The organism is Pokkaliibacter sp. MBI-7, from assembly GCF_029846635.1.
In the GTDB taxonomy this organism is placed as follows: Bacteria; Pseudomonadota; Gammaproteobacteria; order Pseudomonadales; family Balneatricaceae; genus Pokkaliibacter.
In genome coordinates this window covers 2110736-2165268 of record NZ_JARVTG010000002.1, presented here as the reverse complement: position 1 = coordinate 2165268, position 54533 = coordinate 2110736, and the positions used below count along the sequence as shown (strand labels likewise).

General features: G+C 57.5%; 65 protein-coding genes and 1 pseudogene (2 of these 66 running past the window's edge). 7 read left to right on the top strand and 59 right to left on the bottom strand.

Annotated features, from left to right (window positions below; all coding sequences use genetic code 11):
• The 5 genes from QCD60_RS29625 to QCD60_RS29605 form a co-directional block, all read right to left on the bottom strand.
• Positions 1-262 carry the 5' end (the start) of a ProQ/FINO family protein gene (locus QCD60_RS29625; RefSeq protein WP_279781152.1) on the bottom strand. It extends 410 nt beyond the left edge of the window, so the window shows 262 of its 672 coding nt (coding positions 1-262); the start codon lies at positions 260-262; the stop codon falls past the left edge of the window.
• A gap of 64 nt (positions 263-326) precedes the next feature.
• On the bottom strand, positions 327-674 hold the full coding sequence (locus QCD60_RS29620; RefSeq protein ID WP_279781150.1) for a hypothetical protein: 348 nt from the start codon (positions 672-674) through the stop codon (positions 327-329).
• A 34-nt stretch (positions 675-708) separates the two neighbouring features.
• Positions 709-1143 carry a hypothetical protein gene (locus tag QCD60_RS29615; RefSeq protein WP_279781148.1) on the bottom strand — a complete coding sequence of 145 codons (435 nt, stop codon included), beginning with the start codon at positions 1141-1143 and terminating at the stop codon, positions 709-711.
• 209 nt (positions 1144-1352) lie between these two features.
• Positions 1353-1952, bottom strand: coding sequence for a hypothetical protein (locus QCD60_RS29610; RefSeq protein WP_279791030.1), 600 nt, complete (start codon positions 1950-1952; stop codon positions 1353-1355).
• Between the two features lie 98 nt (positions 1953-2050).
• Entirely contained in the window at positions 2051-2350 is a 300-nt protein-coding gene (locus QCD60_RS29605) for a hypothetical protein (protein WP_279791028.1), read from the bottom strand.
• A 179-nt stretch (positions 2351-2529) separates the two neighbouring features.
• Here QCD60_RS29605 and QCD60_RS29600 point away from each other — a divergent pair, with 179 nt between their 5' ends.
• The gene (locus QCD60_RS29600) at positions 2530-2886 is read left to right on the top strand and encodes a carbon storage regulator (RefSeq protein ID WP_279787842.1); all 357 of its coding nucleotides are present in this window, start codon (positions 2530-2532) and stop codon (positions 2884-2886) included.
• A 103-nt stretch (positions 2887-2989) separates the two neighbouring features.
• Here the strand turns inward: QCD60_RS29600 and QCD60_RS29595 are convergent, their stop codons facing one another.
• A complete protein-coding gene (locus QCD60_RS29595) occupies positions 2990-3193 on the bottom strand; it encodes a hypothetical protein (protein WP_279787843.1) in 204 nt (67 codons plus the stop codon).
• A gap of 228 nt (positions 3194-3421) precedes the next feature.
• On the opposite strand from QCD60_RS29595, the gene QCD60_RS29590 reads away from it, so the two are divergent.
• Positions 3422-3748, top strand: a complete 327-nt coding sequence (locus QCD60_RS29590; RefSeq protein ID WP_279791026.1) for a hypothetical protein — start codon at positions 3422-3424, stop codon at positions 3746-3748.
• Between the two features lie 19 nt (positions 3749-3767).
• On the opposite strand, the gene QCD60_RS29585 is transcribed toward QCD60_RS29590, so the two are convergent.
• A complete protein-coding gene (locus tag QCD60_RS29585) occupies positions 3768-4700 on the bottom strand; it encodes a hypothetical protein (protein ID WP_279791024.1) in 933 nt (310 codons plus the stop codon).
• 213 nt (positions 4701-4913) lie between these two features.
• On the opposite strand from QCD60_RS29585, the gene QCD60_RS29580 reads away from it, so the two are divergent.
• Positions 4914-5213, top strand: a complete 300-nt coding sequence (locus QCD60_RS29580) for a hypothetical protein (protein WP_279787847.1) — start codon at positions 4914-4916, stop codon at positions 5211-5213.
• A gap of 181 nt (positions 5214-5394) precedes the next feature.
• On the opposite strand, the gene QCD60_RS29575 is transcribed toward QCD60_RS29580, so the two are convergent.
• The 9 genes from QCD60_RS29575 to QCD60_RS29535 all read right to left on the bottom strand — a co-directional run bounded on the left by QCD60_RS29575 (position 5395) and on the right by QCD60_RS29535 (position 13578).
• The gene (locus tag QCD60_RS29575) at positions 5395-8310 is read right to left on the bottom strand and encodes a conjugative transfer ATPase (RefSeq protein WP_279791022.1); all 2916 of its coding nucleotides are present in this window, start codon (positions 8308-8310) and stop codon (positions 5395-5397) included.
• Positions 8311-8335: 25 nt separating this feature from the next.
• A complete protein-coding gene (locus QCD60_RS29570) occupies positions 8336-8857 on the bottom strand; it encodes a TIGR03751 family conjugal transfer lipoprotein (RefSeq protein WP_279791020.1) in 522 nt (173 codons plus the stop codon).
• Between the two features lie 11 nt (positions 8858-8868).
• Positions 8869-10395: a TIGR03752 family integrating conjugative element protein gene (locus tag QCD60_RS29565; protein ID WP_279781316.1), complete on the bottom strand. Its 1527-nt coding sequence runs from the start codon at positions 10393-10395 to the stop codon at positions 8869-8871.
• A complete protein-coding gene (locus QCD60_RS29560) occupies positions 10392-11378 on the bottom strand; it encodes a TIGR03749 family integrating conjugative element protein (RefSeq protein ID WP_279791018.1) in 987 nt (328 codons plus the stop codon). Before QCD60_RS29560 ends, QCD60_RS29565 begins: the two co-directional genes overlap by 4 nt.
• Entirely contained in the window at positions 11375-12013 is a 639-nt protein-coding gene (locus QCD60_RS29555; protein ID WP_279791016.1) for a PFL_4703 family integrating conjugative element protein, read from the bottom strand. Before QCD60_RS29555 ends, QCD60_RS29560 begins: the two co-directional genes overlap by 4 nt.
• Before the next feature lie 83 nt (positions 12014-12096).
• Positions 12097-12519 (bottom strand): TIGR03750 family conjugal transfer protein, encoded by a 423-nt coding sequence (locus QCD60_RS29550; RefSeq protein ID WP_279791014.1) that lies wholly within the window; start codon positions 12517-12519, stop codon positions 12097-12099.
• 9 nt (positions 12520-12528) lie between these two features.
• Complete coding sequence (locus QCD60_RS29545) at positions 12529-12912, bottom strand: TIGR03745 family integrating conjugative element membrane protein (protein ID WP_279787851.1); 384 nt, start codon at positions 12910-12912, stop codon at positions 12529-12531.
• 39 nt (positions 12913-12951) lie between these two features.
• The gene (locus QCD60_RS29540) at positions 12952-13194 is read right to left on the bottom strand and encodes a TIGR03758 family integrating conjugative element protein (RefSeq protein WP_279787852.1); all 243 of its coding nucleotides are present in this window, start codon (positions 13192-13194) and stop codon (positions 12952-12954) included.
• Positions 13195-13200: 6 nt separating this feature from the next.
• Positions 13201-13578 carry an RAQPRD family integrative conjugative element protein gene (locus QCD60_RS29535; RefSeq protein WP_279791012.1) on the bottom strand — a complete coding sequence of 126 codons (378 nt, stop codon included), beginning with the start codon at positions 13576-13578 and terminating at the stop codon, positions 13201-13203.
• Between the two features lie 192 nt (positions 13579-13770).
• Here QCD60_RS29535 and QCD60_RS29530 point away from each other — a divergent pair, with 192 nt between their 5' ends.
• Positions 13771-14151, top strand: a complete 381-nt coding sequence (locus QCD60_RS29530; RefSeq protein WP_279787961.1) for a hypothetical protein — start codon at positions 13771-13773, stop codon at positions 14149-14151.
• Between the two features lie 308 nt (positions 14152-14459).
• On the opposite strand, the gene QCD60_RS29525 is transcribed toward QCD60_RS29530, so the two are convergent.
• From QCD60_RS29525 to QCD60_RS29390, 28 genes are all read right to left on the bottom strand, one after another.
• Positions 14460-15203 (bottom strand): TIGR03747 family integrating conjugative element membrane protein, encoded by a 744-nt coding sequence (locus QCD60_RS29525; RefSeq protein WP_279791011.1) that lies wholly within the window; start codon positions 15201-15203, stop codon positions 14460-14462.
• Positions 15203-17431: a type IV conjugative transfer system coupling protein TraD gene (gene traD, locus QCD60_RS29520; protein WP_279791008.1), complete on the bottom strand. Its 2229-nt coding sequence runs from the start codon at positions 17429-17431 to the stop codon at positions 15203-15205. Before traD ends, QCD60_RS29525 begins: the two co-directional genes overlap by 1 nt.
• On the bottom strand, positions 17428-18042 hold the full coding sequence (locus tag QCD60_RS29515; RefSeq protein WP_279791006.1) for a hypothetical protein: 615 nt from the start codon (positions 18040-18042) through the stop codon (positions 17428-17430). Before QCD60_RS29515 ends, traD begins: the two co-directional genes overlap by 4 nt.
• Complete coding sequence (locus tag QCD60_RS29510; protein WP_279791004.1) at positions 18036-18284, bottom strand: hypothetical protein; 249 nt, start codon at positions 18282-18284, stop codon at positions 18036-18038. Before QCD60_RS29510 ends, QCD60_RS29515 begins: the two co-directional genes overlap by 7 nt.
• A gap of 11 nt (positions 18285-18295) precedes the next feature.
• Positions 18296-19078, bottom strand: coding sequence for a TIGR03759 family integrating conjugative element protein (locus QCD60_RS29505; RefSeq protein ID WP_279781300.1), 783 nt, complete (start codon positions 19076-19078; stop codon positions 18296-18298).
• Positions 19075-19890, bottom strand: coding sequence for a hypothetical protein (locus QCD60_RS29500; protein WP_279791002.1), 816 nt, complete (start codon positions 19888-19890; stop codon positions 19075-19077). Before QCD60_RS29500 ends, QCD60_RS29505 begins: the two co-directional genes overlap by 4 nt.
• Positions 19891-19901: 11 nt before the next feature.
• On the bottom strand, positions 19902-20564 hold the full coding sequence (locus tag QCD60_RS29495; RefSeq protein ID WP_279791000.1) for a hypothetical protein: 663 nt from the start codon (positions 20562-20564) through the stop codon (positions 19902-19904).
• Between the two features lie 162 nt (positions 20565-20726).
• The gene (locus QCD60_RS29490) at positions 20727-21623 is read right to left on the bottom strand and encodes a hypothetical protein (RefSeq protein ID WP_279790998.1); all 897 of its coding nucleotides are present in this window, start codon (positions 21621-21623) and stop codon (positions 20727-20729) included.
• 221 nt (positions 21624-21844) lie between these two features.
• Entirely contained in the window at positions 21845-22075 is a 231-nt protein-coding gene (locus tag QCD60_RS29485; protein ID WP_279790996.1) for a hypothetical protein, read from the bottom strand.
• Positions 22076-22108: 33 nt separating this feature from the next.
• On the bottom strand, positions 22109-22567 hold the full coding sequence (gene radC, locus QCD60_RS29480) for a DNA repair protein RadC (RefSeq protein ID WP_279790994.1): 459 nt from the start codon (positions 22565-22567) through the stop codon (positions 22109-22111).
• The gene (locus QCD60_RS29475) at positions 22564-22875 is read right to left on the bottom strand and encodes a hypothetical protein (RefSeq protein WP_279790992.1); all 312 of its coding nucleotides are present in this window, start codon (positions 22873-22875) and stop codon (positions 22564-22566) included. The genes radC and QCD60_RS29475 overlap by 4 nt, the downstream gene beginning before the upstream one ends.
• A gap of 108 nt (positions 22876-22983) precedes the next feature.
• The gene (locus QCD60_RS29470) at positions 22984-23346 is read right to left on the bottom strand and encodes a hypothetical protein (protein ID WP_279790990.1); all 363 of its coding nucleotides are present in this window, start codon (positions 23344-23346) and stop codon (positions 22984-22986) included.
• 92 nt (positions 23347-23438) lie between these two features.
• A complete protein-coding gene (locus tag QCD60_RS29465) occupies positions 23439-24038 on the bottom strand; it encodes a hypothetical protein (protein WP_279787974.1) in 600 nt (199 codons plus the stop codon).
• Between the two features lie 43 nt (positions 24039-24081).
• Entirely contained in the window at positions 24082-24639 is a 558-nt protein-coding gene (locus QCD60_RS29460; protein WP_279790988.1) for a hypothetical protein, read from the bottom strand.
• Positions 24640-24750: 111 nt separating this feature from the next.
• Entirely contained in the window at positions 24751-25128 is a 378-nt protein-coding gene (locus QCD60_RS29455; RefSeq protein WP_279790986.1) for a hypothetical protein, read from the bottom strand.
• A 98-nt stretch (positions 25129-25226) separates the two neighbouring features.
• On the bottom strand, positions 25227-25763 hold the full coding sequence (locus QCD60_RS29450) for a hypothetical protein (protein WP_279790984.1): 537 nt from the start codon (positions 25761-25763) through the stop codon (positions 25227-25229).
• Positions 25764-25866: 103 nt separating this feature from the next.
• A complete protein-coding gene (locus QCD60_RS29445) occupies positions 25867-26505 on the bottom strand; it encodes a hypothetical protein (protein WP_279790982.1) in 639 nt (212 codons plus the stop codon).
• Positions 26506-26649: 144 nt separating this feature from the next.
• A complete protein-coding gene (locus tag QCD60_RS29440; RefSeq protein WP_279790979.1) occupies positions 26650-27105 on the bottom strand; it encodes an STY4534 family ICE replication protein in 456 nt (151 codons plus the stop codon).
• 1225 nt (positions 27106-28330) lie between these two features.
• Positions 28331-30355, bottom strand: a complete 2025-nt coding sequence (locus QCD60_RS29435; RefSeq protein ID WP_279790977.1) for a DNA topoisomerase III — start codon at positions 30353-30355, stop codon at positions 28331-28333.
• A gap of 304 nt (positions 30356-30659) precedes the next feature.
• A complete protein-coding gene (locus QCD60_RS29430) occupies positions 30660-31244 on the bottom strand; it encodes a hypothetical protein (protein ID WP_279781269.1) in 585 nt (194 codons plus the stop codon).
• Complete coding sequence (locus tag QCD60_RS29425; RefSeq protein WP_279781267.1) at positions 31241-31732, bottom strand: DUF3158 family protein; 492 nt, start codon at positions 31730-31732, stop codon at positions 31241-31243. The genes QCD60_RS29430 and QCD60_RS29425 overlap by 4 nt, the downstream gene beginning before the upstream one ends.
• Positions 31729-32631 (bottom strand): PFL_4669 family integrating conjugative element protein, encoded by a 903-nt coding sequence (locus QCD60_RS29420; RefSeq protein ID WP_279790975.1) that lies wholly within the window; start codon positions 32629-32631, stop codon positions 31729-31731. The genes QCD60_RS29425 and QCD60_RS29420 overlap by 4 nt, the downstream gene beginning before the upstream one ends.
• Positions 32632-33194: 563 nt before the next feature.
• Positions 33195-33485 (bottom strand): hypothetical protein, encoded by a 291-nt coding sequence (locus tag QCD60_RS29415; protein WP_279790973.1) that lies wholly within the window; start codon positions 33483-33485, stop codon positions 33195-33197.
• A gap of 31 nt (positions 33486-33516) precedes the next feature.
• The gene (gene ssb, locus QCD60_RS29410) at positions 33517-34029 is read right to left on the bottom strand and encodes a single-stranded DNA-binding protein (RefSeq protein WP_347950293.1); all 513 of its coding nucleotides are present in this window, start codon (positions 34027-34029) and stop codon (positions 33517-33519) included.
• On the bottom strand, positions 34013-34744 hold the full coding sequence (locus QCD60_RS29405) for a hypothetical protein (RefSeq protein ID WP_279790971.1): 732 nt from the start codon (positions 34742-34744) through the stop codon (positions 34013-34015). Before QCD60_RS29405 ends, ssb begins: the two co-directional genes overlap by 17 nt.
• Before the next feature lie 158 nt (positions 34745-34902).
• Positions 34903-35358 (bottom strand): hypothetical protein, encoded by a 456-nt coding sequence (locus QCD60_RS29400; RefSeq protein WP_279790969.1) that lies wholly within the window; start codon positions 35356-35358, stop codon positions 34903-34905.
• Between the two features lie 160 nt (positions 35359-35518).
• Entirely contained in the window at positions 35519-36376 is an 858-nt protein-coding gene (locus QCD60_RS29395) for a BRO family protein (RefSeq protein ID WP_279790968.1), read from the bottom strand.
• Positions 36377-36616: 240 nt separating this feature from the next.
• Positions 36617-38920, bottom strand: coding sequence for an ATP-binding protein (locus QCD60_RS29390; RefSeq protein ID WP_279790966.1), 2304 nt, complete (start codon positions 38918-38920; stop codon positions 36617-36619).
• A 522-nt stretch (positions 38921-39442) separates the two neighbouring features.
• Between QCD60_RS29390 and QCD60_RS29385 the strand changes: the two genes are divergently transcribed.
• The gene (locus tag QCD60_RS29385) at positions 39443-40441 is read left to right on the top strand and encodes a WYL domain-containing protein (RefSeq protein ID WP_279787991.1); all 999 of its coding nucleotides are present in this window, start codon (positions 39443-39445) and stop codon (positions 40439-40441) included.
• 99 nt (positions 40442-40540) lie between these two features.
• Here the strand turns inward: QCD60_RS29385 and QCD60_RS29380 are convergent, their stop codons facing one another.
• The 14 genes and pseudogenes from QCD60_RS29380 to QCD60_RS29315 form a co-directional block, all read right to left on the bottom strand.
• A complete protein-coding gene (locus QCD60_RS29380) occupies positions 40541-40735 on the bottom strand; it encodes a hypothetical protein (protein ID WP_279787992.1) in 195 nt (64 codons plus the stop codon).
• A 437-nt stretch (positions 40736-41172) separates the two neighbouring features.
• Positions 41173-41343, bottom strand: a complete 171-nt coding sequence (locus QCD60_RS29375; RefSeq protein WP_279790964.1) for a hypothetical protein — start codon at positions 41341-41343, stop codon at positions 41173-41175.
• Between the two features lie 124 nt (positions 41344-41467).
• A complete protein-coding gene (locus QCD60_RS29370) occupies positions 41468-42118 on the bottom strand; it encodes a DNA-binding protein (protein ID WP_279790961.1) in 651 nt (216 codons plus the stop codon).
• 461 nt (positions 42119-42579) lie between these two features.
• Complete coding sequence (locus QCD60_RS29365) at positions 42580-43266, bottom strand: hypothetical protein (RefSeq protein WP_279790959.1); 687 nt, start codon at positions 43264-43266, stop codon at positions 42580-42582.
• 48 nt (positions 43267-43314) lie between these two features.
• Positions 43315-43695 (bottom strand): hypothetical protein, encoded by a 381-nt coding sequence (locus tag QCD60_RS29360; protein ID WP_279790957.1) that lies wholly within the window; start codon positions 43693-43695, stop codon positions 43315-43317.
• Positions 43696-43730: 35 nt separating this feature from the next.
• Positions 43731-44012 carry a type II toxin-antitoxin system YafQ family toxin gene (locus QCD60_RS29355; RefSeq protein WP_279790955.1) on the bottom strand — a complete coding sequence of 94 codons (282 nt, stop codon included), beginning with the start codon at positions 44010-44012 and terminating at the stop codon, positions 43731-43733.
• Complete coding sequence (locus tag QCD60_RS29350; protein ID WP_279790953.1) at positions 43999-44262, bottom strand: type II toxin-antitoxin system RelB/DinJ family antitoxin; 264 nt, start codon at positions 44260-44262, stop codon at positions 43999-44001. The genes QCD60_RS29355 and QCD60_RS29350 overlap by 14 nt, the downstream gene beginning before the upstream one ends.
• A gap of 676 nt (positions 44263-44938) precedes the next feature.
• Positions 44939-46210 carry a hypothetical protein gene (locus QCD60_RS29345; protein ID WP_279790951.1) on the bottom strand — a complete coding sequence of 424 codons (1272 nt, stop codon included), beginning with the start codon at positions 46208-46210 and terminating at the stop codon, positions 44939-44941.
• A 54-nt stretch (positions 46211-46264) separates the two neighbouring features.
• Positions 46265-46966, bottom strand: coding sequence for an STY4526/YPO1902 family pathogenicity island replication protein (locus QCD60_RS29340; protein ID WP_279790949.1), 702 nt, complete (start codon positions 46964-46966; stop codon positions 46265-46267).
• Between the two features lie 1062 nt (positions 46967-48028).
• Positions 48029-48805, bottom strand: a pseudogene (locus QCD60_RS29335) (ParB family protein); the annotation flags it as partial.
• A 176-nt stretch (positions 48806-48981) separates the two neighbouring features.
• Positions 48982-49443 (bottom strand): hypothetical protein, encoded by a 462-nt coding sequence (locus QCD60_RS29330; protein WP_279788013.1) that lies wholly within the window; start codon positions 49441-49443, stop codon positions 48982-48984.
• Entirely contained in the window at positions 49436-50197 is a 762-nt protein-coding gene (locus QCD60_RS29325) for a hypothetical protein (RefSeq protein WP_279788014.1), read from the bottom strand. Before QCD60_RS29325 ends, QCD60_RS29330 begins: the two co-directional genes overlap by 8 nt.
• Positions 50190-50513 carry a hypothetical protein gene (locus QCD60_RS29320; protein ID WP_279788015.1) on the bottom strand — a complete coding sequence of 108 codons (324 nt, stop codon included), beginning with the start codon at positions 50511-50513 and terminating at the stop codon, positions 50190-50192. The genes QCD60_RS29325 and QCD60_RS29320 overlap by 8 nt, the downstream gene beginning before the upstream one ends.
• Before the next feature lie 10 nt (positions 50514-50523).
• Positions 50524-51357: a ParA family protein gene (locus QCD60_RS29315; RefSeq protein WP_279790947.1), complete on the bottom strand. Its 834-nt coding sequence runs from the start codon at positions 51355-51357 to the stop codon at positions 50524-50526.
• A gap of 52 nt (positions 51358-51409) precedes the next feature.
• On the opposite strand from QCD60_RS29315, the gene QCD60_RS29310 reads away from it, so the two are divergent.
• Positions 51410-52504, top strand: a complete 1095-nt coding sequence (locus tag QCD60_RS29310) for a BCCT family transporter (RefSeq protein WP_279790945.1) — start codon at positions 51410-51412, stop codon at positions 52502-52504.
• Positions 52505-52620: 116 nt separating this feature from the next.
• On the opposite strand, the gene QCD60_RS29305 is transcribed toward QCD60_RS29310, so the two are convergent.
• The gene (locus QCD60_RS29305) at positions 52621-53391 is read right to left on the bottom strand and encodes an RNA pseudouridine synthase (RefSeq protein ID WP_279790943.1); all 771 of its coding nucleotides are present in this window, start codon (positions 53389-53391) and stop codon (positions 52621-52623) included.
• 220 nt (positions 53392-53611) lie between these two features.
• Here QCD60_RS29305 and QCD60_RS29300 point away from each other — a divergent pair, with 220 nt between their 5' ends.
• Positions 53612-54533, top strand: partial view of an NCS2 family permease gene (locus tag QCD60_RS29300; RefSeq protein ID WP_279790941.1) — the 5' portion only. Its footprint extends 374 nt past the window's final position; the window shows 922 of its 1296 coding nt (coding positions 1-922); it begins with the start codon at positions 53612-53614; its stop codon lies beyond the right edge, outside the window.

Genomic DNA, 54533 nt, shown 5'->3' with positions numbered 1-54533 from the left:
CTGGCTCCGGCAGGCAGTCGGGGAAGTGTGTACGCACGATCTCCAGGCTGGCCTGAGCATAGGTTTTCGGTTTTTTGGGCTGACTGGCAGGAGGAGGTGTCACCGGCGCCGCTGCGGGTGGACTGGCTAAAGGCGTACTGACAGGGGGCTGTTCATTTGTACTCGGTATGGCCACAGCGGGTGTGGAGGGAGCCTCCACCGTGTCTGCAGCCACTTTACGCTTCAGACTCAACTTCGGGCGGGAAGGCGGGGTAGTCATCATGAGGTCCATCGGTTTCGTGTCAGGGTTCGTCCAGGGCACAGCTTACCGTAAAAGGCCGTCCCCTCTACAGACCATGCAGGATCAACTCCTTCGGCACATATCCCAGCTGCAGCTGGTGTGAGTGTGGCCACTGTCCACAGAGCACGGTCACTGAATCCCCTTCCTGCTTGAAGGGGATCATATCCACCGGAGGATGGGGCTCACAGCGCCCCTCCAGATCCGGGACGACCTTCACCCCCATCATATTGCCTACCGGAATCGGTGCTATCAGCAGGCTGTAGTGGCCTTCGCCGTAGAACTCGGCCACCTCCTGACCCCGACGGTAATCGACATAACTGTCTGCACTGATCCATGCCAGTAACATCATCGGTACCATGACGAACAGACTGGCGCGCTTCATATCGTGCTGCATAACGGGGGACGTCCTTGTAACGGGTGATCCAGGATCACGGTTGGGAATCGATCAGTACCGGCTCGGCCCAGTACAGAATCTCTTTCATCTGTTTTTGTACCTCGGTGGTCAGCTGGTTGGCCTCCTTCAGCACCGCCATCTGGTATGCCATCCAGCGCTTATCATCTTCACAGGCCCCCTCCCGCACCTGACCGGCGATGGCCACCGCCTTGCGTCGGGCCTTGGCCTCCATCTGTCGAATGACCATGCAGGCCTCCCGCGCGCTCTGCATCACCTCATCACTCAGTAGCATTTCACCGTCATAGATACGCTGGAGCGTCAGTGCACGGTCTCTCAGCACCGACAGTGCTCCCTCACACTCACGGTACAGGTCCATGACGACATCGGTGGGGTTGGGTTCAGCGGCATCAGTCGTCAGGTCATCCATATCGAGGGACACGGATAGTGGTTGAGCAATAGCCGATGGCATAGCGAACTCCTTCTCGATTGTTTTTGTTATGGCCAGAAAGTGATCATTGAACACAATGCGCCTGAATCGATATAGATACCACCCCAGTGGGCGTCATTGAACTGGCACAAGGGACAGCCGCCTTACCGTTTGCGTGCCCAAAACAACACTGCCAGGATCAACCTGGCAGTGAGATCAGATAGGCCGATCAGGGATCCAGGCCTTTACACTTAGCCCAGCGCCTTTTTGACACGGGCTTTCAGTGCCGACTCCAGCTGACTGACATTGGCACCGGCAGGATTACGATACGTCATGGTCAGGGCCGCTTTGCCTGAGCCCAGCTTGTCGATCACCATATCCAGCACAATATCCTGACCGCTCACGGTCGCATCACTGCGCATGTGATAGGTCACACCCGGTGTGGCCTCATAACGCCATCCAGCGTCCTGCATTCTCATGCGGGAAGCCAGGTCGCCACGGGCAGCTCTCAGCTCTTCCGGGGACTGAAAACCAAACTCCCGTTTCATCCGAATAAACACCAGATCCACATCCTGATTCACGGCCATACTCACGACATGGCGCCCTTCGGAATAGGGAGCGTTGTTCGGGGCGCCCAGGCCGATGCTGCGCGGACCACTGTTATCCGTGGTGGTCCCTGAGCTGACGGACACAATCCCAAACGGATCCTTGATTGAACAAGTAACGCAGCTGCCGTCCTTGGTATACAGATCGCAGCCGGCTAACAACCCCACCGATGCCAATACCATCACACCCACACCTGCCTTTACCCTGGCGGTTATCCCCACGCTGCACTCCTTATTGATTGTCATTGAATACACCAGTTGACCTGCCACAGCCGACTGTCGCTGTCAGTGCTTGCCACTGACATCCCCCTGTACCTTACTACTGACGCTGTACTGAGACCGAGTTACTGAGGCCGGTTGGCCATTTCCTGCTCGGTCATGTGCCCTATGGCCATATCGATAATGTTGCGGCAGCCACGTCGCTTGGCCGCCTGATAGGCCTCCTCAAGCGCCACTGTTTCCGACGTGGCCAGCACGGTGACATGCACCACACCCGCTGCCACATCAAGTACCGAACAAGGATACTCATGCCGATAATCCGGCACTGGCCTGTTGATGGAATTGACCGCACCAGCAGCAGGTGGCGACGTGCGCTCACCAAACAACGGCACCACCACACCGGGTCCACCGGGGCGCTTGTTCACAGTTCTCTCCTTATTCGGTTCATGGCCCGGATTCATTCCAGACCGTTTCAACATGCCCTCCACCGCATTGACAGGGCAGGGCAACCTTTCAACAATACCCAAGCCAGCCTGCCACCTACTGGAAACAGGCGAAACAGCAGGTGGCAGGCTGGCAATCTACTGACTCCAGGATGGAACCGATGTCCCACGCTTTTCATGCCCCTACTGCCCGGATGGCCTTCGGCCTTATCCGCTACCTGATCGCCATCAAGCAGCGCCCGTACTTTCAGCAGACCCTGCTCAAAGCCCAATGGCATGGCCACCTGATCCTTAACCGGAATCGCGGTGAGCGCATCGTCCTCACCCAACCCGATGGCCACCAGATCATCCTGCTTGTCTACGATGTCAAAGACACCGAGTCGCAGCAGCAGGTATGGATCGGCATAGAGGCACCGCGCCATATCGCCATCCGGCGCCCCGAGTGCTACGCCCACCGCAACAGGCAATACCTGAGTCGCCTGGCCCGCACCTTCTGCCTCGACTCAACCATCGACTGACTGCTTCAGCCTCTCAGAACCGCTTCCAGTCATTTCCACACAAAAACTGCCTCAGCCCTTCTACTATCACGAACTGCCACAGCCAGGCTGGCCTGCCACTGATTCAGCCAGCCTTGTACAGCGGATCAGCACCAAACACTTCTTCGGGCGCCTCTGGCCACTCGGCCCGGATGACATCAAACTCTCCCTCCGACCAGCAGCGCAGAAACACCAGTCCGTCATCCCCTGACCCCAGCTGCAACGCATACTCAATCGCGGCCACCGCAGCCACCACCGGCGCTTCCGCTGTCTCCCTCATCGAGGTCATGCCTTGTTCTCCTTCACCCTGTCACAGACGGTATGCCGCCATCCTGCCAAAGCCCATACGCTGCCACAGCAAACAACCCTCACCGCCCCGAAGAGGGTTTACACGCGCCGTGGCCATCATCACCCCTGCGACCAAAGGGGAAGAGGGTGAGAGGGTGGTGGGAACTGCACTGCAACAATATGATACTCAGCCGTTACATATGTTACACATTCACCACCGGACGGACCCATGTCACCGAACACCGCACACCCTGCCAGCCCACTGCAACAGGACGCACAGGACTACACCACCTACCAGGACTGCCTGGAGGTACTGAAGCAGACAACGCTTTCACGGGGAATTTACTGGGCCAGCGGATGGTTGCTATTAGCCCTGGTGATACTGGCCAGAGGCGTGCTCTGCGATACAGACGGCGTTAACCTCACCAGCTTCTTGAATGAAGGCAGTATCGCCTTAGTGCTGCACGGGGTGGCCATAGCTCAACTGATCAGAACCTACCTGCGTATTACCGAACTGGAGCTACTGCCCAAAGAACAACTGTGCCAGCAGTGTTGAGCGTCACCACCGGGGCAACTCACCCGGTCTGACAGATCAATCCCTGCGGAATCAACAGATCAAATACCTGCTGCTCAAGGCCGCACTGCAACCCCAGATTGACCATGGCCAGTGCCGACAGACAGATATAGGCTTCCTCCTCATCCCGGCCACTGCACAGCGCCCATTGATAATGCACAGCCAACTGTCCCATCAGACCGGCATTAAAGGTGTCCTGATCCTGGTTCAGTATCCCCAGCAGCGCCCAGGCCATGTTCACCAGCCCCTGATAACAGCCGGACAGGGCAGGATCCTCCGGCAGTTGCCCCATGCCCAGCTGCAGTACCTGCCGGGCTATGTCCGCATAGCCCGCCAAACAGGCAGCCATGGCCTGCAGAATACTGTCAGCCATACCATCCAGCACCGGTACCTGGCGCGTGAGGCGAAGGGGACAGGTCGGGTACTGCTGCAGGATCTCCTCCTGCAGATCACGATCACCCGCAGCCAGCGCACATACCACCAGACGAAGGACATCACAGGCCGTCGTCCCCTGTATGAGCACCGGGTCATCATCCGGCCTTTCCTGAGCCATGCGCAGCGGCTGTAAACCATACTGACAGGCCCGTTGCCAGTAACAGCGGGCCATCTCACAGTCTCCCATCAATGCAAAGCCGGTCCCCAGCGTTTCTGCATCCAGCGACGTGGCCACATACAACACCTCCGGCACCCCAGGTTCCAGTGCTGCACGGTGCCGGATCAGCCGTTGCTGAGCCTGACGCAGCCATTGTGTTAGCTGACTGAGAGTAGGGGAGAGACGCAGAATCCCCGCCCCCTCCGGTGACGCTGCAGACGACATTGACCCGGCACCGTCCAGCGACAGCGCCGAACGCATCCAGGCAGACAGAGAAGGAGAGGGATCACCAGCCTGAACAGCGGCAGAAGGAAAGACGAAAGCAGAAGACAAAGACACCATGACCCTCCTTGGACATCGTGAAGAAAGCACTGACTCAACTGGACTACACCAGTCATCGAAACGATTGCTAATTAAGTAAACAAGAACGTCCACCAGTTCCGGTTCATTACAGGGTCATGTAACCCTCTGTGCCATAGCGAGAGTTTCCCATCGCACAGCCCCGCCTGTTTGCCCACACTGCCCACATCCACCCCCATCCCCGAGGAGACCACCATGTCCGAACTGGACCAGGCCCAACGCAATCCCGCCACCCTGGCAGATCCGCCCCTGGCACCGTCCTCACCGCCCAGCCAGTGCTGCGACGACCCCCTGCTGTTTGCCATGCGCGATAACTACCACGCCTTTTCCATGCCCCTGACCACCATCATGGGTTGTGTGGCTATCGCAGAGGCCCGTGGCATCCTGCCACCGCTACCCGAGTCCTGGTGGATCGAAGTGCAGAACCAGTATCACTGGCCGGTACCACAGTGGCGCCAGGCTGGCCTGGCCTCACTGGCGCCGCCCACCCCCTGACCACCAATAACAAAGGGTGACGTGCTCACACACCGTCACCCTTTGCTGTCCCCTCCACGTTATCCTGCCCCTCACGATGCTCTGTCAGCCTACCGACTGCCGCAGTCAGGCTGGGTGTAAACTGCTCCAGCCAGCCCTGCTACGGAGTGACTGACACGCCTGCCGATACAGCTGCGCACCTTCAGTACGGGTGGGGGTACCATGCCGGCTTCTTCGGCGAATAGATCCCGTCTGGATTCAGATGCTGGCAGAGCTCGCTGCTAATGCCGGCAGAACTGCTGACTCCCAATCCCCGCGCCTTGTCCAGCTTCTGAGCGATCATCAGGGCCGCCTCCAGCTCAGAGACACCGTGCTCATCCATCAACCCCTTACGGGCTTTCTTTTCCTCCTTCTCCGTCATCCCCAACGCCAGATACAAACTGGGCGGGACTGAGCGGAACAGCATCTGCAGATTCTTGCTGAGCACCACCCCTTCGGTGTACTTGTGCTTTTCCTTCTGGGCGGACAACACCAGGTGTTTTTGATCGGCACTCAGTGTCTTGAAGCGCGCCACCTGCTCTACTTCGGCAGGCTCCATCACCAGCAGGATCCACCACTCACAAAGCCCCAGTAGCTTCTTGGCAAAGTCCGGGAAGTCGTCCATGTTCTGGGTGGCCAGCCACAACCAGGCCCCCAGCTTTCGCCACATCTTGCCGATCTTGGCCACATAGGGAGCCAGTAGCGAGTTGACCGTCACAATGTGCGCCTCATCGATAGGCACCACGATCTGCCGCCCTGAGAACTGGTCACGCTCGGCAATGTTGTTGATGTGGTTAAACAGTGAGATCAGTGCGAGGGATAACTGCCCCTCGTAACCCTCACGCGATAACGTGGCCAGATCCACCACAGTGACGTCCACTTCTGGCCAGGGGGTACCTTCTTTGGCGAACATCTCTTCCTCAAACGAGCCCGGTGCACACATGAGATCGAGCGCATCCGCCATGCCCTCGATACGTAAGCGGCGGGTCTCAGACTGATCCGGATCACGGGCCATGGCACGCATGGCGCGCTGCAGGTCCGGTGCGGTCATCTGCCGTTTCCCGGCGTACGCCTCTTCCGCTGCCTGCTGAATGGCCCGACGCACCGCCGAGCGGTCCTGCCGCTTGTACTCTTTGATTTCAGCCTCTTCACCGCCGGTAATCATCAGCCGGGCAGCCACTTCCATTTCACCCAGCACATCCCGCTGCGCATCGCCTTCATCATCATCACTGTCGTCAGCCTCATCATCGCTGATGTCATCCGGGTCATAGCTTCGTCCTGACTCGAACAACAAATGGCTGTCGGCAAAGGGGTTCAGACGTACCCCCGAACCCGGTTTGAGCGACACCTTATTGACGCTGAGCCCCAGTGACTGACAGTAGTCCGCAAACAACCCAAAGCTGTTACCGGCCTCAATCAAAAAGACACGGGGACGATGGATGGCCAGCACTTGCGTCAGCATGGCCACCAGGGTGGCGGACTTACCGGCCCCTGTCGGCCCCAGCAACAGCATGTGCGCATTTTTTGCCCGGTCAGCGGTGGAGAGCATGTCAAAGGTAAGAGGGCCACCGCCCCGGTTGAACGCCGTAAAACCGGGATTGCCGGTACCGACGGCGCGGCCAAAGATGGGCACAATCGAGGCCAGATGATCAAAGTACGCCAGATTGACATACCAGTGCTTGCGGTCCTCATGTGGCTTGTAGTTCATAGGCAGCCAGCGCAGATAGCTATTGAGCGGTGCTACCTCATGGCGCGGATCCACCATTTCGATACCTGCTGTCTGCGTGACGGCAATAATCTGGTTGGTACGCTCATTTAACTGGGCCATATCCTGACCACGGACATAGAAGGCCAATGAAAAACGGCACATTTTGTCACCGGCCAGCAGCTTACGCTGTGCCACATCACACTCTTTACGTGCCGCTGTTGCATCATTGGAATGGCCGGACGAGCTGTCCCGGATTTTATCGATATGGGCTTCGATTGAGTCCTGTGGCGTGATCACCATCGTCATGGTCATGATGGTGGACTCCGGGAGGGAGTCGAATAGCGAATTGACCATGCGGCCACGTCGCAACTCCGCTGTCAGGATGCCGGGGCGAGGTACCTGCTTGAATCGATTCATCATGATCACGCGATGGGGCATACGATCAAACAGCCAGACACCGCGATTCACATCCGATGCCGGGTGGGAATACATCAGGCACTCGGAGAAATCGTCCAGCAGCGGACTTCGCCCCTCAGGGGGCTCCTCATCGACATAGTGTGCAAGCCGGCCGAGCGCTTCCGTATCACCCTGCGTCAGCGTGGGGCAGGGGTTAAACCAGGGCAGTAGCCACTGAAACACACTGCGGCCATCACAGCGCTGGACATCGATCCCGATGGACTCCAGGTTTGCCACCAGACGGGCACAGGTGTCATTGATGTCCTGCACCGCCGTCTCAAACTCATCCTCAGTCGAGTGGCCTTTGAGGGAAAAGTTCGCCTCAAAACGTCGGTACAACACCAGGCGAGTGCGGCGGATCTGGCCACGCCAGGGGTTGCGCGTCACTGCCGTGTCCTCAAACAGTCCGCCGGGCTTACTGATCCCCCGCAAATGGCCTTCCATCTGCTTCAGATAGGCCTGAGTAAACTCGGTATCCGCGATCATGGGATCGATATAGGCATCGAGATGTTCCAGGTACGAGCTAAAGCTGGTTTCATCCTGGCAGTAAAGCTGCACTACCCAAGGCTCCGTGTCATATTCATCGAAGGATGACTGCAGTACCTGTTGCACCTGAAAACGGACGTTTTCGATAAATGCATCGTCACGCCCTTCGGTAATCACGGGCTTAAGCTCAAACACCACGCCTACCGAGCTCCCGTCCTCCAGCTCAAACACCTGATGCTTATGGTTGTAATCCACCCAGGGCAGCAGGTCGACAAAGGAGCTGAATTCCTGCCCCTTATTCATAAACGCCTGCTCGTCTGCGATGGTCATGTTTGAGCGCGAAATACGCTCATGCGTGGACCCGTCTGCCAGGGACACAACGTGTTTACCATCGCCCTGCAGAGCAAAGGCGCTCCGCAACTTCTCCATGACTCCCATCATTGCTTCCTCGCTATCAGTAGTCGCCCAGGCGTTCGCCGGGCATCGCGTACTGGATCCGCGAATAGAACGGGATCACCGTGGAGTAACCCGGAATCGGTGCCGGCTCATTACCGGCCAGGTGCGGAAACACATACACCACCAGATCCGGGTTGGGCAGGCGCGGGAACTGGCTGACGATCTCATTGGCCGCCGTGCGGGTGTAATCCCCGTTCACCTCAGCCACCCGATTGCCCCATGCCTGCCTGGCCACCATCACCTCGGCGGTGGGCTTGCCTGCCGTGGCCAACGCCTGCTGATCATAGATACCGTCACCCAGCGGGCGACGAAGTGACGCGCGGGCATCCATCAACTGACGTTGGTTCGTACTGGTACCGCCCATCCCGCCCAGCCCTGCGGTATCAATCCCCTGACCATGGTAGATATCCAGCATGGTTGCCCCATTAGTGGGAAACATCTTGTCTTTGGAGGTCGAGCAGCCTGTCATACCTGCAACAGCAACCATCCCCAGCACCGCAATCCATTTACTTGCCATCATCCCATTCCCCCTCAATCCAACGCCCCAGAACGGCCACCCGCCCCCGACAGATAACTGACCTTGCGGCCATTCAGCTCATAATCGATCTTGAGCTCCCGGGTGATATGCAGCGCCACCGGCTGACCCGGTGGCACGTAGATAGCATCAAAGGTCTGGCCGTAACGCTGAGCGACCCACTCGCTGACTTTCTCCAGGCCGCCGGCGATGCCGCTATTCAGCGCATATTTACCCGCATCGCCTGTGACGGCAGTGACCACGGCATCCGTCCCGGTGACCGACGTGGTCTCTGACTGGGCAGAAGCGGAGGCCGCTGCGGTGGCCATCCCTAAACCGAACTGAGTCGACAGGTACTCCATGGCATTGGATTTTTTCTCACCGGAGATACAGGGAATCCCATAGGGATCGGATAACCATCCCAGGCTTTGTGTCGCTCCCTGCGCTCCGGCACCTGATGCCGATGATCCGTTGCCCTGACTTTGCCCGCCTTCTTCGCTCTGGCCGTTGATAGTGCGAATGGTGCCGTCGGTGAAAACGAAGGTGATGGAAGTGACAGAACCCCGCACACAGCTCAGTACCCAGTCGCCTGTGGCCACACCTGATACCACGGCCTGCGCCACATCCGGCAGCTCGATGCCGTTAGCCATCAGGTTGTCTGAACCGATGACAACCTTGAATGGGTAGGGGTCCTGCACAGAACCATTGATCGGGATACGTCCCAACAGCGCGGTCATAGAGACCGAACCCATCAGGGTGGCGTTCTCTGCGACGGTGTACACTGGCACAGCGTCTTCCTCTGCTGAACTTCCCAGCACCTGAGCCGCCGCACCGTTTGTGGCGCTGTTGAGTGAACTCAGTCCTTTGTCAGCCAGCGAACCCACCTCACCGAATGACGAGGGGAAACTGAACTGACTTCCCGTACTGGACACCATGCCGTTGGCATCGGTCTTACGCATGTCCTGCGGCTCCACCCACATATAGGTTTCCCCGCCGAAGGTCACGGTACCCCCCAGCCCCCCTAAACCCGCATCCGCAGGCAGGGGCACAGAGCCCGCTCCCCCCATGGATGAGCCTGAGACGGCGCCGTCGCTGCCCACTGCGTTCAGCTGGCTGGTGACGGTATTCATGCGGTTCTCGAACTGGGACAGCTGCTCACCGACCTGTCCCATCAGCTCGTTCTTGGCCGATGCCAGCTGACTGGAGACAGCGGTACTGGCTGCACCTTCCACATCCCCGGCCTTCTGCCGTAAGGTGTCGTTTTCCTCCAGCAACTGCTGCATCAGCTGGTTGGATTTCGACTGCGAATCGCGCATTTGATCAATCTTTGCGACCAGTGCGGACACCGTGTCCTGAGCACCGTCCATGCCCAACCGCTTTTTCTCCTCCGACGTCAACTCCCGCACAGAGGTACCCTGGGCTGCCTGCGCCGGCGTGTCGCTACTGCTGTCGTCGCGGCCAGAGTAGGCAATCGCGACGGCACCGATGACCGCAGCAGGAATGATGACCTTCAATAGTCCATTGCTTCTGATCGTCGCCATCATTTCGCTCCTTTAGCTGGGCGGTAGGGCAGGGGCAGCAGGGCGGACTCCAGACCTTTGCCCTGCGTCACCAGATACGCCGTCGTGGTATCCTCGGCGCTACCTGCCGGCCCCAGCGTCGGATGCTGAAAGGCGGCACTATACAGATCCCCATTCAGCAGACGGGGGTCGAGCAGGACCGCACGAGGAGCCCGATTGATCAGGCGTACTGCCGTGACGGTGTAGTCAGCCAGTTTCCAGGCCGCGACGGCACGGGCATCGACATCGAGCGAGGGCAGCAGCGATCCCAGCGGGCCTTTGGCGCGCACGGGTACCGCGCTCACACCAAGCAGTGCCTCGACGGTACGTAACGGGGCGTACATGTTCTGCGCGGCATAGCGCGTGAGAGAAATAGGGGCAGGAGTGCGAGAGGTGGCATCCGTGCGGCCAATGCGACCGGCGACGGCATCATCGGCCGTCGGGCGCGGTGCGGCGGGAGCCGCTGCGCTGTTCGCTGACGAACCTGACGCACGAGCAGACACGGCGCCCGCACCTGCACTGCCCGGCATCCCATCACTGGCATAGTTGGGCGACAGACCTGCCGTGATACCAAAGCTGCTCAGGTCATCCCCTTCCCCGTACAGCACCTTCATCGGCTCATAGGCCGAGCTGTTGGCTGTGACGGTGGCCGCATCCTGCGCGGTCACGTCCAGCAGAATAATCTCGCCTGTTTCCACTACCTGAAGCGGAATACGGGTTTCGGGAAAGGGTGCAGCGGCTTTGAGGTACAGCGCCCCACCGGCATTCTGTACCCGCAGGGTATCGGCCAGGGCCACCGGCAGGGCCAGCTTCACATTACGATCCACATAGACAATCCGTTCCTGGCCGACAGCCAGTGCGGTTTTGATCGGCACCCGATTCCAGTGCACCAGCTCCACGGCAGAAGCCAGGGGAGACAGCACCATCCCCACGACCAGGCTTACACCCATGCGTGTCATCATCTTCATTTCACCTCCTCCATCACACTGCCATCCAGTCGCTCTGGCAGGGAGTCATAGCAATCCAGGGCCAGTCCAAATGGGTTCGTTTCAGGATTCATATCCCAGCGCACCACCTTCAACGGATGCAGCATGGCCAGCTTCTTGACCGACTCACCATGAACGCTTTCGGTCAGCATTAACTCCAGATCCACCACCCAGTGGTCGCGATCCTGGATATGTACCCGGTCATCCGAAACCCCGCGCCCTGGAATCTCTGCGACAGAACGCACCCGGTCGGTCAGCTCCTGGCTCACCTTACGGCGTTCATAGTCGCTATCCAGCCAGGCCTTGCAGGACGGGGTGAGATACGCCCGCAGCGTCTCAATCCGCTCGTGATAGTCACTCTCACCATCACGCGGCCAGTAGTTCAGTTGCTGGAAAATATAAAAGGCAAATGAGTAAACCGTGCTGGGTGGCACCTCCCACCAGGCGCGGGTACTGCCACTGCGCAGGTCAGGCGGGTTGTGTACAGTCAAATGACGGGGAGCGGTATACCACCCCCACGACGTGAACCCTGCAAACGCGGCTAACAGCGCAATCACCAGTCGCAGACTGGTGATGTGCGAGTCTCGTGATGACAGCGCAGTGCGATGTCGGCTCATAAAAACTCCAGAGTGAAATAGGAATACAGCGTGGGAAGAAGGTAGCTAGCAGTGGCGCGTTATCTGAGAGGTATCCAGGGCCATCAGTCGAACATGCCCTGGCGTTTCCGTCTCAATCGGCGCCGTACCCCCTCACGGCGGAGCCACCAGGTTGCATCCTGATCGATCAGTGATGCCTTACGAAAAAACAGGCGGCTGACACTGCCCTGATGCAGCCGCCACTCCAACATGCGGTAAAACCAGGCACCGGGCTTATTGCGTTTGGCGGCAGCCAGTCGGTCGCTGCCAAAACGCAGGGCCAGATAGCCACACACCGCCATACTGGTGGGGATGGCCGGCAATTGCCCTGGCAGTAGCAGAACGACGATGAACACTCCCAGCACGAGGCCCACTACCACACCACTGCCGATGACCAGTAACAGCTCGTTGTTGGTTAGCCCACGGATCACCGTGGGCTCCCGATTCAGCCGCTCAGGCAGGTAGCGTGCATCCTCGTTTTTATTCACGACTCAGCCTCACGCGAGAATGGCGGCGGCTTTGTTGGCCAGGTAAAGCACCAGAATCACCAGTGCGACCCCCATGCCTGCGACCAGACCCAGCTCACTGAGTTCAGCCTTCTGCATACGCCAGGCCTTGTAGGTTGCTATCGTATTGGAGCCCACCGACAGGAATGCCCAGGTGGCCAATCCCAGACCCACTACGATCAAAGCGTCATAGAGATAGCCTTTGAATGTGGCCAGGTTGCCACCGTCGGCGCCTGTGGACGGCGCCTCCATTTTGGGGAGCCCCCCCGCCCAGGCGGGTGATGTGAGCAGAATACTGCCAAGGATCACATACGCCTGTAGCGTTGCCTTACCCATGCGTCCATACAGTGAACGTGCTAAACGAAACAACACCATGTTTTACTCCCATTACTTGTGAGCGCGGCTCCTGCCACCTCAACCGTTGTTTAAAAACCACACCAGGATCAGAAAGAGGGTCACAACGCGAAGCACCTGCCACTGAACCTTGTCCCAGCGTTTATCCCGATCCATCTCTGCAGTGCCTTTCCAGATCGTGATTAACACCCAGCAGGACCACAGCAGATAAAGAGTCAGAAAGCCGCCAACAAAGACGAGGTAGCCATCTGCCGGGTTGCCACCGCCGGCCATCTTGTAGGCGGCCAGTTGCTTATCATCCATGACGATCTACTCCTGCTTGCCGCGCTGATCCACCTGATAGGCACCGCTCAGCTGCGAAGCATCACGAGGCTGCGCCCGTGAGGGAGACAGGTATTGGCTGATGCCTCTCGACATCCGCGCCAAGTCAGCCTTCGCCTGGTCATAGTTGAAGGCGTATCGATCCCCTGCGCGGGAGCGCTGTGCGACTTCAGAGCGGTCCAGAATCATCTTGATCGAGTCCAGCTGCTTCAGGACCAGACTCAACTCCTCCTGTTCAGCAGAGGACGCCGCCGACACCGACAGCGATGTCAGCGCCATTCCCATACCGAGACCACACAACAACGAGCGGCATAACCCTGGCTGGGGTGGCCAGCGTGAAAGGCGTAAACGAAAGGTCAGTTTCATCAGCAACACCTGTTTAGGTTGGAAAGGTGTATAGATTGACAGTGGTAGGGAGATACAAGCAGCAACAAACCCTCACTAGACCGTGGAGGGTTGGGGGATTCACTCACAGCAGGCCATGACCTGCCTGAACTTGCCCTATGACAAAAGCAGCCTATGGTTCAAAGAACCGCGATATAAACAATGAGAGAGGTCGTGATGGAAAATCTGTCGAAGGACGTGGCGCAGTCAATGGCGAAGCTATCGGCCCAGATCGAAGAGTTGATTCAAGCGACGCATCATCTTGCTGATGCCGTAGCCGATACCCGTAACAAGTATTACGAGCTGGAGAACCATGTGGCGATCTCTGACTCTCTTGTGGCTTTGATCGTCATGAATCACCCGGCACCTGACCTGCTTCACCAGGAGTGGAACCGGTTTATTGCTCATTCTGTGGCTGAACTGGCCACTGCGCAGGCCAGGCTGCGTCAGGTCGATGATGTCTTTGCGGAGCAGCTCTCTGTTAACCGCAAGAAAGTGATCAGCAACTGGACGCAGATACTGAAGACGGCCTCCGAAAACAGGCAGCGTGATTAATGCGAGAGAATAAAAAAAGCCTGGAAACCAGGCCGAGGTATGAGCGCATGTGAAAAGGTATCAAGCCATGAAGCAATGCAACCCCCAACACCATCGGGGCCGGGGGCATCTGCTTTATGGGGTGCCAGGACCGTCCTGGCAGCCCCCACCGTAGCGCGTAGCCCAGGTGGCGACAAGCTGTCCATCGGGCAGCATGATCGTCCTACCAAAAAGCACAGGGCCGGGTGTGGCCACCCAGCCCTGTGTTCAGTTATGCCACCGTCATTTCCCGGATGCCTGCCGGCAGCACAACTAAACTCAAAAAACGGTTAAAAATACTTTTTGAACTGGCCGACCGTCAGCGACACGATCAACCCAAACAGCGCAGAGCAGGGCAACAGTACAACATTCGGATGCACCGAAAACGGCAGCGACAGATAAACGATCCACACCAGCACAAACGACGGTACCACCCAGCGTTTGATGTGGTGGTACCAGAACGAGCTCTCCAGCCCGGCGCCAAAACGCCTCAGATCCCGTCGCACCAGACCATCCACAAAGCCCACCATTCCCGCTAAGCCAAACAGCGGCATACTCAGCAGCAGAATCATCACGCGCGTGATGAACGTTAAACTGGTGTACATGGCAGCCAGCAGATAGTCCTCCAGTACCCGAAATAGCAGCAGGCTGTAGCGCTGCACATGACCGGCCTCCGCTGGGATCGGCTGTCTGGCCTGCTCGGCAAAGGCCATAAATCCGGTCTTCACAAACGCCCACTCATACACGTTCTGCACAACGCCACTGGCCAGCACCACCGGCTGGCTATGCAGCAGGGAGTGACGAAACCCTGAGCTGAAATACCCCATCTCCTGTTCCATCATCTGCTGAGCATGGGTATAGCCCTGTTCCGGGTAGAAGAACGCGATGCCGATCCACTCCATCACCAGGCTGAAAAACAGCGACAGCATCAGCACACCCAACGCCCTGATTGGCAACTCAAACACGCGACCAAAGAAGCCGATCCGTCGCTGCTGCTGACGTTCCGCCTGATCAACCGGTTCTGCACGGGCCATTAGTTGTCACCTCCCATCTGCTGTGCCGACTGCTCCAGCCCCTGCATATGCAGCTCATCCCAGGGCTCATGGTCCTCCGCTTCATGCCCGACCTGTTGGTGACTGTCCAGCCAGCCCTGCAGTTCGGCAGGCAGGGTGTTCAGCTGCATGCCGCCACTGGCCTGCCACCATCCCTCCCCAGTGTGGTATTCCTCTCGCATACGAGCTGCCAGATCCGCAATGGATTTGGGTACCAGCGCCTCGTCGGAGGCATCACGCCCCGGCAGTGGCATGCGGATTTTCCACAGCTGTCCGCCTTCCAGCAGGGCAAACGCCTGCCCTTTTGGCAGATTAATGATGGCGTTGGGCTCAATCATCGGCACACTCGTCGTACTGATGGCATCGTGCGTGGCACTGGTGAAGTCGATATCGTCGTTCGGGTTGGAGTTATCGTTGGAACGCGACGTGAGCGTCTTGGCTTTCACCGAGACTTTCGCCAGCTGACTGGTGAGCAGCTCAGCCGTAGCCGTCTCCCTCACCCTCAGCATGATCAAATTGTTGAAGTTACCCACGACCTGGCCCGCCTTGGCGGTGCTGCCCATTTTTACTGTGATGTCCGATGCCGTCTGGGTGTACGCCGTGACCTGAATGCCGGCACCGCCGCCTTTGTTGATCAGCGGCACAAACTCATCGCCCATCAACTCGTTGACCTCATCAGCATGGAGGTTAATCACGGCGCTGCTGCGCGTAGCTTTTGCATCGGCTGGCAGTGCCGGCAGACCGTCATCAATACCAAATTTGTAGATATGGCCGGCGACCGAGACCAGGTCGGCGAACATGGAGTTACCGACTGCTGCAGCGATCTCCGGGTCCGACAAGGCATCGAGGCCGACATAGACAATGCCGCGCTTACGGATAATCTGCTGCCAGTCGAAGATCGGGCGCGGGTCGCTCAGGTCAAGATAGTTGGGGGCCAACAGTTGCGCGATCTTGCCGCTGGTGAGCTTTTCAAGCAGCGGCAGCAACGATGCTACGATCTTGTCGAAATAGGTCTTGTCGTAGCGCACGGCTGACTTCAGGCCATCCATGACAGGATCATAAATGCGCTTCATGGTCAGGAACTGTTCGAGCGCAATGACGCGTTTCTCTCTCCCCTGCATATGGCGTGGCGTATTTTTTTCGTTAATGCGGCCTTCCATATCCGCGATGGTTTTGAAGGCCTCGGGGTCATCACGGAAATACCAGGTGGCGTAATCCAGAAACAGGGCATCGATGTTGACGACGTGCTGACTGATTTGCAGGTAGTCGGGTCGCCGCCCCAGCGCCACCAGGGCCCGTGCGATGATATTGATGAAGCGCCAGGCAAATTCGCGAAATGCGGCGCTATTGCCCTCCCCCGACAGCTGCCCGGAGATACGGCTGGCCACCTCCGAGATACGCCCGAAACGTCCCACGGCGTTATAGCGGGCTGAGATTTCTGGCCAGCCGAGGTGAAACACATAAAACGAATCCTCACGACCCGCCCGTCGAGCCTCGGCCCACATGCGCAGCAGCATGTCAGCGTCGCCTTTAGGGTCAAAGAAAATGGTGGTTTCCCCGCGACGGATATCCTGGGTCACCATCAACTCAGCCAGTCGGGTTTTACCGACGCGGGTGGTGCCGAGTACCAGGGTATGACCGACGCGCTCACGGAGCGGCAACAGCACCTCATGTTCATCTGGCTCCACCGCGTGATACAGCGGGCTGCCACCCACCGGCGGCAAGGGGCGTACCGGATTGATCACATGATCCCAGCTCAGTAGCCGCACAATGCTGCGGGCGATCAGGCGGTCGGAGTCGCCCAGGCGCGCCTCCAGACGACGTGCCTTATGCCACGCTGCCGGCTGTTCGACGTACTTGCGTACCTCGGGCTCCAGGGCAGAATGCAGCCGCTGGGTATGACGCTGATCCCAGCGAAAGCCCATGCCCAAATACAACCCACTACGACTGGTCGGAATCTGAGTGCTCGTCATTTCAAACGTGGGCAGGCGACGCATATTACGGCGGTAGCGCAGTACCACCGACGCCTCATTCCAGCGCACCCAGGCAAGTACACCAAAGCCGCACGCCACCCCGTAGCCTACCGACGGCGTGAGAGCCAGCGACCAGGGCGCGGTGGCAGACACAAAGGCCGCAGATACGGCCACTGCCACGGTATTAAGCTCCACCGCCGGGCGCAGCAACGACTCAATAACATGCTTGTCGGTCACGCCTCTGCTCCCTCGTCAGCCAACAATGCCTGTGCTGCCGTCAGTAACAGACACACCCGCTCGGCACTGAACCCCAGCAGCCGTATCAGCGCTGCACAGAGCCCATCATCTATCCGCAGTTGCCGTTCCCGAACCAGCTGCACGATGGCGATCATACGAGCATCCCGTCCCGCACACTCACGGGGAATGGCAGAGCGGTGCAGCTGTGCCTGCCGGTCGGACACCAGCATCCAGGTGAGGGGCTGCATCACATCCAGGTAGTGCGCGGTATATCGTTCACACAGGGCAAACAACCCTGAGCGATCACACATCACCGCCTGCAGATCCGTATTGCTCATTGATTCGCCCAGTACCCCCCGTGCCCGGCGCACCAGCGGAATCAACGCCCTGGACGCATCTTCCACCACCTGTGCGGCCACCCCGGATGCGCAGCGCGACAGATCCGGGTGCATGCTCAGCCGGGCCCAGGCCTGGCTGAACGCCAGCCCCTCTTCGGCCATGCCGGCAGGATCCGCATGCAGTGACGTGGGGCGGGGAGGGCGATCCTCATCCAGCGCCTGCCGCAGGGCCAGCTCAACCAGACGGCTCTTGCCTACACGAGTCGTTAACATCTCTCAGCACGGGAGTGATAACGAAACCCTTTACCCGCGACATTCAGTGTCCATGGCCACGGACTGAAGCTGCCATCCACCAAACCGGCATTGCTCTCGGTTTGCGTCAGGGCGTACAGCAGCACATCGGGAACGGCTGCCTCCTGGGCTACCATCTGAAACGACGGCGGAGGCACAAAACGGGCAGCTGTCGCCACGCCAGGCAACAGTGAAATGCCCCAGAGCAGGAGAGCGGCCGTCACAGTGACCGGCCTCATTCGTGCACGATTCGCCACTCACCGGCGACCTGTTGCATAAGACCGGGCAAATCACCGGCATGAGCAGCTCCGGCCATGGATGCCCAGGTGCCGTTATCATGGTTGAGGGTGATCTGCTTTGACTTGACGGCGGCGGGGCTGATCCCCCGTGCCAGTGCCCACAACTGAATGGTTCGGTCGTTACCCTCACTGCCGACCAGATAGATGTCGATCGGGCGGTTCTGGCTCAGCAGCTTTTTCAGCTCACGATCACAGAGCACGCAGTTATCACGCACAAATAATGAGACTCGTCCGGCGCTCATCACCCCCACCGATGGCACCGCAGGCTGACCAAAAGGTGACGCTGAAGAAGCAGGTGACGAACTGGCCAGCCCCATGATGGGCTGCGTGGTGGGGAGTAGCCGTGCCCAGGCCGCATCAACCGCTTTCTGGAAGGCGAGTTCTTTCTCCACCCGCACCGCCTCGGCTTTGACAAACAGCTCGGCGAAACGCCGTCTCTCTGCGTCTGTCTTAGCGGTGACCCCAAGGGTGGTAATCGGGTCCAGCCCCGGCGACCAGATCCCCCGCTGACCGGCCATGGCCTGCTGATATTGCGTCCACTCACCGGCGCTCAGCCCCCACTCCGCTGCGGTTGCAGAGGAATCGACGGCTTGTGATTGCGCCCCCTGAGACTGGGTCATCTGTGACGTTTCCGCGCGAGAGGTACCCACAGAACCTGCCAGACACTGACCCACAACCGACAGCGACACTCCCATTACCAGCCACTTTAGCGGCGTCATAACGCCACCTCCTGGCTACGCCCGCTGACGTTAAATACAGCGCGTCCATCACCCAGTGACTGCAATTTCCAGCCGGAATACACGCTCCCCACTTTCAGCAACACGACCTGCGATAACGATGAGGTCGCCGAGGGCGCGACGGATAAAAAGGACTCACCGCCCCGCACCTCAGCCCCCAGTACCACAAAGGGGGGCGTCAGGACCCGTGGCTTACTCGTGCGGGTCACCGGCTTTTTTGCAGAAGCCACCGTGACCTGCCGTGCCTGAACAGCGGCAGCGGCATTGGCCTCCACCTGAGCAGACTGCGCATCGAGACGGGCCGACATCACCGTGAGTGATGATTCCGCCACTCCCAGACGGTCACCGAGTCCGGCCAGCGCCTTGTGTAACTCCTCGGTCATGGCACTGCCGGCTCCCTGGCTGCGCTCCAGTTGATCGATTCGACTCGCCAGCCCGACCAGACCATTTGAGGTGGACGACAATGCCGTCAATTTCTGTTCCAGACCCGTGGTATAGCTGCGAAGCTCATTCAACTCCTTCTCCACCGCCTGGGCCTGAGCATTAATTACCGCTGATTGTTGCCGGTCGCTCGAACCCAGTTGCAGGTTCTGGTAGATGCCAAAACCTGATACCGCTAACGCCAGCACCCCCGAGAACAGCGCCAGTACGGCAAGGCCGTTACCGGAGCGCGATACAGCACGCCCACCACGATGGGATTCCGCCGCTATCGACGACTGATGAGGTGCCTGCTGAATAATGGGCTGGTTGTCATCGAGCACATCCAGTGCAGAGGGTTGATTATCCTGACTCATGGCCGTGCTCCTCACTGCTCACCGGACTGACGACGCGGACGCACAGGAGAGGGCACCGAGGCGGCCCCCATCTCACCCACCGCGCCGGCTTCACTCACCTGACCCACCGTCACTGTCGCCAGCGCCGGCGCGCTGACATCCACCACCTCTGCCGACGCGGCATAGCCTGGGCGTGGCACGTACTGCACCATGCGGTGCAATTCATCCACTTGCACCTGCCAGGCAGGACCTCCGAGCACCTGCAGTGCATCCCGGAGTGTCATCGACTCAATGCGGTAAAGCGGTGCAGGCAGCTCCGCGGTATAGAGCGGGTCGGTCACGGAGGAAGGCGCCGCCAGGGAGTAGCCCGACTTGGCCAGGACATAACGCACAGCATCGCCCAGTGTGGGCGACATCGAGGTGGGGATCTGGATGTCGACGATCTGCGCCATCAGATCAATTTGCGCGGCGTTGGGACCGACCGACACCTGGGTATACCGGCCGTAGGTCACGGTACTGGGAGACGCACTCGGCGCCACACCCGGCACCTGACCTGCGTAGACATCAGGATTTATCAGGTAGGGGCTGACCGATACGGGTTCAGGGGTAGGTTTAGGTTGCTGCTGGGCGCAGCCAGCCAGTACGGCCAGCGCAATAGCGATGATCGGATAGCGATAGCGGATAGGGGTGTACATATGAACCTCGCGACAACGTTGTGCGAGGCACAGTGCCGCAGGCGACTGAGCGCGTCAGTAAACAAACCTAACGGAGCAAGCGAGGGTTTATGGCCCCAAAAAACAAAATGGGGCTCACGCGGAGCCCCATTCGGTCAACAACATCAAAAAAGGATTAACGGGTTAACTGGAGGTCGTGGCCGTGCGCTCGATACCCTGGCGGCGTAGTGCGTCACGCTCAGATTTGGGAATTTGCATACATATATTTTCAGAAGACTTGCCGACCACAAGTGCAATATCTCTGATCATGACATTGTGACTCAGCATCTCCCGCGCCACCTCCAGTGCATTACGGCCCCTGGAAATCATCTGGCGGTACTCGTCCAAACGCTGGGCATCCAGCTCTTCCATCGACTTGGCCGAGTAATAGCTGCCGGGTAACTCTGCGACCAACTGCTCAGGATCAATAGCGCACTCTGAAGTGTCCCGTTTGGGCCATGAGGTCTTCGTTTTGCCATACAGGGCGGCGACATCCACCCCGAAAATATCGGCCAGCAGCTGTGTCAGTGCGGCATGCCCACCGAGCTTCAATCCTAAAAAGGTACCCGGATTACTACTACCGTGATCCATCCCAACCTGCTGTAGCAGGGAAGCGACCATCCGTTCTTTTTCCGCTTCACCGCGGTGTTGTTGCAACAACTTAAACAGGACATACAGGACGATTGGCCCTTCAACATTGGCCTCGTACAGTGCCGCCACAACAGCAGGGTAATCATAGGCATAGCCTGCACCACCAAACACCGCCTCCTGATAGATGCCGATCATATCGACCCCCAGCGCGGTACGAACATCCAGCTGCATACGGGTATAGATCTCGGGGCGACGATGGCTGGGTATCTCCAGCTTATCTATCAGCGTAGAGCGGGGCATACCGACAAAATCAGCGAGAAAACCTAATTTGATACCGCGTTTCCGCAACAACACATACAAACACACGCTGGCAGGCACCTGCAGCTCATACAGCTGTTCTGTCAGCAGAGTGAGTTTAGGATCGTCATGGTAGTCAGTCGGTATCATCATCGTTCTCCGTAGCCGTCTCTCCCGTCCCGAATGCATTCATAGCGCAACGTGCGGTGGTGCTGGTGGCTTATATTAAGCGTGACAATATAAATCATATAGACAAATACCGCTGAGTTACAAAGTTTCAGGGTTACAAAACACGTCATTAAGCCCCACCAAAACAAAAACGGCCCCCGAAGGAGCCGTGCATCACGTCGTTTATCACGACCAAAGAGAAAGGATCAGTTTGCTGCTGACGCAGCCAACAGCGCATCCCATTGGGTTTTGAGAATACATCCCTCGCCGGGGACCAATGTCCATGGCGAGTCGTCCATCAGACGGTTGAGTTCGGCGATACGCAGAAACGTATCGTCGGTCTCCTGGCCCATCGCGCATATGAGGTCCAATTGTTCATACTCTGCCTGCAGTTGCAGGTATTGCGTCTGGGTCATTGGTTGAGTCAGTTCAGCCATGGTGGCCTCCAAAGGTTATGTTGAGTGGTTGAGTTAACACAGTTCGAGTTCTGCCATAGAGGTGACAGATTCACGGCCTATAACCATGTGATCCAGTACACGGATATCTACCAGTGCCAGCGCCTCCTTAAGGCGTCGGGTTAAGTCGATATCGGCGTCACTGGGCGAAGCATCCCCGCTGGGATGGTTGTGTGCAAAGATCACCGCTGCAGCATTGCGTTGCAGAGCCAGCTTGATCACTTCACGTGGGTACACCGGCGTTTCATCAAGGCTGCCGAAAAACAGCTCGTCGTAACGGATGACCCTGTGTCGGGTATCAAGAAACAGCACTGCAAACACCTCACGCTCACGGGCGGCCAGCTGCAGCCGCAGATAATCGCGTGCTGCGTCCGGTTCGTGAATCGCGGTACCTGGCTCGCGCAGGGCCCCCATCAGAATGGCTTTCGCCTGATCAATAATCGCGCGCTCTTCCGCACTGAGAGAGAAACTCATGCAGCTGCCACCTCTGATGACAGCCAGACATCCATCTCTGCAAACAGCGTAGTGACGCACTGCTGCCAGACGGGTGACAGAGAAAGATCCATCACACACTGCCGCTCCGTAGAGGACAGTGCAGCGACTTCCGTGGGTGACAACCCACCGAACAAACGCCAGTCGACGGCACACTCCCCGGGCTCAGCCCAGGGGCACTCTGGCCAGAACATGGCCGAGTGCGTGAACTTATATATGGGAAACTGTGCAGCGCGTCGCTGCATGAGCATGGCGGCGAACTGAAAAAGTGACAGAACAGTGGCATCCATAACGGGCCTCTGGGGTGAATACCCCGGTTGCGCCGGCAGGGAATCTGCCCATAGGGACAGATCCCCATGGGCAGTGAAAGAAAAGCAGTAACGAGAGAGGAGCGCTGATCAGCGCACGGACTGCAGACGCAGACCGGGCTCTTCAAAGCGCAGTAAAGCGCGTTCCAGGTTCAGCACATACCGGGCCAAAGCCAGGTTGTCAGGACACCCCAAACGATCAGCCAACAAGGTCAGCTCATGCTGATCCGCTTGCTCTTTCCGTTTTACGTAAGAGTTCGCTTCACACTCAAGCCTATAGGCCAGCAGCTCCACAAAGTGAGCCTCAAAACCGTCTGAGTTTTCGATATTCCACAACCGGCCACCCTGACGCCAGCGCAGTTTCAGCGCCTCGATCTCCTGTGGAGCACGAGGTGTTGCCTGAAACAGCGTGACAGCGGTGAACGAAGTAGTACGAGCAGGTGAATTCATCATGGTGTTCTCCAAAACAGTAGACGGAGAAACACCCCTGGGGGAGTGTTTCCCCCAGGGATGGTTAATGTGAAACGTCAGCGTGTAGTCAGACGTCAGGCAGGTTCAGGTGAACCCGGCAAACGTCCCCATTGTTGAATCGCAGGCTCACCGGCCAGTACACAGGACAAGCTCAGCTGCTCACGCAGCCGATGCTCTTTCTCCTGCCAGGCCGATGCCTCGGCATACTGTTCCTGATGGATCAGCGATACCCAGGTATCGCTGATCTGATCCATCTGTGCCTGCGTAGCCAGCCACTGCTCACGTGGAATCAGTGCCACATTGTCTTGCCAGCTCCCCTGGATGTAGCGCTGGAGTACCGCGCCTTCGCATACAGGGTCCATACTGACAATCTCCATGGACTGAGGAAGAAGAACAGGGGCATGCGGGCCATGTTGCTCCGCTCTGACCTGAGCCAGACGTGCCATTTCCCGGAAATGCCCCTCCGCGACCTGCATCGCTTCCGCCACCTTGACCGACGCCTGAAGAGGCAGACGGATCGTGGTACGGGTACGCAGGGGACCGGAGTAATAAGGTGCACAGCCCAGCTCAAAAGCGATGTCACTGTGAATGACGATCAGGCCATCGGGCACGATCACATCCCACAGACACGTCACTGTTTGCGCCGCGTTCACCCTGGCGATAGTTGAGTTCATAACGTTCTCCCGAAGGTTCAAAGTGAAAAAAGCGTGAAACAGATCAGGCAGGTTCACCCGCCACAAGACGGGAGAGCCTGAGCCGGTCAGCCAGTACGGCTTCCCGACCCTGCCAGTCCGCTGCCTCAAGTGGGTCACCGTGTCTGATCAGCTCACTGCAGGTGCGACCGAAGAAGTCGATCTTCTCCTGCGTCACACGCCATCGTTCAGGGGGAATCAGGGCATAGTCCTCTTCCCACTGGCCGTCCTGGTAGCGTTGAAAATTCACGCCCCTGAAACTGGCCTCCTGACTGCGAATGGTCATGCTGACAGGAAGAAGAACAGGGGCATGCGGTCCAGCCTGTTCCACACTGACCTGTGCCAGATGGCGCAGGTATCGGAAATGCCCCTCCGCGTCCCTCATCGCCTCAGCCACACTGAGCGAGGCGTTGAGATCAATAGTCGCCTGCGACGAAAGACGTATCGGCGCCGTGCAGTACGGTGGGCAGACCACATCCAGCGTAATAGTGCTGTCAATGATGATCAGGCAACCAGGCACGATCACCTCAGACACCGGCGTGACGGTGTTAACCGTGTGTGCGGGAAAGGTAGTTGACGTCATAGCATGCTCCCGAAGGTTCCAATGGATAACGGGAAGCACCTGTCCCCGAAGGGAATGGGTGCCTCCGGGGTGGTAGTGAAAGGGTTAATGAGAGGTGTCGGAGCTATCCGTTCACACCGTGATCGGCGTCAGACAGATCGCACCATTCACCTCGGGCTCATAGGCAATGCCCTTGACCCAACTGAGGTGTTTTCGCTCACACTCGTGCCAGCTACGTTCAAATGCCGCAGCCAGCACCGGAGACAGGTTTAACGCGGTGGGGAAGGCCTGCATGGCTTCCCATGCGTCCTCCCCGGCAGCGTATGCGAAGCACTGGGCCTGTTGAGTATCGCCTTCGTCCAGATAGGATTGCGCAGCCTCTAAATGCTGCTTCATTCTGTCCAGCGCCTGAGCGATCACATGGCGCTCCTCGGCCAGCCACTGTTGCTTGGGCTGTCCGGTTAGCACGGAGGTGTCAGAGGCAAACGCTGAAATAAAGAGAATGCGCATAGTGGATCTCCAGGGTTCAAGGATGACCAGGAGAAACACCCCCAGAGGGAAGCATTTCCCCCAAGGGTGGTTGGTTAAATGGATAAGCGTAGGAGCGATCAGTTCACGTCATCATCGATGTCAGACAGATCAAACCCATGATGGGCATTGACCACCTGAGCTCGCCATGGGCGATCACTCCATACTTCGCGTTGGGTGTAATACGGATGCAGTACCGTGCTCTCCAGTTCCTCCCGAATCCGTTCATATTCACGGATCCAGCGAACCGAAGAACACCAGCTTTCGCCGTCGAACGACAGGAAACAGCCGTAGCCGCTGATGTCGTAGCCAGTCCAGGGATCGCGAACGGACTCGATACGCACCTCACGGAACATCGATCCCATCACCGCCGCCATGGCCAGGCTCATGGCCTGTGCCGTGAACACCTGGTGAGGCAGGGGTACATAACGAAAAGGACTGTCATCCGACAGAACCACCACCCGACAGTGCCGAAGCACCCCCAGATGTTTGAACAGATACATATCGGTACCCAGTTCAAGAGACCGACGTTGCTGGGCCAGCCAGCGTTTGTCGTCATCAGTCAGGTCGGAAGTGGAGCGGATACGGACAGTAGCAGTAGTGGATAGGGCTTTCATCGTGGATCTCCAGGGTTCAAGGATGGCCAGGAGAAACACTCACCCCATGAGGGAAAGCGTTTCCCCCAGTGGTGGTGTAATGAAAAAGCGAAAGAAAAATGCGTTACCGAGCAGTTTGCATCCAGCGCGTCACCGCGTGGATTTGCTTCAGCTCATGTAACTGCCAGTGTAGTCGGGACATTGAAACGGCTTCGCGAAGACGCTGGGCCTCAATCAATAATCTATTCGCAGTGTTGTAATTGCCTTCGCGTCGCTCGTTAATGCGCTGGATATCCAGCGCCTTCGCCATGGCTTCATGAAGTGGTAGATCTGCTATGGGCAGGTAACTATCAAACCATTGGCCGTCATGACGCTGAATTACTTCGCCACAACGACTCATGATTAACACCTGCTCTGGGACAAATTGCCCAAAATAGACGCCCTCATCACAGAGGTTATCCAGCCAGATCGTATGTTTCAGGGCGATCCCCCAGGACTGCAATGCCTCCAGCTCCAGATACTGCGGTGCCTGGTAGGGCACGGAGTGAGGGGTGGCCTTGCATGTCCACGGTCGCTGCTTGTCGTACTGCAGGATTTTTTTACCCTGCAGCGCAACATAAGCGCCGATAAGCGGGGTCGTACAGCGACTAAACTGCTGATCGAAATACCCTGCCATTTCACTCCTCAACCCACGCTGGAGTTGCAAAAGAAAAGCACGGTCTTCTCGGGTCAGGTCAGTACGTTTTGGTTGAGTGGTTACCACGGTATTCCTCCAGCATGGGGAATAGCCGTGCCCCAGGGGAAACGGTTATTCCCCTGGGTAGCAGTTGATCAGACAAAAAAAGACCCAGTACCGATCAGAGATCAGAACTGGGCCAATGACTGTGAAGCAAAATGGATTGAGTAGTTATGCCGCGTTAGCACCGGGTGTGCCTGCTGTATCAGCAGGAGCACCGCTCGCGTCGTCCGCTTTAGGCATCTGGTAAATCATTTCGCCATCTTTCTTGATCCAACGAATCATGAGCAGACGGCCTTTCAGACTGACACCTGTTTCACCCTTACGATCACCGGATGAATAGGTGAATACGTCAGGGTAGATGTCACCGATCTTGAAACTGATCAGCATCTTGCTGCCAGCCTCCACCGCTTGTTGACACCGAGCGATCAAACGTGCCGCTTCGGTGCCCGGCACGCGGACATCGAAATAGGTGTATTCCACATTGTTCGTATCACCCCGCAAGGCGGCGATAGAACAGGCCCAGAAGGGCTCTCCTTTTTTTGGCTCAACCAGGCGAATGCGGTTGATATAGCCAATGCCAGAAGTGTGTAAATCGAAAAACTGAGAAGCGTTTTGAGTAGTCATGGTAGAGCCTCCAAAAGGTTCGGAACGAAATGAACCCTGAGGAAGCCATGCCCCTGAAGGGAGGAGGACTCCCAGCAGGGTGATAACGAAATGTCGAAATAACGAAAATGGATGATCAGTCAGATCACTGAATGCGATCTGCTAACCGTTGCGTGAGAACGATGTTGAGTAGACATACAAGGTCACCTGTCGAGCCCATTTAATCAGAAGGCCGACAGGGTAGCGCCCTCAGGACGGCATGCCTGACGGACAGAAACGCGGAAAAGTCATGCCCGGACACCCCTATAGGGGCCGGACCAAAGTAGTGCAGTACAACGTAAGAAAGAGAAAATGGTATCAGCTGGCAGTGCCAGTGCGTGCCGTAGCCATGAGCCGAGATACTGTCCACGCAAATCACCATCCACCCGCAGATGGATCGCCGCCTTAGGTGTAGCGACTGGGTTTCAGTCATCAGACTGATAACGTGCGGCCATTTTTTCCGCCGCACCGAGGGAAGTCAAGTCAACGCACATCGGCCAACCCTCAGCTCATCGATGAGGATTAACCCGCAGACAGGGCTTCCCCCATCAACAACACATCAAAAAAAAGCAAAATAATCAAAATAGGGAAACAAGGTAGGGCGACGTCATAGCGACACACAGCGCCACAACGAAGCGTCGGGACGGGATACAGCAGGGTAGGGTAAGCGGCAGCAGCGCCGCCGCTCACATCATGGGAAGGGATAGATACAACGAATCACGTACAACAGCAGTAGAAAAACACAACAGCGGATAACAGAGCGACAGGAAAAGGATGGCTACTGCAATCTGTCGATTGCTGGCCGGTATCGTAGCCCGCGGCCTGATCAATGGCGTGGATCCCCACACAAACGGCTCCTGCAGCAGCTGGCAGGCACAGCGTTGAACAACAGGGCCAGAGGCACACCCCGAAGTGCACTGCCATCAATCACATACGGCAGAAAACTTCGGTGGTATGCCTGCCCATCAGAAGAGCAGAAAAACGAAAATCGCGAGAGGAAACAAACAGAGGAAGGCAGTGACCGTCGTCGGTACGGGAACCTCGTTCCCCTGTTTGTTGATCTTGCCTGGAACCCACATCGGACATCGGGCGACGCACTCTCACTCAGGCTGCGTCTTTGGGAGCCGCTATTGGACGTCAGCGGTCAACGTTTTGTAAGGCCATTATTACCAGCAAAAGTGAGCAGTGCAACCCATGAACCCTGACGTCATGCCGTGCCCTCCACCTTCTTGCGTGCCCGCTTCTTCTTGCCTCCACTATCGACTACCCCCTTACAGTCAGGGTAACGAGTACAGCCCCAAAACGGGCCATTGGCGCCACTGCGCTTGCGCATGGGCGCGGAACACAACGGACAGGCCTGTGTAGGAGTAGCGGCAATCTGTAACGCCCCGCGACCGGCTTGACGTGCCTCATTGACCAGATGGGTGATCCATTGCGCCTGAGTGGCCACAAACTGATCCAGTGTCAGCTCACCCCGCTCAATGGCCGACAGCGCCTGCTCCCACAGTGCCGTGGTCCCGGGATCAGTGAGCGGCTGGGGCAGAGCATCAATCAGCGACTGTGCTGCGTCCGTGGATTTGACCGACCGCTTACTGCTCAACAGAAACCCCCGTTTGATCAGCCCCTCGATAATGGCCGCCCGGGTGGCTTCGGTACCGATGCCAGACGTCTCGCTCAACTTGGCCTTCAGGCGTGGATCCGCCACATAACGCGCAATGCCTTTCATCGCGGCAATCAGCGTTCCCTGAGTAAAAAATTTGGGCGGCGTGGTCTTCTTCTCCACGACTTGGGCATCGGTGACCGGGCAAACTTGTCCTTGCTCCAACGGCGGCAACTCCTGCCCACCGGCATCGCTATCCTCAGCCTCATCAGACTCCGCCGCAGAAGACTTTGCCATCAGCGCCCGCCATCCGGTAACGGCGATCACTTTGCCCACAGCCTTAAACTGCTGCCCCAGCGCGACCAGCATCACCTCAGTCCGGTCATACTCGTGAGCAGGCATAAACTGCATCAGGTAATGAAGACGAATCAGTTCATACACCCGGCGCTCGTCCTCGGTCATCGCTGACAGATCAATCACTCCCATCGTCGGAATAATGGCGTGGTGGTCTGAGGCATTCACCTTCTCATCATTCCAGGCAGCTGACCGCAGCCGACTGTCCAGCTGCATCACCAGTGGCCCTAGGGACGGATCAGACTGAGCCAGTGCCTGCAGGACGGGTTTTACTTCCTCAAGCATCGCCACCGGCAGATAACGGCAATCACTGCGTGGATAGGTGGTGGCTTTATGTTTCTCATACAGCGACTGAGCGATATCCAGTGTCTGCTGAACGCCGAACCCGAATTTACGATCACAGATCTGCTGCAAGGCACTCAGGCTAAAGGGCAGGGGAGGCTGCTCCCGCATTCGCTTTACCTCCACAGAAGCGACCTGTGCCGCCTGCCCCCGGAGTCGGGCAGCCAGTTGCTGCGCAATCGGGCCGTTAATACAGCGGCCCTCCTCATCTGCCACCTGGGCCACGGGTAACCACTGCGCGGCAAAGGTGCGGCCATGGCCTCCGTCTGCCGTGATCACAACCTCAAAAAACGGCTTTGATACAAAGCGGGCGATCTCCCGATCCCGCGCGACCACCAGTGCCAGCGTAGGCGTCTGCACACGCCCGACTGATAGCACCCCCTGATAACCCTGCTGCTTTGCCAGCAGCGAGTACAGGCGGGTCATGTTCATACCGACGATATAGTCGGCTCGTGATCGGGCCAATGCCGACCAGTACAGGGGCTCCTTGGAGGCACCGGGCAACAGTGATGCCAGCGCTTTGCGCAACGTAGCCTCATCTTGAGAAGAAGCCCACAACCGATGCACAGGGCCTTTGCGCCAGTTGCAGTGCTCAATGATCTCACGGGCGATCATCTCCCCCTCACGCCCCGCATCTGTCGCAATCACTACTGAGGTGGCTTGAGTTAACAGAGACTTAATCGCTTTGAATTGCTTTGCCTTGTCAGCGTCCACCCGCATGGACCACTCGCCCGGGATCATGGGTAGCTGCTCCAGGCGCCATTCTTTCCAATTTGGGTTAATCTCGTCGGGTTCCGCCATCCGCAGTAAGTGGCCTATACACCAGGTCACTATGACGCCATTCCCCAGCAAACACCCCTCACCGCGCTTGCTTGCGCCAACGAGTGCGGCGATCTCTTTTGCTTGACTGGGCTTCTCACACAAAATCAGCTGCATTCCCCACCTCATCCCCTGTGCACATCACATATCAACGAGGCACAGGATCAGAAAAGACAGCGACAAATACCGCAGAGAACCCTCACGGGAACAGGAAGGAATGCCGCCACAGACAACTCATCAGCAGCGGCAGAAAGCAACGGAAGGGCAGGAGGAAAACACGGAACGAATCGCACCACCGGCCACGCAGTGGCCAGACGTGATGCCAGCCCCGCAGGGGCCAGCGGTGCCCAGCCACCCCACGGGGCGTTCGGTAGGACACCCACAGACATGCTAGCCCCGTAGGGGCCGGGCGCCGCCTCAGCTACTGGCTGACTTGGGTGTGAGCCTCTACCAGAGGCAGCCCGAGCAATATCTTGTTCAGCACCTGATCCACTGCGACTTTCGCTATCGACATCATCGCTGCAGGCGGTACGGTATCCCGGTTCTCGTAATGGCCACAGTCCTTTGTGACGGTGACGACAGGCGTCTTTTCCTGAAGATCAATGACCAGATGCTGAGCAATGCAGCGTGCGACAAACGCGCTGCCTGTGCGACTGGTGATGCTCTCACCCGGAAATACATCAAATAGCGCGAACGCTTGAAATTCGATCACTCGTTCTGCTCCATCGCGCAATGTCACAGTGGCTGTCGTTGTACCAGGTTCAAATCCCGATGACTCTGACTCAATGCGAACCACACTTGCATCCCTGAGTTGTTTAACTAGCGGATGATGCTCCAGTTGCTCGGACACCTCATGTAGCTGAACACGCCCTGCATCTACCCGGCTGTGCCAACCAGGAATGATGAAGACCCAGCAGATGATCACACATGCGATCAACACGCCCAGCGTGCCAAAAAACTGATCCAGATCATCCAATATACTCCCGCGTGAGTTTTTATCAGTCATACCCGCTCCTCACTCCACACGTTTTCTGCCGACTCCATCTTCGTCAGCCCATCGGTAGCCTGCCGGATCAGCGTGCTGCAGATACTCATCTGCAGATTGAACGCCACACGATCCTGCTCCATAGCCAGCAGTGACCGACGCACGCTGGCATCGACCTGTTTTTGCATGACCGACGCCCACAACGGTACGCCACTCTGCCCAGCTTGGTGATCCGGCAAACGCCAGCGCAGAAAAGTTGCCCCAGATCCTGCCCGCTGCAGTCGTAGAATCGCACCGAGCTGCCAGACATAGTTCAACTCCTCCGACTGCCGGACGATATACCGACCCAGGACCAGGAGCCCCTCACGGGACTCCTCGGCCTGCACACCCAATAGCGCGATTCTCCCCTTACCCTTAAAAGGAAAAAGGCCTTTTAGGGAGGGAACGTTTGCGGCCTGTGACAGCAGCTCTGGGGAGACATCGTTTGCGGGGGTGTAGACGCGAATCACGCCTCGGCCTCGATGTCAGATACCCCTGCCTCAGTCATCTTCGTAGCTCCATTGATCACTGCCCCAGTCACTTCCTCACCCGCGTCATTCAGCTCTTCGGTAGCAGGTACTGCGTCAGTCACTGTGTTGATCGGGGGGTGTCCGGCGGCCAGACCTGCCCGCGTTGCCAGCGCCTCATTCATGGCATCCAGCTGTGCTTTGGGCAGAGGAGGGGAGAACTGTGAGCGCAGGGTGCCGTCCAGTATCGCTGTCGACAGCTCGCCGTGGCGCTCGATGGTGGCCAACACTTTTGCACCGCCGAGCACATAATCTGCTCTCGTCAATCCAGTGAATCGATAGCGTCGCGACTTATCAAACACACTGCGCACCACCCGGGCCGCGTCGCGTATCAAGGCGTTCTTGTCGCTGTTGCCGATCAGCCCCACATGGCTGGCCAACAAAATAGCACGAACCAGCTCGTCAAAATCCGACACCAGGTAGCTACCCTGGAACGCGAGCGGCGTGGCGCTGATCACCGGAAACTGCCTTGGGCTTACCGACAAGTTATCTGTCATCGAGATCGACGAGGGTACCTGGCTTAACACCGCGGCAATGGTTTGTTTCTGCTCAAGCAGGGCCTGACGGGCTTTTGCGATAGCCTGCTCGATGTCCAACATGTGTTTGTCAGCGTAGGGATCGTACATTCCTGATGCGACCTGAGCCTGATGCATGTTGGACATAAATACTCGCATTCCGGGGCGACTGAACGGGCGCGTATTGGACTCATCCGCTGCATTGTCGCCGTTAATATTGACCCCTTCCCACAGGCGGCAAGCGTGGTGAGTATGTAACTGGATAGTGATGGTCGAGCGCAGTGCGCCCAGCTGGGGGGATGTCACGGAAATAGCAGAATCAGACATGAACACACTCCTGATTGAATGACAAAGCGAAAATAGGAACGAAACACGAGCAAGAAAAATCGAGAAAGTGGCGCAGGATCTACGTCCGACTGCCGCTACGCAGTGTGTTCAACAACGGCCAGCAACTCAGCAGAAAACCCTCAGAGACAGGCTGAGAGTAAGGAAATAGAGGAGGGAGGGATATTGCCTCAACTGACCCGAATTTGGCTAAGTGATGACAGTGTCATCACTTTACTAACCCATGGTCACTTATTTGTGGCATTTGTAGCTGACCCGAATTTGGCTAAGTGATTCCAGTGGAATCACTCAGCAGCAAAAACTGAGGCAGCAGAACACATACTGCCGCATAGCATATTGACTTGTCTTTTAATATGTGGATGGTAAATGCTAAAGCCTGTCCCAGTCTCTCTGCCTTTCCCAACCTCTCAGCCAGCATCCTTAGTGACCGCTGCTACAGTCTTGATGGGTTGCCGCTCCGCCTTCCCCCAGCGTTTGATATGCTGCGCCAATTTTCTGACATCCGTGCCGGCTGCCTGTATATCCAGCTGCAATGCCACAAGTACTCACTGTCCCCACTCAAACGATACCCAGACATACCGCCGTTGCTCCGGTGCCGGATGTCGGCTTGTCGTCACATCCACCAAAAACTGACACTGGGCTAGGATGGCATCGCCATCCGAGACCCATTCACCCGCTGCTTTGCGGTGATCCAGTTCGTGCTGATTCAAGGTATAGAGTTTGCCCGGCGGATAGCGCATGCCGTCGGGTGCCAGACACCCAACAGCCGCAGCACTGTCTGCTGATGGCGTGGCGAGTGCAGGCAGGGCGACGGCCCAGCACACGGCACTGAGCATCACCGCACTCCACCCTTGTTTCAGGGGTTGCCTAGAAGGGAATGTCATCATCAAAGTCGTCAAAGCTGTTCTGTGGGTAGCCGGAGTAATCGGGCAGGGGTGAGGCAGGTTGCTGGTAGGGCTGTTGTGGATTTCCTCCCTGGCGACCGGAGGCATTTGGCGTACTTCCGCCCGGGCCTGCTCCCTGGCCGTTGTCAGGACGGCTGTCCAGCAGCTGCATTGAGCCGCGCATGTCTACGACGACCTCGGTGGTGTAGCGATCCTGACCACTCTGGTCCTGCCACTTACGGGTCTGCAGCTTACCTTCCACATACAGCTTGGACCCTTTGCGCGCATACTGACCGACCACTTCAGCCAGACGGGCGAAAAACACCACGCGGTGCCATTCCGTTCGTTCTTGTACTTGGCCGGACTGTTTGTCTTTCCAGCTTTCGCTGGTTGCCAGGGTAATGTTGGCTACGGCAGTGCCGTTGGGCATGTAGCGGACTTCGGGGTCCGCGCCCAGATTACCAATCAGGGTAACTTTATTAACGCCTCGTGCCACGATGGGCCTCCATATTGTTTGATGAAAGAGGTGATGGATGGATCGTCGGGAAGAGTGCCAGCTGCAGAGCAGTGGGATCGGATGTGTCGGCCTGAGCCCTTGGGATGGGAGCGGAGCCTGTCTGCTCTGGCTCCAGTGTCGCGACCACCCCTGACTCCAGGCGCAGCAGATCACACAGGGTGCGTTGCAACAGACGGCCTGATAACGGCTGCGAATAGACCGTGTGCCAATGCCATGCGGACTGTACCGGATACCCGGCAGCCATCCAGCGTAACTTCATCACCTGTTCCCAATCCGCGTGGTGGACCGACTCCGCCTGTCGCAGCAGAACCTGAGCCAGGGCATGACTGACATCCGACAGACCCACACCCATGGCCATGCTCAGTTGATAAAGAGTCGTGATGGGGGTGACCGCGGCCACCTCATACCACACCTGCACCAGATTGACCGGGACGACGGGCTGCCTGCGGGCTGCTGCCGCAGAACAGGACAGGCTACAGGTCAGTGCCCGACAGCCGGGCAGCACCTGCTCTAATACCAACATGGCGGTGGCTTCGGACAGACCGTCATCAATGCCCGGCAGTACCGGGAACGTATCCCGGACGCGCTGGATGAAGGCCAGCAGCTGACGAATCTGATCGACCTGCCAGGGCGTATCAATGCCGTACTGGCCGGACAGATGGGAGCGGGGATGGATCAAATGGTAGATGGCCATCGCAGTACCTCACCGAACGATGGCCGTAGTATTGGGGGAATAGGGTGAGCACACAGCAGGAAAAGCTCACGGAGGCTCAGAGGGTTTGCCCGGTACATGTATGGAGACGCGCTGGCCTTGTTCGGCGATTGCACGGGGATGACCTCCGTTATGCAATGCTAAGGCTGTGGGAATAGCGTAGTGGTGCAGTTATCCAGTATGCGTTTAACCCGATTGCGTGACATCGCCTCCCCTGTTTTCCACGACGCTATGTGAATCATCAGGCAGCGGTGATAGCCCAGTGACCGCAAGCAGTCCAGTAATGGCTGCGCTTCTTCCAGTACCTGTGCGCAGATCATGATCTTGAATGTGCCCGGGGTTGCACCGTGACGCTGGAGGTAATCGATGTTGAGTGCATAGGGCTCACCCATCACATCAGTCAGGATCACGTTATTCTCTGTTATCAAAGGGGTGGGCGATTCCTGCAGGCGCCCCAGTGCATCCCATTCAATGGGTAAATCCAGTACCTGATAGGCAGCGACACTTTTACCGGCCCCCGGCGCGCCGACCAGCACCACGACATGATGATCCTGCATTGCCTGTTTGATGAGAGGGGTCATCCTGTTGTCTTTCATACGGTTATCCTGCGCTGTTTCATGGTTAACGAAGCAGGCAGTGTAGTTCTGGCTCATCAGCGTGTAGCGGGGGAAACCTGACTGGCAGAAGAAGGGTTTTGAGGATGAGTAAGCCCAGCAGCGTCACTGGGCCTTGTACGGGGAATCGCAAGAGGAAGGGTTAACTATCCAGTTTTTTAAGACCGCGATGAGTCTGTTTTAATGATGTCTTCACTTTCTTGATGTCATCTGCCAAAGCCATATCTTCAGGGGCAATACCACTGATTTCTAACATGGTTTTGCGGATTTTAGAGCCTACTTCCCTGGCCGTATTTTCTGCCAGACGTTGACCTTGAATAGCTTCATTCTTCATCTTCAGGTCGGTCTGGGTGATACGAAAGAGATTGGCAGCCAGCTCTTCTTTACCCATAAAATCGAGCAAAGAGCGGTTTTTCTGGGCCAGTCCTTTATATTCCTTGAGCTGAGTAAGGCTCATGTTGTACATGCCTCTATACCCCGCATTCTGAAAAAAGGCATAGTCCTTGGCTGTCTCAATGCCCGCAGCCTTGGCTGTGGATGCCAGGGTTTTCTCATGGGCGGTAATCTCGTCACGGATCAGGACACGCTCAACCTCTGCAGGATTGTCTACATAGCGCTGAATCGCTTCGGCCGTGACAGCAAAGAAGGCCTGCGCCTGAGCCACTTTTTCTTTCTTGTTATCACCGTTCATGGCGACCAGATAACACGCAAAGCGCGAGAGTTTGAAGTCTTTGACCTCTTTACCATCCAGCGTTCGGTGGGTCTGCTGAAAATTATCGGACGTGTCAATGTCCAGTGTCAGGCAGGTGGTCATGGCCTTATTGAGGACTTTGCGAAAGGTCTCGTACGAGCTGTAGCCGAGCATAAACATGAAGTCACGGGCATACCAGTAAGTAAACCCATTCGCTCTGGCCAGATCGTTGAAGTTCATGAAGTCTTCCTCAAAGTGAAAGAGATCGACATCCTTACAGCGTTCGCCTTCATATTCACTATAGTCCATGGCATCCATCCTGTTCCAAAAAAACGCGTGATTCTAACACAGTCACAGAATGTATCCGTAAGTAAAAGTAGCACTTTAACAATGCGCCGGCTATGGCTTGGCACCCTCGTTAAATGATTGGATGAAACACTGCCGGGCAGTGTAGTTCTGGCTCATCAGCGTGTAGCGGGGGAAACCTGACTGGCAGCGGGAGCGGGAGAGATAGAGGAATGGCCCAGCAAGACAGCTGGACCAGGGCACTTAATCCTGCTGTTCACGCCAGCGCAGATAATCGGCCTCGCGATAGAAGCCGGCAGCGGCGGCATTACGCTGTATAGACCACCAGGTTTCTCCAGGCTGCAACAAGTGCCGCACCTCTTCCGGGATATAGCTCTCGGGTGTCGGTTCGTTCTCCTGCTCCTGCTCAGGCCAGAAGATGGCCCAGGGCTGGCTGGCCAGTTGTTTCATGGCCTCGTCCAGAGTGTCGGGGGTCTCGCACATACATTCCCAATAATCAAGCGCCTCCTTGAGCGTGTCCTGATCCAGCTCCGGGATATTGGCCAGCTGAGCCCGCAAGTGGTCCAGACGAGTACGCTCTGCTTGTTGCATGGCCTCAAACTCGGCGTTGCTTGCGCGCCAGGCGGCCTGTTCCTCCTCCCACTGTTGTTGACGCTGTTGCTGTTGTTGCTGCTCGATGATGGCTCGTTGAACCTGCGCCTTCTGCGCCTGTAGAAGCACGGCATGCCAGTCGGGCGGTGGGGCCTGCACCTGCTGCAGCCGGGCATTGACCTGAGTGATCAGGGCCAGGTTCTCGTCAGGCGGACTGGCCAGCAGCATCGCCTCGCCTTCGCTGATGCTCTCAATGGCTGGCGACATATCCCGCGTTTGCCGGCGTCGGCTGGCCAGATCGACAAGGTGCCGTCCACGCCAGGCTTCACTACGGGGTTTGTAGGTATCGGCACGGGTCATGCTGTCGGTGTATCTGCGCAGGAATTGGTGCAGGTGGCGCTGCCGGTCCTGACTATGGGTGATCGTGAGGTCGTGAAAACGCTGATAGAACGCTTCATCGTGCCCACAGTCCATGCTGTCGCCCTCATGGGCCAATTCGTGCTCCACCAGATTGAAGATGTAGGCAGCGGTTTGTAATGGGTGCCCCTTCAACCGCTGCACGACCTTGCGATCAATAGCAATATAGCTTTCGCCGTCGGTCCAGGCCTCTGCTGAGGACGATTCACCGAGCACGATATGAAAGCGGTTGGCGTAGCCTGTACAAAGCCGGGCGTACTGCACCAGACACCAGCGCAGCGCGACCCAGGCGCGTCGGGTTTCTTTATCCAGGCTTTTTTCTGAGAGTAGCTGAGTGCGTTCAACAAACGCCTGATGCAACACCTTAAAATCCAACAGGGCGGGGGGATCGAGGTTGAGGTGGCCCTCGTGATCACGCTCGGCAACCAGGTGCAGGATGTTTACCAGTACCTCCTGAAACTCTGTGTCGTTGTAGCACCCAAAGCGGGTCAGGGTCTGGGGATGAACGATGGTACAGATGCCTGCACTGGCAATGGCTTCTCCCCGAGGAACACCTGAAGAGCTGGCCACGCTGTACACGCTCCCCTCTTGCGTACCACTCCAGCAATGGCGCAGAAAGTGTGCCAGGCTGACATGACGTTTGCCCGGCAGGAGGGTAATCACCTCCTCATGGTGGTACAGCCGCACCAGCTCAGCATGCCCGGACATCAACTGCCTGGCCGTCTGCTCTCTGCGTGATTCGGTTTTACGATGGGCGCTGCGCTGTGTCAGTTCGGCGGTCAGTTTGCCAAACTGCGCCGCGATCTTTTTCCACACCGGACAGCTCTTACGCAGGATCTCGGTACGGGAGACGTTCAGATCAATAGCCTGTTTGGAAACGATCAGACCACCGGCGCCAAACACATGCCCCGGATCGTGACGGACCAGCACCCCCAGATTATAGATGCCGACCGCCCCGTCGTCCCTGACCCGGTAGTAGGCCATGTCGTCTTCATAGTCCCACTGTTCAAGGCGCGGATCACGAGAGATCACGCGCTCGTTGAGTACGATCTGAATCGGGGTATAGCGCACCAGGTCGCGAATCTCCTGTATTGTGGACATCAGCTCCTCTTCGCTCAGGGGGTCATACCAGTCTCCCTCAATGGCGCAGCCCCGTTCAGCGGCGCACTGCTCCAGATCATAGTGGTAACCCATGGTGCGGGTATCGACCCGCATCTGCCAGCCATTGGAACGCCAGATTGTACGGGCATGTGCCATGATCTGGCCCCGCCCCAGGCGGAAGCGACCAAAGGTGGCGTCCCCCTCCACATGGGGTGTCCCGAAGCGACCAAAGTACTGAATAACATCCTCACGGCTGGCGAAGCCGGCACCGTCATCCCGGCAGCGGAAGCCGGTCTTGTCCAGTGTCAGCGTGACCGTGGAGGCTTTGGCATCCACCGAGTTCATCAGCAGCTCAATGATGGCCTTGCCGATGGAGCCGGCCTGGCTGTAGATGATGTGATGGATGATCTGCGGATCAAGTTCAAAGGGCAGTTGCATGACACCTCCCGTGCCTGAATACATATCGCACGGGAGTATCGGAACAAAGCGGTGGTGCCGTCCTGCATCAAGCCTGACGGCGGGGCAGAGGGTTGGGGTAGGCGTTAGAGGACGGACGTATCGGTGGTTTCGGCTGGCGTGGATAGGACATGCGTCCAGCTTCCTTTCGCATCCGGCACCTTGCAGGGCCACTGATCGCCGTGCCACGGCAACGGCCACACCTGAAGTGGCACCGACCTGTCATGCTGACGGATGGCCATGTCCCGGGGAGGCACGAGAGCATCGACCGCCCGTTCTCACCCGATATGGGTTTAAACAGATTGGTATTGAGAGTGGCAAAGCTCACTGAATCACCCTATGCGCTGTCGTTACGTTCTTAGTCCACGTAGAGGAGCACTGCAGACCGCCAAAGTATCTATATTTTATACATCTATATATTAAATATAGGTAGTAGATGTTTATACAGTATCCACTTACACTGCTGTGGTATGAGTCATTAGGCGAGAGTGGAAGGGCCGCTAGATGCAGTATTCGCAGTACATCAAACCCGCGATCGCGTCAGACAAGCAAGCAGTCTCCGTGACGGATTTGGCCAGTAAGCGACTTGAAGCTGGAGCGTATTCGCACCCGCAGTGGCTGCGCCTGTGTTATATCGAACGCCAGTTACTCTGGGAGAGACGGTTAACTACGACCATGCTGATGGAGACCTTTGGGATCTCGCGTCCCCAGGCTCAGAAAGACATAAAACTTTATCAGCAAATCGCTCCGAAGGCGGTAAAGCAATATCAGTTAGGTATTCCCTACCATCAACCCTCTGAAAGCTTTGAGCCGGTTTTGCTGTCCGAAGCGGATTTACAGTGGCAGACCATAGAAGAGTACGCGCCGCCCGTGGCCGCCCACGCCACCGAAATGCCGATGCTGACGCGCCGCCACAATCTGTGCGTCCTAGCCCGGTTGCTCTCGGCCATCGAACACCAGCGGTCTATCGAAGCCGTGGTTGCTTCGATGAATTCACCTAAGGGGCGTGGCCGACGGCTAACGCCTACGGCAATCGCGTTCGTTAACAACCGTTACCACGTACGCGCGTTTTGCTGGGATAGCTTGGCGTATCGTGATTTCCTCATTGGTCGATTTAAAAGCACACCCAAAGTGGTCAAACCCTCTAAGTCCACGAAGGACTGGGGAGAGAGCGCCCCGGCTTTTGAGCGCTGTAGAGGTATTCCACCTGAGTTTGATGTTGAGTGGGAGCAGATAGTCGAACTTGAACTGAGACCTAATCCGCACCTTAGTGAAGATCAACAAGCCTTAATCGTTACCGATTACGAGTTAGATGAGGATGGGGCTGGGAAACCCAAAAGGATTAGACTTCGCAAACCGCTAATCGGCTATTTCTTGGTGGATAATCGTATTCCAGCGAGCGAAGCTGAATACAACATGGCTGTAGAGGGAAATGCTAAGGCTTGGCCCGTATTTGCCTTTGAGGCTGGCTCAAATAGGCCTGCCCATGAACTGGGGTTCTAGCCTGCTTGAATTAATGTAGAGCAAGTTTTACGCGGCGTGCTTTGATTAATCAATCAATCCACTTCAGCACGAAGCGCTCCAATATCCACACGGGCCTATTTAACGATCCAGCCGCCCGCAGAATACACCAAACTCCTCATGGCAGTTCTTGCACCAGGTCTGACCGTCTGCGATGCCATCCATATACACCATGAACTCTGGAGAGAAATAGTCGTAGCAGTGATCGCACTCGATTCTTGAGCCCATTTCGTTTTTGTCAGACGTGGTCTCAGTCGGTGGTGTCGCCGTTGCCATCTAGGCTCTCCTTCTCAAGTCGTTCGCGTAGCTTCTGCATAACCGCATCCGGTGGGTAGATCCGCTGCCAATGAGTTAACTGTTCGGCATCCAGCCAGGATTTCAGAGCTTGCGGGTCTTTCCCTGTGAGGTAGTCACCGCTAATCCCGCGCCGTTCCCAGCTATTCAATCTTGTGTTCCCATAGTACCAACCGGAGGAAGCTCACACTCTATAGGAGTCCACGTTGAGCCACCCTGCCTTTTCTACAGCAGGATGAGGAGTTCGTTGTCCCGGTGCCGTGTGTATCCCCTCAATCGGCTTAGGTGGCTCCGCACATCTAAGGCAGCTAGCCGTTCCAGCTTGTGCTTGTAGCGCTTGCTCGGGTCCCCCGATTCATTCAGGGAATCGATCCCATAGTTATAGGCTTTGACGATCGCGATTTTCATATCTCGACTTTCTACCTCGACCGGCATGCATCCCTGCAGCGGAAGCCGGTCTTGTCGAGTGTCAGCGTGACCGTGGTGGCCTGGGCATCCACTGAGTTCATCAACAACTCAGTGATGGCCTTACCGATGGAGCCAGCCTGACTGTAGATGATTTGCGGATTGAGCTCAAAGGGCAAATGCATGACACTCCCGTGCCTGAAATACATATCTCGGAACAAAGCAGTGGTGCCGTCCTGCATCAAGCCTGACGGCGGGACAGAGGATTGGATTGTGGTGTGATGGCAGTGGAGGCATCAGGCAATGGAGTTATTTTCCACCCGCACCCTGATCAGACCGCAGCTGGACAGCAGCCAGTAGAGTGGCATTCTGAGCCTGCATCACCTCCCACTGACCTGAGAGCTTTGCAGTAGATTCACGGGCGGCTGCCGCATCATGCCGCGCCGCTTCCAGCGCCTCTTTAGTCTGATTCAGCATCTCGGTCATTCGTGCGGTATCCTGCTCCACCCTCGCCCGGTAATCGGCGTGCACCTTAGCATCTGCCGCCGCCCTGGCCTTGTGCTCGGCCAACTCACCCCGCAGCGTTTCGATCTTTTCGGCTGCTTCTCGACGAGCTGTATCTAGCTCGGCCCGCACCGCCTTCATGTCAGAGTGTGCCTGCTCCAGCTCTTGAGCATGAGTTTCCGCCGCAACCTTTACCGCTTGTTCAGACGCTGCCAAACGCTCACGTAGCTGAGCCAACTCGACAGCCTGTGCCTGTCCATGAGTTCGCGCTTCACTGAGCTGCCTTTCCAGCAACTCAACTTCCGCCTGCGACTCATCCCACACTTGTTTGAGCCGATTGGGGTTGCCGCCACCGACCTTCTGCCGTAGGGCGAAGCCGGTCACATTGCGACCAGCGGCCACCAGGGCTTCGCCAGCAGCGATGATCTCTTCCGGGGAAAACTCAGCAGGGCGCATAACCGATCCTCCATCACGTGATAATCTCATTATATCAAAACAAACAAACAAACAAACAAACAAATAAATACCCTATTCTCCCAGGTGTTGTACCTGGGGCCTGCTCACGAAACGGGCGGATTGGGACGTTAAGCTGTTGACATGGGGCGGGAACGCTTGCCGTGCCCACTGATCGACGCGCTACATGGCGACTGAATGGCCAGATCGTGACGGGTGACAAGACTGCTTTAGTCGTCAGGGGCGTGGCGGAAATTTCTGGTTTTCCGGCGTATCGGGAAGGTCAGGAGGATCAGCTTGAGGCGCGCGGGTGGGCTCCCAATGCATTCAGGCTATGCCGACTGCTCCTGATAGGATTGGATCTGGATTGTGGGGCGGAAGTTGGGGAGACAGCCCTGTATCGGAACAAAGCAGTAGTGCCGTCCTGCATCAAGCCTGACGGCGGGACAGAGGGTTGGGGCGGCTTAATGAGACACGATGGTCGGCGGACAGTGCCTGCGCACAGCAGCGCTGGTCAGCTGAGCGATTTCCTGTTTTGAGTACATGCGTACCGGCGCGTATTCGGGGTAGAACTGCATCACTGGGAAGTACCGCTCGTCATCACTGAGTGACGTGGTTTCCTCTCCTACCACCCAGGCGACCAGGCCTGCTCCCATCTCGCTGGCTAGGGCCACAGCGGCGTAGCTATGGCGTGCCACATCGTAAAATTCAGCCGGGCTCCGGGCGTCGGAGTAATAGAGCATGACTGCATCCTGGTGGCATTTCGCACACAGTAGGGCCTTGCTCTGCTGCCGACGATAGTGCAGGGGGCGGACCGTGGTGCTGGTGTCGGGAAGGATTGCGGTGACATCCTCAATGGTGTTGAAGGCGGGCAGGGCATTCAGCACGGTGGTTATCTCATCCGCCACGCTGTCAAAGCAGGCTTTTCGCCTGGCCGTCATGGGATCGTCCGGCTCGCCCATGGCTTCGACATGAAAAAAGCCGGTAGTGGCCGCCGGATTTTTGACATCCATCCAGATACGGACCAGCAACATACCCACATCACCGAGCACGGTATCCCGAAAAATATATCCGTGGGACTGCCCTTCACGATCCAGTGTAGGCTCTGCAGGGCGAACCGACATCCCTGTCGGCAGAACGAGTAAACTCATGAATAACTGTCCTTACTGATGCGTCTGATGCTGTAAAAGTGGTTTTTCTTATGGTTGTCGGCGTGCCTGGTCCTGCTGGTACAGCAGTTCGGCCTGCTCGTAAAAGTCGGGCAGATTCAGCTGCCTGGCCAGGGCAATGATGTCTGCCGGATCCGGCATCTCATCCCCCCAATTGAGATGGTCGTACAACGGATGCGACTCATCAATGCCGGCCAGGTAATCCTCCGCCCAGTCGTCATAGGTGTAAGGCGCATTCACCAGCTGCGCCATCATGGCGGACGAGATCTCGTTTTTGATCTGAGCGTCACGGGCATCGAGCGCTGCAATTTCCCGATCAAGGGCGGCAAGACGTTTGTCAAACTGCCTGATGATGCGGCCTTCTTTTGCTTTTTGCTTGGCGCGATGACGTCGCTTTTCGGGGCTGGCCATCGGTATGTCCTTCTGTGGCGGGAAATGGCTTTAGATCATAGCCCAAGCTCACTGTGCGAACCGAGGCGGACGAGCTGTAACACCTCGTTATTTAGCTTCCGGTAGATCAACACCAGGTCAGGCTTGATGTGACAGTCCCGGTGGTCATTCCAGTTCCCCGTCAGTGCGTGATCACGGTGACGCGGCTCCAGCGCTTGATCACAGGCGAGAATTTGTACGATGGGCATGAGTTCTGTATCGAGCGTGGCACGATGTGACCCCTTCGCTTCTCGCTTATAGTCGCGTTTGAACTGCCCGGTGTGCTCAATCCTCCGCATGAAGGCCTGCCATCAGCGCCTCAACACTGTCGAAGCCCTTGAGGTTACCGGCACGGGCCTCACGCATGGCCGCAATGGTGGTTTCGTTCGGTACCAGCGGCTCGAACGGCAACGCCTTATCGTGGGCCACACGTGTCAGCAGGATGCGGAAAGCATCGGACACAGTGAGGCCCATCGTCGCCAGTACAGTCGATGCTTCTTCTTTAATGTGTGCGTCGATACGGGCACGGACAACAGCGTTTGCGGACATGATACGTTCCTCCAGTTTTATGGGCCACATTGTAGCCCAATAGTCCATCAAAACCCACTGCCGTGTTTTCTGGACACCGGGGGGCTGGGGCGCAGCCCCAGAATAGGCGCTGCACGGCCAGGCAGAGGGATGCCATGTCTGCCCGCGCCGGTACCCGCCCATCTGTCCCGTCACCACGGCGGTTTGCCCCTCTGAGCGCCCCGTGGCCATTGTCGCGGGCACGGAACAATAGGCCGATTCTGCGCCCTCCCGCGCCCTGAGTAACCGATGATGTGCGCATAGTACGGTGCATTCAGTAGTACACCTGCAGTGCGGGAGATGGGGCGCAGCCCCGTCCGGGTGCGGGCTGGCCCGCGTAAGGCCGCATGCCCGAAGGGCATCGAGAGGCCGCTTCATTTTCAGCAGCGCAGCTGCCAGAAGATTAAGCAGATTTCCAAGCAGATAAAGAGGCAGAGGACACTTAAAAGAATAGTGCTGACAGTTAAATCAAAACTACTGACACTTAATTTTTAACTATCTGGTTAATAACGCCGTGATCGCGGTCGTTCAGGACGCGCCGGGGTGGTCGACGTGGGTGGGATCGGTGTTTTAGGTTAAATAACGATCAATCTGGAGGTGGCAAAGGCCGGTAGTGCGATGAGGGGAGAAATTCAGGCAAGGGGAGGCCGTGGCGCCTTCAGTGGGCGGCCTCGGCGTGTTCGTGTTCAGGTTGCTGCTCTTTCCATGTTTCAAACGGCTGCAGCTGCTGCCTGACCCGCTCTCTCACCCAGTAGGGGGGATGGCCATGTTGCTCCTGCTCGCGGCAGAGACTGGACATCAGCAGGTGCTGGTAGCCCCGGTAACGCTGCCAGAGGCTGGCTGCCAGCTGTTGCTCCGGTGTTTTTTCGAGCGGGGTATACCCAGGGCGGCAGCGACCCGCCAAATTACTGGGGCGCAACTGGCCCCGCACTTTGGCGCGGGCTTCGCGCTCGGCTTGCCGTTTTGCCACAAAGTCTGGGCGCGTGGCGCGCCAGATATTACGCCGTTTGGCCAGCTCACGCCGGCGGTTGTCACGGAACTCGCGTAACTGCCGTTCGCTGACAACACCCAGCGAAATCAGGGAAGCGGCGCTGATCGATTTCACTGCCGTGAGGGCGTACTTGTGGCCATCGCGTTCTTCATAGCGCTGTACGACCGTCAGGTGGCCTTTGTTCTTCAGGGCTTTGGTGGCACGGCGATAGCGCTGCGTAGGGCGGAACGTCCAAAGACCGAGGGGAAGGTGGGGGTTTTCCGGTTCAACAAGGCAGTCACCATCCGGTGTACTGGCTGACAGGGCAATCTCCAGCATGGATCGATGGCTGAATGATCCGTCATCGCGCGGGGTGCCAATGTGGATGTCATCGCCGGTACTGGCAAAATTGGCCATTTCTACCATGGTGGCCAGTACCCGCACCTCAATGAGGCGTAACTCTGAGCGATCGCAGCGGGGCGTTCCGTCCAGGTTGGCCTTGCCGGAGTTGGTGAACAGTGGGTAGAGACGCGGGCTATCGTAGACCGGCGACACAGCACCCTGGTATTCGTGGCCATGGGTGCCGCTGCTCAGAAAGACGTTGCGGATGCGCTGAATGGCCTGGGGCAGATCGTCAAAATCCACCAGGGGGTTAGCGATCCGCTCATTAACAGGACGCTGGGGACGATGGCCACAGCGGTTGCCTGTACCGATATACAGGCCGGGGTACATGTAGGGCTGACGGCCATGCAGGACTTTGCCGGGCAGGATCGCCTTCTTCTGTTCTTGCTTCTGCTCGCGTTCATCCAGGGCGGTCTGGATGGCCAGACGCAGGGGGTGACGATAGGGCTCATCCCCCTCGCGTACAAGGAGATCGCCATCGAGCAGGTGCCGTAACACCTGCTCGTCATGGCAGTAGCGCTGCACGATATGCGGCATTAAGCCTGGGTTGATCCTCATGACCATCCCCCAGCTTTTATGCGGGCGCGCTTTGATGGTGATCGTCACAGGCGCTTAGGCAGGCTTTTTCAGCAGTCTGACGTGCCGTACCATGCTGTCAGTATGGCTTTGTTCACGCAGATGACGGGCACGGAATGCCTTCACCCCCTTGCCGAACAACCGCTCGTCCTCGATCCAGCCACTGACCAGATGCCAGCAGCTGGCAAGCGAGAGCTGCGCCTGATCAGGTCCAAAGAGGCCATCGCGGGCCTCTTCCGTCAGTCGGCACATGGCTTCGAGGAAGGCATCCGTGCTTTCTGCAGCCTCTGGCTGCACCACTTCGTGCCACCGCTCCCACAGCGCTTTTTCCTGCTCCTCTGACGGCATTTGCTGCCGGCCTGAGGAGATCTGAATGCCCTGCAGTCGGCGCACAGAAGCCGCCTCGGTGGAGTTCAGTCCAAAGAACTCTTCAAGCAGTGAGTAGGAGGCGCCCAGGTTCATCGCTCTCACCATGCGCTCATCCCGGTTGCTGTCATTCAGCAACCGTCGCACAACGTTCCTCAACACTGCACGGTTCACCGACACTTCGGCCATAGGCACGGTGCAGTTGCACAGACGAGCAAACGCCGTTGCGGACAGCAACTGCAGCATGGCGGCATCGTCGGCCTCGACGCCCAGATCCTGCAGGCGGGCCAGATCGCCCCGTTCAATGGTGCTCATGATCTCGGTGATGAGCGCCTGGTTTAATACATGAACTAAGCGTGGGGAAAGGGACATCTTCCTTATATCCTTTTGGTACGGGTTGGGTTAGTGCTGAGTCCGGCTGCGGACAACACGCCCGAGCCGGATCAACCGGAATAAGCGCAACACGTCTGCATCGGGCAGGTCGCCCATCAGCAGCGCATGCGCGGGAAAATCGAAATGGCCAGCATCTGTGCTAGTCAGCAGGCTCAGCCACTGAGCCAGCTGCCCTGCAGCGGGGGTGGCCAGGTCGTCCAGGGCTTCGGGCTGGACGACAAAGCCCATCAGAGCATCGCTATCCATATCAACCAGCTCCGGCACACCGGCCATCATGGCCATGACCATGGCAATGTCCGCCGCCTGATACTGGAGCTCATCGGTCGAGATGGCCTCGTCAATGGCCCACAGATCGTCAAATCCGAGACCAGGATCAACCACCGTTGTCCTGGGCAGGACGGCAGGGGTCACTGGCGTGGGGGCAACAGCAGGGGCTGCCACCGGGGTGACCGCAGGGGCTGGACTGCTGGCCGGGAACACCGGGGCGGGCGTGGGGGTGGGACCCAGTGGAGTGGGGGCTGCATGAGACCCGGGCGTGGTGGTCACGACCGTATTTACCGACGGGGTGAGTGTGTGGCTGGCACCAGGATGGACCACTGTCTGGGCGGAACTGGACAGGGGCAGCGGTGCCTGATCGTCAATCAGATCCAGCTGCTCCTCCGCGTAGTCGTCATCGAGGCGATCGTCGTCCGGCACGCTGTTACCGGCCTGGGCGGCAGCAGCTTCTGCCGCTCTGCGCTCGTTGGCCCGTTCCCGGCCTTCCTCCATTTTTAGCCGTCGTTCTTCGCGCTCTGCGTCGCGAATGGCCGCTGCCGCCGACTCGGTCGCAAGCTCGGCGTCGATCTCCAGCCACTTCTCTTTGGTGGTCCCGCCCTGCAGAAACAGGAGCGCGTTGTTATTGTGGCGCGTCCCGGGTTTCTGCATCTCCGGGTTATCCGGGTTCAGCTCGCGGGTCACTCGCGAGAGCCAGCCGGCCAGGTCTTCCGTGAAAAACCGTATGATCTCCGTACTGTTCGCTAATGCGATCAGCGCGGCCTCCTCGTCATTGTCATGTTGCTGCAGTGTCTCGTTCCAGCCAAGCTGGAACAGGCCTTCCCGCTCTTCGGGCTGGGGTATAAACGTTCTCCAGTATTCCCAGGCGCCAGAGCGCATTTTTAGCAGCTGTTCAATCTGTGGACGGCCCATGCCCAGCGTTAGCAGATTGGGGATGCAGGGGTAGAGGTCACGGATCGCTGCTTCCATACGCGATATATGCGACTGCTCAATAGGAAAGCCGTCTTCCTTTAGTCTTCGGGCCAGTTCCCGCTGAGAGATCGCCGCCCCTTCCTGCTGCTCGTACAGCGCTCGGGCACGGGCAACACCCAGGGCTTTTTCGATAAAGGTCAGATCCGAGCGCAGGGCGTTTTCGGCCAGGTGGCCGACCAAGGTATCCAGTTCGCCGATAGTCGCGCTCTCGTGACCGTCGACATCCAGCAATTTCCAGGGTTTGAACAACACAGGGATCCTGAAAAAGCGCTCGTCCTGTGTTTCTGCCCACAACTCATTGAGGATCGCCAGGCGCGTGTTGCCACCATTACGGATGATGTAATAGGTCTCCCCGGGCCTACGGGTTACTGGGGGCGGGTTGTCCAACCCGCGCTTCAGAATCGAGGCTTTGATGTCTTCATACAGCGGATTACGCGACAACCGGGGGTTGTTGTCGAAAGGCCGTAACTGATCGACCGTCAGGACCATGGGCGTATCCGCTATGGGATCAGAAAAGGCGATAGCGCCCGAATGGCTGGCACTAGGAACAGGGCGTAGCAGGTTGGCCCGCATGGCCTCGGCGGTGACTTTTTTACTCATAAGCAGGCTCCTGCGCGGTTCGGTGGCTCAGGTAGTGATATTGATAACAGCAGGACTTCGGCATGACTCCGCACGCTGCCCGTCGACGTTGGGGGTGTTGATCGCATCCAGGGTGAAATCGAGTCGTGGTGAGTCATGCCAAAGTCCTTCTAGCGCGAATGAAACGGAGCCACGGCGTGATGCTGGCGTGCCCGGAAGGCCAGCATCACGTCATGGGACAGTGGGGTGTCAGGGGGCCCGTCAAAGACGGTTCGGGGCAGAGCATCGATGTTGGTGCGCTCCGCAGATCGGGGCGTCTGGGCGTGACGTGCCCACAACGCCTGAAAGCGGTCGTCCCCAGCGAAGATGACCTGATGGGGCAGGCGGCCTGTAGCCGCGTAGCCATACAGCACGTTGAAGAACGCTGATTGATCGTGAGCTTCCAGTTGCTTGAAATAGGGCAGATCGCCAGCGTAAAACGCCAGCAGGCAACGGATGGTTGCCTCGCCGTGCTGCCCCTCTGTGCTGGCCAGCAACTGCTCCACCGCGGCGGGGTAGTCCTGATCCAGCGCCTCTTCATGCTCCAACGACAGCGGGAAGTGGAAAAAGTGTGAAGAGAACGACCTAGTCATGGCACACCTCCTGACCATGGACATAGCCGAGGCGTTCAATGAGCGCTGAGAGTGACAGCTGAGGCCAGCGTGTGACCAGGGCTGCAAAGCGGGCATCGCCGTCGTCGATCAGCTCCTGAGGCCCTTTTCCCGTGCACGCCCGTGCGTAAACCACCATCAGGATGGCGCTTAGCAGCTCCTCTTTCGCGTCAAGAGCGAGTGACAGGCGGGCAATATTCCACTGGTAATACGTACCGTCATACGCCGAGAGCAGTATCTGGGCGGCGATACGTCCCAAGCTGGTCTCCTGCTGGGCCGAGGCCAGCAGGCGCTCTACCGCCTGCTGGTAATGGTGATTGAGCACCTCGGGGCCCATGGACTGCATCGGGGCCTGCCAGCCATACTTGTGGTACTGGTGCTGAATGCGAACGCTGGCATGCAGCACATTCCAGCGCTGGACCAACGCATAAAAGAGGGCATCGCCGTTATCGATCAGCCCCTGAGGCTTTATTCCAGTACGTGCTCGTGCGTAAACCACGGTCAGGATGGCGTTCATGATCGCGTCCTCACCGGCACCAAACCGTCCGAGATCAGTGATGTCCAGCTGATAGTCATCGCCGTTATAGGCTGACAGCAGCACCTGGGCAGTGACACGAGCACCCTCCGTGTCCAGGAGGGCAACAGGAAGCAGGTACTCGATGGCCTGCTGGTAATGGCGTACCAGATCCTGGCTGCTCAGGGTGAACAACGGACTAAACAGGGAGGCATTAGTCATGGTGTGACTCCTTGTGAGGGACGAGGGACTGCAGACCGGGCGGCAGGTCAGCCAGATCGGCAAACCCGTGTAGCAGGGAATAGGTATTGATGATGCGGGTATCGACGCTGCGGCTGGCCCGCTGCAATGACGGGCTGTCGCCGTAACAGGTCACATCGATATTGCATAGCCCGGCTGAAACCACCGAGCTGTTGGCCAGCCCTGGCAATAATTGGGCGGCCTCAGCCATCTGTTCATGACTGAACAGATCCGGGAATATGACGGGGAAATGGCGTACCCCCTGTCCCATCGGGACACCTAACATGATGTATTTCATGATGGCGTCCTTACTTCAGGGTCTTGCAGTAGGCTGTAATCGTTGCCTCATGCTCTGGCAGCAGCTCCAGAGCAAGATCAACCATGCTTTCAAGGCATGAAGGGGCCTGACGGCCTGCGGGGCGTTTGGGTTCGTATCGATGTGCAGCCACGCCTAATGCACTGGCATTTTTGTAGGCCACCAGGTCGGGGACTTCTGTCTGTAGTACCGTGAACCAGCATTCCTCCGTCGCCATACTCTTAATGAGCTCGGTGACCATGGTGCTGTTGTTGGTGTTGTCTATCTGATTCAGCAGAATCTGCATGGTAGGGATGGTTATCCCCATAGCCTCTGCCATCGGCGTCAATTCCGAATACAGTTGACCCATTCCCCGAATGAATTCGCGAGCGCTTAACGTTGCAGTTGTAACTGGAGATACCACCAAGTCCGCAGCTAGCATTGCCATGTCCAGCACAACGCTTCGGGCACCTTGGGTATCTAGCAGGATGATGTCGTAGTCGAACCGGGTCAGGAGGCGCCGTAATCGAATGCGACCATCGGGGGCATGCAAAAGTGACGTCCCTAACGAGCCTGATGGATCGTTGGACTTTACGAGGTCCAGTCCGTCGATACTGGTCCTGGAAATGATCTGATCGGACGGAGACAGGTTTTGGCTCAGTAGTTCGCTAATGCCAAAAGGGGCTTCCGACGTCAGATGGAAATAACTGCTCGCTGTGGGCTGAATATCCAGGTCAACGATGAGAGTCCGTAAGCCAGCGTCGGCAAGGAGCGCTGCCAGATTAACAACCGTTGTGGATTTGCCGACTCCGCCTTTTGAGTTGGTGACTGCGATAATTTTCTTCATATAGCCTCCGAAAAATGATGTTTTCCTATTGCGTTTTGTCGGAGGAAGATGTTTGACGGGCTGGAAACTTGACTTATATGCCTACAAACCCAACGACTGGATTGGTGGCTGGACCCTGTTCTACTGGGGCTGGTGGATTGCCTGGTCACCTTTTGTCGGCATGTTCATCGCCCGCATTTCCCGTGGTCGCACGATCCGTCAGTTTGTACTTGGGGTGCTGTTTGTGCCGGCTGGCTTTACCCTGATGTGGATGACGGTGTTCGGTAATACCGCTATCCATATGATTCTTGATCAGGGGCTGAGCAGTCTGGGAGACACGGTCAATAACAACACGGCGCTGGCATTGTTTGCTTTCCTTGAGCAGTTCCCGTTTTCTGGCGTGCTGTCAGTGCTGGCGACCATCATGGTGGTGGTGTTCTTCGTGACCTCGTCTGATTCCGGTTCAATGGTGGTGGATATGCTGGCATCAGGCGGTGATGACAATACGCCGATCTGGCAGCGGGTGTTCTGGGCCAGTACCGAAGGTATCGTGGCGATTGCGCTGTTGCTGGCCGGTGGCCTGAGTGCTTTGCAAACCGCCACTATCGTGAGTGCGCTGCCCTTTGCTGCAATTCTGCTGGTGGCCTGTTATGGCCTGCACAAGGCGCTGATTCTGGACAGCACCAAACGTGCTGCCGTGCAGACCTCGCTGAGTGCGCCTGCACCGCTAGGCGGTATCCCGGCCAGTAAAGCCCTGACCTGGAAGCAGCGTATCAAGACCATTTCCAGCTTCCCCAACCGCGATGAGGTGCGGGGTTTCCTCAAACAGGACGTTGAGCCTGTACTGCGGGAAATGGCGGAGGAATATCAGGCGCAGGGCTATGAGGTCGAGGTGAAGGTGAAGGATGATCGCATTGCACTGGAGGTACAGCACGGTGAAGAAATGGACTTTATCTACGGTGTGCGTGCCCGTCCCTATGTGCCACCGTCCTTCCTGCTGACCGAGACGCGCGAGCAGGAAGAGAAGCGCCGCTACTTCCGTGCCGAGGTGTTCCTCAGCGAAGGCGGGCAGAACTACGATGTGTATGGCTACACCCGTGACCACATCATCAGTGATGTGCTCGACAAGTATGAGAAGCACATGCACTTCCTGCAGCTGGTGCGTTAGTTAAAGACGGGCTGGTTCACGTCCCGTCCCGTAAAAGCACAACAGGCGACCCTTGGGTCGCCTGTTGTGTTGATGGCCGGTGGCCGCTGGCAATTGATTCCGCTTTACCCTGCTGATTACAGCCGCTCTTTGGCTGTCACGTAACGCCACTGCTCGCTCGGCAGCTTGCCCATGGACGTACCACCAAGGCGGATGCGTTTGATACTGAGCACCTGCAAGCCAACGCTTTCACACATAAAACGCAGCTGACCGGGTTCGGGCGCCTTGATGGCAAAACGCAGACGGTTTTCGCTCTGCCAGCTGATCTTGGCGCGCGGCAGGGAGCGGCCGTTCATATTCATACCGTGATTGAGCTTGCGCAGGATAAAGGCATTGACCTCATCTTCGCCGGGGTCGATCTGCGAGCGGTCGTCACTGACTTCTATCACATATTCCTGCTCGATCTTGCCCGCATCTTCAGTGGCCTTGCGCACGGTGCGCCAGTCCTGACTGAACAGCGCCAGACCACTGGCGCCTTCCTGCAAGGGCAGCAGATAGGTCTGTTTGGTGAAGTGCTTGCGCAGGGCGAAGATGCCTGAATTGTCTTCTGCCCACTGGTTTTCCAGAATCAGCAGCGACATGGCAAGACCGCCAGTGGGTGAACTGCTCAGCTCGGCAGGCAGGTTCATGATCAGGGTGGCTGGTTCGATAGGGGTCAGGTTGGCATCGGGGTGCAGCTCGACCTGCTGATCTTCAATCTTGAAGTAGGGCTCATCGATGACCTTGCCGTTCACCAGTACCCAGCCACCTTCAATATACTGTTCGGCCTCGCGACGGGAGCAGGGCACCAGCGCCATGACCACTTTGGACAGGCGGGTAGGGGCGTTGTTTTCAGTATCGGCAGACATGGCAGGGCTCACGCAGTAGTCGGAAAGTCAGCCATTGTACTCTGAGTTGGCAGCAGCACCGACCAAAAATACAGAGCGGATGAACGGCAGTCAGGGTGTTACAGGTTTTTTCACTCGACTGTCTCAGTCTGGCTGGTATTATGCGCGGTCTGAATTTTGACCATCTGGTTGGTCAGGTTTTTCCTGCCAGCCGGAGCCCACTCTGGAGTTGTGAAAAACGATGCTGGAAAAGCTGTTTCAACTGAAAGCCCACAATACGCGGGTCAGTACCGAAATTCTCGCCGGGATCACCACCTTCCTGACTATGGCCTACATCCTGTTCGTCAACCCCAGCATTCTGGGGGCGACCGGCATGGACAAAGGCGCAGTGTTTGTTGCCACCTGTCTGGCCGCGGCTTTTGGTTCGGCCGTCATGGGCCTGATTGCCAACTACCCTATCGCGCTGGCACCAGGGATGGGTCTTAATGCTTTCTTTACCTACACGGTAGTCCTGCACATGGGCTACACCTGGCAGGTCGCACTGGGTGCGGTCTTCCTGTCGGCCACCATGTTCTTCGTGCTGTCGCTGTTCCGCATACGCGAATGGATCATCAACAGCATTCCGCTGGCACTGCGCTCCGCCATTGCTGCCGGTATCGGCCTGTTTCTGGCGCTGATTGCCCTGCAGAACGCCAAGCTGGTGGTCGATAACCCCGCCACACTGGTAGGCATGGGTGACCTGACACAGCCTGAACCCATTCTGGCGGCACTGGGCTTTATCCTGATCGTGGCGCTGGAAGCACGTAAAGTGACCGGTGCGGTGATGATCGGCATTCTGGCCGTAACCTTTGCCGCCATCGCCATGGGCGTATCGCAGTTTGGTGGTGTGGTGTCCATGCCCCCCAGTCTGGCACCCACCTTCCTGCAGCTGGATATCGCCGGTGCCCTGAATATCGGCTTGTTCAGTGTGGTATTCGCCTTCCTGTTTGTGGATCTGTTCGACAACTCAGGCACCCTGATTGGCGTGGCCAAGCGCGCCGGACTGATGGGAAAAGACGGTCATCTGCCGAAGATGGGTCGCGCTCTGATTGCTGACAGTACGGCGGCCATGAGCGGTTCGCTGCTGGGTACCTCCACCACCACCAGCTATATCGAATCGGCTG

Excerpts from the sequence above, each read along its gene's own strand:
- QCD60_RS29585 (WP_279791024.1), bottom strand. The coding sequence starts at position 4,700 with ATGGTGTCTTTGTCTTCTGCTTTCGTCTTTCCTTCTGCCGCTGTTCAG.
- QCD60_RS29380 (WP_279787992.1), bottom strand. The coding sequence starts at position 40,735 with ATGGCAACGGCGACACCACCGACTGAGACCACGTCTGACAAAAACGAA.
- QCD60_RS29475 (WP_279790992.1), bottom strand. The coding sequence starts at position 22,875 with ATGGATGCCACTGTTCTGTCACTTTTTCAGTTCGCCGCCATGCTCATG.
- QCD60_RS29420 (WP_279790975.1), bottom strand. The coding sequence starts at position 32,631 with ATGTCTGATTCTGCTATTTCCGTGACATCCCCCCAGCTGGGCGCACTG.
- QCD60_RS29555 (WP_279791016.1), bottom strand. The coding sequence starts at position 12,013 with ATGAGCCGACATCGCACTGCGCTGTCATCACGAGACTCGCACATCACC.
- QCD60_RS29385 (WP_279787991.1), top strand. The coding sequence starts at position 39,443 with ATGCAGTATTCGCAGTACATCAAACCCGCGATCGCGTCAGACAAGCAA.
- QCD60_RS29575 (WP_279791022.1), bottom strand. The coding sequence starts at position 8,310 with ATGGAGAAGTTGCGGAGCGCCTTTGCTCTGCAGGGCGATGGTAAACAC.
- QCD60_RS29375 (WP_279790964.1), bottom strand. The coding sequence starts at position 41,343 with ATGCATTTGCCCTTTGAGCTCAATCCGCAAATCATCTACAGTCAGGCT.
- QCD60_RS29305 (WP_279790943.1), bottom strand. The coding sequence starts at position 53,391 with ATGTCTGCCGATACTGAAAACAACGCCCCTACCCGCCTGTCCAAAGTG.
- QCD60_RS29355 (WP_279790955.1), bottom strand. The coding sequence starts at position 44,012 with ATGCGGAGGATTGAGCACACCGGGCAGTTCAAACGCGACTATAAGCGA.
- QCD60_RS29495 (WP_279791000.1), bottom strand. The coding sequence starts at position 20,564 with ATGTACACCCCTATCCGCTATCGCTATCCGATCATCGCTATTGCGCTG.
- QCD60_RS29350 (WP_279790953.1), bottom strand. The coding sequence starts at position 44,262 with ATGTCCGCAAACGCTGTTGTCCGTGCCCGTATCGACGCACACATTAAA.
- QCD60_RS29320 (WP_279788015.1), bottom strand. The coding sequence starts at position 50,513 with ATGAAATACATCATGTTAGGTGTCCCGATGGGACAGGGGGTACGCCAT.
- QCD60_RS29460 (WP_279790988.1), bottom strand. The coding sequence starts at position 24,639 with ATGACGTCAACTACCTTTCCCGCACACACGGTTAACACCGTCACGCCG.
- QCD60_RS29535 (WP_279791012.1), bottom strand. The coding sequence starts at position 13,578 with ATGAAACTGACCTTTCGTTTACGCCTTTCACGCTGGCCACCCCAGCCA.
- QCD60_RS29595 (WP_279787843.1), bottom strand. The coding sequence starts at position 3,193 with ATGACCTCGATGAGGGAGACAGCGGAAGCGCCGGTGGTGGCTGCGGTG.
- QCD60_RS29465 (WP_279787974.1), bottom strand. The coding sequence starts at position 24,038 with ATGAACTCAACTATCGCCAGGGTGAACGCGGCGCAAACAGTGACGTGT.
- QCD60_RS29415 (WP_279790973.1), bottom strand. The coding sequence starts at position 33,485 with ATGCTCAGTGCCGTGTGCTGGGCCGTCGCCCTGCCTGCACTCGCCACG.
- QCD60_RS29345 (WP_279790951.1), bottom strand. The coding sequence starts at position 46,210 with ATGAGGATCAACCCAGGCTTAATGCCGCATATCGTGCAGCGCTACTGC.
- QCD60_RS29440 (WP_279790979.1), bottom strand. The coding sequence starts at position 27,105 with ATGACTACTCAAAACGCTTCTCAGTTTTTCGATTTACACACTTCTGGC.
- QCD60_RS29435 (WP_279790977.1), bottom strand. The coding sequence starts at position 30,355 with ATGCAGCTGATTTTGTGTGAGAAGCCCAGTCAAGCAAAAGAGATCGCC.
- QCD60_RS29615 (WP_279781148.1), bottom strand. The coding sequence starts at position 1,143 with ATGCCATCGGCTATTGCTCAACCACTATCCGTGTCCCTCGATATGGAT.
- QCD60_RS29545 (WP_279787851.1), bottom strand. The coding sequence starts at position 12,912 with ATGGTGTTGTTTCGTTTAGCACGTTCACTGTATGGACGCATGGGTAAG.
- QCD60_RS29560 (WP_279791018.1), bottom strand. The coding sequence starts at position 11,378 with ATGAAGATGATGACACGCATGGGTGTAAGCCTGGTCGTGGGGATGGTG.
- QCD60_RS29470 (WP_279790990.1), bottom strand. The coding sequence starts at position 23,346 with ATGATGAATTCACCTGCTCGTACTACTTCGTTCACCGCTGTCACGCTG.
- QCD60_RS29390 (WP_279790966.1), bottom strand. The coding sequence starts at position 38,920 with ATGCAACTGCCCTTTGAACTTGATCCGCAGATCATCCATCACATCATC.
- QCD60_RS29400 (WP_279790969.1), bottom strand. The coding sequence starts at position 35,358 with ATGAAAGACAACAGGATGACCCCTCTCATCAAACAGGCAATGCAGGAT.
- QCD60_RS29600 (WP_279787842.1), top strand. The coding sequence starts at position 2,530 with ATGTCCCACGCTTTTCATGCCCCTACTGCCCGGATGGCCTTCGGCCTT.
- QCD60_RS29370 (WP_279790961.1), bottom strand. The coding sequence starts at position 42,118 with ATGCGCCCTGCTGAGTTTTCCCCGGAAGAGATCATCGCTGCTGGCGAA.
- QCD60_RS29505 (WP_279781300.1), bottom strand. The coding sequence starts at position 19,078 with ATGACGCCGCTAAAGTGGCTGGTAATGGGAGTGTCGCTGTCGGTTGTG.
- QCD60_RS29540 (WP_279787852.1), bottom strand. The coding sequence starts at position 13,194 with ATGGATGATAAGCAACTGGCCGCCTACAAGATGGCCGGCGGTGGCAAC.
- QCD60_RS29610 (WP_279791030.1), bottom strand. The coding sequence starts at position 1,952 with ATGACAATCAATAAGGAGTGCAGCGTGGGGATAACCGCCAGGGTAAAG.
- QCD60_RS29570 (WP_279791020.1), bottom strand. The coding sequence starts at position 8,857 with ATGATGGCAAGTAAATGGATTGCGGTGCTGGGGATGGTTGCTGTTGCA.
- QCD60_RS29315 (WP_279790947.1), bottom strand. The coding sequence starts at position 51,357 with ATGAAGAAAATTATCGCAGTCACCAACTCAAAAGGCGGAGTCGGCAAA.
- radC (WP_279790994.1), bottom strand. The coding sequence starts at position 22,567 with ATGAGTTTCTCTCTCAGTGCGGAAGAGCGCGCGATTATTGATCAGGCG.
- QCD60_RS29580 (WP_279787847.1), top strand. The coding sequence starts at position 4,914 with ATGTCCGAACTGGACCAGGCCCAACGCAATCCCGCCACCCTGGCAGAT.
- QCD60_RS29565 (WP_279781316.1), bottom strand. The coding sequence starts at position 10,395 with ATGATGGCGACGATCAGAAGCAATGGACTATTGAAGGTCATCATTCCT.
- QCD60_RS29525 (WP_279791011.1), bottom strand. The coding sequence starts at position 15,203 with ATGGCCCGTGCAGAACCGGTTGATCAGGCGGAACGTCAGCAGCAGCGA.
- QCD60_RS29360 (WP_279790957.1), bottom strand. The coding sequence starts at position 43,695 with ATGGCCAGCCCCGAAAAGCGACGTCATCGCGCCAAGCAAAAAGCAAAA.
- QCD60_RS29590 (WP_279791026.1), top strand. The coding sequence starts at position 3,422 with ATGTCACCGAACACCGCACACCCTGCCAGCCCACTGCAACAGGACGCA.
- QCD60_RS29450 (WP_279790984.1), bottom strand. The coding sequence starts at position 25,763 with ATGAAAGCCCTATCCACTACTGCTACTGTCCGTATCCGCTCCACTTCC.
- QCD60_RS29405 (WP_279790971.1), bottom strand. The coding sequence starts at position 34,744 with ATGGCCATCTACCATTTGATCCATCCCCGCTCCCATCTGTCCGGCCAG.
- QCD60_RS29395 (WP_279790968.1), bottom strand. The coding sequence starts at position 36,376 with ATGGACTATAGTGAATATGAAGGCGAACGCTGTAAGGATGTCGATCTC.
- QCD60_RS29430 (WP_279781269.1), bottom strand. The coding sequence starts at position 31,244 with ATGACTGATAAAAACTCACGCGGGAGTATATTGGATGATCTGGATCAG.
- QCD60_RS29500 (WP_279791002.1), bottom strand. The coding sequence starts at position 19,890 with ATGAGTCAGGATAATCAACCCTCTGCACTGGATGTGCTCGATGACAAC.
- QCD60_RS29325 (WP_279788014.1), bottom strand. The coding sequence starts at position 50,197 with ATGACTAATGCCTCCCTGTTTAGTCCGTTGTTCACCCTGAGCAGCCAG.
- QCD60_RS29515 (WP_279791006.1), bottom strand. The coding sequence starts at position 18,042 with ATGTTAACGACTCGTGTAGGCAAGAGCCGTCTGGTTGAGCTGGCCCTG.
- QCD60_RS29455 (WP_279790986.1), bottom strand. The coding sequence starts at position 25,128 with ATGCGCATTCTCTTTATTTCAGCGTTTGCCTCTGACACCTCCGTGCTA.
- QCD60_RS29365 (WP_279790959.1), bottom strand. The coding sequence starts at position 43,266 with ATGAGTTTACTCGTTCTGCCGACAGGGATGTCGGTTCGCCCTGCAGAG.
- QCD60_RS29620 (WP_279781150.1), bottom strand. The coding sequence starts at position 674 with ATGCAGCACGATATGAAGCGCGCCAGTCTGTTCGTCATGGTACCGATG.
- QCD60_RS29340 (WP_279790949.1), bottom strand. The coding sequence starts at position 46,966 with ATGTCCCTTTCCCCACGCTTAGTTCATGTATTAAACCAGGCGCTCATC.
- QCD60_RS29485 (WP_279790996.1), bottom strand. The coding sequence starts at position 22,075 with ATGGCTGAACTGACTCAACCAATGACCCAGACGCAATACCTGCAACTG.
- QCD60_RS29490 (WP_279790998.1), bottom strand. The coding sequence starts at position 21,623 with ATGATGATACCGACTGACTACCATGACGATCCTAAACTCACTCTGCTG.
- QCD60_RS29330 (WP_279788013.1), bottom strand. The coding sequence starts at position 49,443 with ATGACTAGGTCGTTCTCTTCACACTTTTTCCACTTCCCGCTGTCGTTG.